Raw genomic sequence first — 56,661 nt, 5'->3', positions numbered from 1 at the left:
GGCGGCCGGCGGGCCCTGGTGGTGCAGCGGACCGGCTGGGGAAAATCGGCCGTGTATTTCGTCGCCTCCCTGCTGCTGCGGCGCCGCGGGGCCGGACCCACGCTGATTGTCTCCCCGCTGCTGGCGCTCATGCGCGACCAGGTGGCCGCGGCGGCCCGGGCCGGGGTCCGGGCCGTGGCCATCAACTCCGCGAACCAGCTGGACTGGGACACCGTCCGGGAGCAGCTGGCGGCCGACGAGGTCGATGTGCTGCTGGTCTCGCCCGAGCGGCTCACCAACCCGTCCTTCCGCGAGAACCAGCTGCCCGAGCTGATCCGCCGCACCGGGCTCCTGGTCATCGACGAGGCCCACTGCATCTCGGACTGGGGCCATGACTTCCGTCCGGACTACCGGCGCATCGCGGACCTGATCACCCAGCTCCCGGACACGGTGCCCGTGCTCGCCACCACGGCCACCGCCAACTCCCGGGTGGTCCACGACATCGAGGAACAGCTCGGCGAGGGCGTGCTGACCATCCGCGGCGCCCTGGGCCGCGAGTCGCTGCGGCTCGGCGTGCTGGACCTGCCGGACTCCCGCGACCGGCTCGGCTGGCTGCTGACCCACCTGTCGGACCTGCCCGGCAGCGGCATCATCTACACCCTCACCGTCTCCGCCGCCGAGGACACCGCCCGCCTGTTGGCCGAAGCCGGCCACGAGGTGCTCGCCTACACCGGCCGCACCGACCCCGCGGACCGGGAACGCGCGGAGCAGCTCCTCAAGGACAACCAGGTCAAGGCCCTCGTCGCCACGTCCGCCCTCGGCATGGGCTTCGACAAGCCGGACCTCGGCTTCGTCGTGCACCTGGGGGCGCCGTCGTCCCCCGTGGCCTACTACCAGCAGGTGGGCCGCGCCGGCCGTGGCGCCGCGAACGCCGACGTCCTGCTGCTGCCCGGCTCCGAGGACCGCGACATCTGGCAGTACTTCGCGACCGCGTCCATGCCCTCGGAAGCGAAGGCGGCCGCCGTGCTGGGTGCCCTCGCCGACGCCGGATCCGCCGTGTCCACGGTGGCCCTCGAGGCGCGGGTGGACCTGCGCCGGACGCCGCTGGAGCTCCTGCTCAAGGTCCTGGCCGTGGACGGCGCCGTGGAACGGGTCGGCGGCGGCTGGCGTTCCACCGGCCGGCCCTGGACGTACGACGCCGACCGGTACGGCCGGATCGCGGAGGCCCGGGTGGATGAGCAGGACTCCATGGTGATCTACCAGGACACGGCGGGGTGCCGGATGGAGTACATCACGTCGGTCCTCGACGACGAAACCGCCCACGCCTGCGGCCGCTGCGACAACTGCGCGGGCCGCTGGTTCCCCACCGACATTGCCTCCTCCGCCACCGAAGCCGCCGGCCAGACGCTGAGCCGCGCCGGCATCGTCCTGGAGCCGCGGCTGCAGTGGCCCAGCGGGATGGACCGGCTGGGAGTGTCCGTGAAGGGCAAGATCAAGCCCGCGGAAAGCCTGGCCGACGGCCGGGCGCTGGCGCGGCTGACGGACCTGGGCTGGGGCGGTGCGCTGCGGGAGACCTTCGCCGCGGGCGCACCGGACCGACCCGTGGACCCCGGCATGCTGCAGGCCTGCGTCCAGGTCCTGCGCGAGTGGGGCACCGGAGACGCCCGCAACCCTGGCTGGAGCGGGGCCGGCCGTCCTGCCGCGATCATCAGCATTCCCTCCCGGACCAAGCCGGGACTTGTCGATTCCCTGGCCCGGGGCATTTCCGGAATCGGACGCATCCCGTACCTGGGCCAGCTGCAGCCCGGACACGGCGGACCGACGGGCGGGCGCGGCGGCAACAGCGCCTACCGGCTCGCGGGCGTGTGGGACAGGCTCGTCGTCGGGCCGGAGCTGGAAGCCGCCCTGGCCGGGATCCGGGGCCAGAGCGTGATGCTGGTGGATGATCTGGTCGACAGCCGCTGGACCGTCACGGTCGCCGGGCGGGCGCTCAGGCTCGCGGGCGCGGGGGCCGTGCTGCCGCTGGTGCTCGGCCAGGCCGGCTAGCCCAGTAGCCATGAGCGAATCACCAAACACCGCAGTGGCAGCGACTGTTCAAGAGTGGCAGCCCAGGCTGGCCCTGCTGGTCGCCTCAACGTTCTTCATGGAGTTCCTGGACGGTACCGTGCTGACCACGGCCATCCCCAGCATCGCCGGCGACTTCGCAGTGTCTCCGGCAGACGTCAACATCACCATGACGGCTTACCTCATGACGGTGGCCATGGGGATTCCGGTCAGCGGCTGGCTGGCCGAGCGGCTGGGGGCGCGGCGCGTCTTTTGCAGCGCAATCGCCGTTTTCACTCTTGCATCGCTGCTGTGCGCCCTGAGCCAGGACCTCACCATGCTGACTGTCAGCCGCGTGCTGCAAGGGGCAGGCGGGGCCATGATGGTGCCCGTGGGAACGCTCGTGGTGCTGCGCCGGACGCCCAAGGAGGACCTGCTCCGCGCAACGGCCTACCTGGTGTGGCCCGGGCTGCTCGCGCCGGTCCTTGCGCCGCTGGTCGGTGGGGCGCTGACAACGTTTCTGTCTTGGCACTGGATCTTCCTGATCAACATTCCGCTGGGCTTGGCGGCCTTCCTCGTTGCCCTGCGCCTGGTGCCCCGGGGAGTCGGCGACCAGGCACGGCGTCTCGACTGGTTCGGCCTGCTGCTGACCACGCTTGGGGTGGGTGCGCTTGTGGCGGGCCTGGAGCTGGCCGGACACTCTTCCGGACCGCTGGGGGCAGCTGCCGTGGCCGCAGGCCTTGTGTCTGTTGCCGGGGCCGTGCTGTGGCTGCGGCGGACGAGAAACCCACTCTTCCAGCTGAATGTTTTTGCCACCAGGACTTTCCGGGCCACCTCCACCGGGGGTTTCATTTACCGCCTGACCATCAGCGCCGTTCCCTTCCTGCTGCCGCTCATGTTCCAGGCCGGCTTTGGCTGGGATCCGCTGCATGCCGGCATCATGGTGGCCGCAGTGTTTGTGGGCAACATCGGCATCAAACCTGCAACCACCCCGCTCATCCGCAGATTCGGATTCAAGCCCGTATTGGTCTTTGCGTCGCTTTCCTCGGCCGCCACCTTTGCATTGTGCGCCCTGCTCGATGCCCACACTCCGGAGCCGCTGATTTTCGCCCTGCTGGTCTGCAGCGGCGCCTTTCGCTCCATCGGCTTCTCCGCCTATGCCTCCATCCAGTATTCGGATATCATCCCGGGGCAGTTGCCGTCGGCCAACGCAATATCGGCCACCCTCGTGCAGTTGGCGGCTGGTGCGGGGATTGCGGTCGGTGCCCTGTTCCTGCGGATCTTCGCGGCACCCGGTGTTTTTGGGCCCGACTCGGTGGCGCCTTACCGGGGCGCTTTCGTGGCGATTACCGTGCTGATGCTCCTCAGCACCGCCGACAGCCTGGCCTTGCACCGGGAGGCCGGCGCCGACGTCAGCCGGGGCCGGACCGCGTCCCCAAAGACGGCGGGCTCCTAGGACCGCGGGGTCCTTCTCGCAGGACTCCAGCACCCAGGCCGCGGCTCCCGGATGCATTGCCTTACGGATTCAAGGCGGAATCAGTGCTTTTCTGTGTCCTGTCCCTTGGCCCTGGAGACTTTCCATAGATGACGGGAGTGCTGGCTGCTTTCAGCATGCAGCACCAGGACGGGGCAGTCGGCGTGGGCAACGCACGCAGAACTCACGGAGCCCAGGTGCATGCCCCTGAATCCCCCGTGGCCCCGGCGTCCAACCACCAGCAGCCGGGCGCCGGCCGCCGCTTCCACCAGCTTCGCCGCAGCCGGTCCGCGGATCAGTTTCGTTGTGAGCCCTTCCGGAGTTTCCTCACCGAACGCCCGTTCCAAGGCGTCCGCAAGAGTCTTCGATGCAGCGGCTTCAAACCGGTCGAAATCCGGAGGAACGTAACCGGCGTAAATCTCCGGAAAGTCCCAGCAGGCAACCGCGCTAATCGTCGCGTCGAGGGCCGGCGCCAGGCGCGCCGCCAGACGGAGCGCCTGCACGGACGATTCCGAACCGTCCACGCCCACAAGAACCCTGGCTTCCGCTTCCATGATCATTCTCCTTCGAAGGTGAATCCCGTGGTTTGTTTCGAGTTGCAGCTCCCATCAGCGGTAGCTGTGCGCTGAGCATAGGCGCACCCGAGGCACGAACGGAACCACGTACGGATGTTTCTCAAGACTGTCCTCCAACCTGAAGCGGAGACAGTCTGGAAAGTTCGCTGTTCAGTCAGTCCAGGGATTCCCACTCGGCAGTGCGGCGCAACATTCGGAGTGAACCTCTCCATTTTTCATTCTGTCCTTATCAGCCCCGCGGTTTGAGGGAGTCGGTGATGGTCTGCATGATGCCTGCGTCCGCCAGGGTGGTGGCGTCGCCCACGTCGCGGCCTTCGGCGACGTCCTTGAGCAGGCGGCGCATGATCTTGCCGGAGCGGGTCTTGGGCAGTTCGGGGACGACGAGGATGGTCTTGGGCTTGGCGATGGGGCCGATTTCCTTGCCCACGTGGGTGCGGAGTTCCTGGATGATGGTGTCGCCGGTGTCCACGGCGTCGCCGCGGAGGATCACGAACGCGACGACGGCCTGGCCGGTGGTCTCGTCCGCGGCGCCGACGACGGCGGCTTCGGCGACGGAGGGGTGGGAGACGAGGGCGGATTCGATCTCGGTGGTGGAGAGCCGGTGCCCGGAAATGTTCATCACGTCATCGACCCGGCCCAGGAGCCAGATGTCGCCGTCGTCATCTTTCTTGGCGCCGTCGCCGGCGAAGTACATGGTCTCGAAACGGGACCAGTAGGTTTCCTTGAACCGCTCCGGGTCCCCCCAGATGCCGCGCAGCATGGCGGGCCAGGGTTCGCGGATCACCAGGAAGCCGCCGTGGCCGTTGGGCACGGATTCGCCGTTCTCGTCCACGACGTCCGCGGCGATGCCGGGCAGCGGGACCTGGGCGGAGCCGGGCTTGGTGGCCGTGACCCCGGGCAGGGGTGCGATCATCTGCGCGCCGGTTTCGGTCTGCCACCAGGTGTCCACGATCGGTGCGGGGTGCTCTTTCTTTTCGCCGTTCTTGCCGGCGTTGGCTCCGATGACGTCCCGGTACCACATCCAGGCTTCGGGGTTGATGGGTTCGCCCACCGAGCCCAGGACCCGGATCGAGGAGAGGTCGTATTTGGCGGGGATGTCCTGGCCCCACTTCATGAACGTCCGGATGGCGGTCGGCGCGGTGTAGAGGATGGAGACCTTGTACTTTTCGATGATCTCCCACCAGCGGCCCTGGTGCGGGGAGTCCGGGGTGCCCTCGTACATGACCTGCGTGGCGCCGTTGATGAGCGGGGCGTAGGCGACGTAGGAGTGCCCGGTGATCCAGCCGACGTCGGCGGTGCACCAGTACACGTCCGTCTCGGGGTGCAGGTCGAAGACGGCCTTGTGGGTGTAGGCGGTCTGGGCCAGGTAGCCGCCGGTGGTGTGCAGGATGCCCTTGGGCTTGCCCGTGGTGCCGGAGGTGTAGAGGATGAACAGCGGGTGCTCCGAGTCATGCCCGACGGCGGTGTGCTCGTTCGAGGCGGCCCCCACGGTGTCCGCCCACCAGTGGTCCCGGCCCTCGTGCCAGTCCACGTCCGCGCCGTTGCGCTTGACCACCACGACGTTCCGGACGGAGTGGCCGCCGCCGTCCCCTTCATGGGACAGGGCCTCGTCCACGGCGTTCTTGAGCGGGCTGGGCTTGCCGCGGCGGTAGGTGCCGTCGGCGGTGACGACGAGCCTGGCTTCGGCGTCGTCGATCCGGGACCGCAATGCGTCGGCGGAGAAGCCGCCGAAGACCACCGAGTGGATGGCGCCGATCCGGGCGCAGGCCAGCAGGGTGATGACGGCCTCGGGAATCATGGGCAGGTAGACGGCCACCCGGTCGCCCTTGGCCACGCCCAGGGACTCGAAGGCGTTGGCGGCCTTCTTGACCTCCTCGGTCAGCTGCGCGTAGGTGTAGGTGCGGGTGTCGCCCGGTTCGCCCTCGAAGTAGATGGCGACGCGGTCCCCGAGCCCGTTTTCCACGTGCCGGTCCAGTGCGTTGTACGCGGCGTTGACCTCGCCTCCGACGAACCACTTGGCGACGGGCGGCCGGGTCCAGTCCAGCGCCTGCGTGAAGTCCTTGCTCCAGCTCAGCAGCCCGCGGGCCTGCTTCGCCCAGAAAGCGGGGCGGTCGGCGTCGGCCTCGGCGTAGTCGGCGGCGGTGACCACCGCATCCGCCGCGAACCCGGCCGACGGCGCGAACTTGCGGTCCTCGTGGGAGAGGTTTTCGAAGGCGTCGCCCTGACGGGGCGGTGTGGATGCTGCGGTGAGGGCGTTGGACATAGGTAAACTCTTTGCTTTCTCTAAGATGATTGCGTTGAAAATGTGCACTTTGCGCCGGTGCCCGGCCTTGGACGGCGGGCCACCGCCAGCTCGTGCCCTGACGCTCACCATGCAGCTCAGGGCACTGCCAGTGCCCGCTCACAAATCCATGCGCAGCGTTGGAGTGGGGTGGGTTCCGTCCGCCGGGCCGCATCCCGTCTCTCGGGGTGCCTGTTGCGATGGCGCGGCGGACCGGCGGACGGAAGTTTCAGCCGGCCAGGATCTCCGGTTCCCGGGATCCGTTGAGGTACCGGTCGTAGGCGGGGATGGTGAGGAAGGCGGGGAACTCGGCGCTGAGCGTGACTTCCTCGAAGATGTCGCGGGCGTCGGCGAAGCGGTCCCCTTCGAAGCGTTCCAGTTTCGCGAACTCCTCGTCGAGCATGTCCTGCACCCACTCGCGGGTGATGACGTCGCCCTTGTCGGTGATGGCGCGGGCGAAGATCCACTGCCACAGCTGCGAGCGGGAGATCTCCGCGGTGGCGGCGTCCTCCATCAGGTTGTGGATCGCCACCGCGCCGTTGCCGCGCAGCCAGGACTCGATGTAGCGGATCCCGACCTCGATGTTGTTCCGGATGCCCTGTTCGGTGATGGTGCCGGTGGTGGAGGCGATGTCGAGCAGGGCGCGGTCGTCCGGGGTGACATCCTCGCGGAGCCGGTCCAGCTGGTTCGGGCGGCCGCCGAGGACGCCGTCGAACACCTCGCGGCACACGGGAACCAGGTCCGGGTGCGCCACCCACGAGCCGTCGAAGCCGTCGGCCGCCTCGCGGGTCTTGTCGGCGCGGACCTTCTCGAAGGCGCTAGCGTTGGCTTGTTCGTCCTTGCGGTTGGGGACGGCCGCTGCCATCCCGCCGATCGCCATGGCGCCGCGCTTGTGGCAGGCCCGGACGAGCTGTTCGGTGTAGGCGCGCATGAACGGCTGCGTCATGGTCACCTGGGCGCGGTCCGGCAGCACGAACCGGGGGCCGCGGGTGCGGAAGTTCTTGATCAGGGAGAAGATGTAGTCCCAGCGGCCGGCGTTCAGCCCGGCCGCGTGGTCGCGCAGTTCGTAGAGGATCTCCTCCATCTCGAACGCGGCGGTGATGGTCTCGATCAGCACGGTGGCACGGATGGTGCCCTGCGGGATGCCGAGCAGGTCCTGGGCCAGGACGAAGATGTCGTTCCACAGCCGGGCCTCGAGGCGGTTCTCGATCTTGGGCAGGTAGAAGTAGGGTCCCTTGCCCTGGGCGATCGATCGGGCGGGCATTGTGGAAGAAGTACAGCCCGAAGTCCACGATCCCGCCGGCGATCGGGGTGCCGTCAATGAGCATGTGCTTTTCCGGCAGGTGCCAGCCGCGGGGACGGACCACGATCGTGGGCAGCTCCCCGGCGGGGCGCAGCCTGTACTCCTTGCCCTCGGGTGAAGTGAAGTCGATCCGGCGTTCCAGCGCATCCGTGAGGTTGAGCTGGCCCTGGATGACGTTCCGCCAGGACGGGGTGGAGGAGTCTTCCATGTCCGCGAGCCACACCTTGGCGCCGGAGTTCAGCGCGTTGATGGTCATCTTCTTGTCCACCGGCCCGGTGATCTCCACGCGGCGGTCCTCCAGCCCCGGAGCCGGGGGAGCGACGCGCCAGTCCGGATCGTTGCGGATCCATGCGGTTTCGGGGAGGAAGCAGGGGTCCTGACCCTGCCCGATCTGGGTGCGCCGGTCGCGGCGGGCCTGCATCAGCTCCTGAAGGCGGGGCGCCGCTGCCCTGTGCAGCCGGGCCACGAACTCGAGGGCGTCCGGCGTGAGGACCTCGTTCTGGCGCTGGATGGGCTGGGCGGTCAGCGTGATCCCGTTGATGGTGAAGTTGTCAGTGAAGCTGTTCATGGGGTTTCTCCAATAAGGGGGCCCAACTGGCTCGCAGTAGTTGTCGTTACGAGCGTCCATAACGACAGCTACTGCTGCCTGGTTGGGGACGTGGGCCCCACGGCCGCCGGGTTCCCTCGCGAGCTCGCGAGTGGAGGGGGCGGCTGCGGATTAGTGGAACTGATCTGCTTCGGTGGAACCGTCCAGGGCCAGGGTGGATGCGTTCGGGTTGAGCGCGGTAGCGATGTCGTCGAAGTAGCCGGTGCCGACTTCGCGCTGGTGCTTGGTCGCGGTGTAGCCGCGGGACTCGGAGGCGAATTCCTTCTCCTGCAGCTCGACGTAGGCGCTCATGCCTTCCCGGGCGTAGCCGTGGGCGAGGTCGAACATCGAGTAGTTCAGGGCGTGGAAGCCGGCCAGGGTGATGAACTGGAAGGTGAAGCCCATGGCGCCGAGTTCACGCTGGAACTTCGCGATCGTGGCGTCGTCGAGGTGCTTCTTCCAGTTGAACGACGGTGAGCAGTTGTAGGAGAGCATCTGGTCCGGGAAGTCAGCCTTGACGGCTTCGGCGAACTTGCGGGCGAGTTCCAGGTCCGGGGTGCCCGTCTCCATCCAGATGAGGTCCGAGTACGGGGCGTAGGCCTTGGCGCGGGCGATGCAGGGTTCGATCCCGTTGCGGACCTTGTAGAAGCCTTCCGCGGTGCGGACCGGCTGCCCGCCTTCGCGGAGGATGAATTCCTGGTCGCGCTCGTCGACGTCGGAGGTGATGAGGGTGGCTGCCTCGGCGTCGGTGCGGGCGATGATGACCGACGGGGTGCCGGCGACGTCGGCGGCCAGGCGGGCCGCGTTCAGCGTCCGGACGTGCTGCTGGGACGGGATCAGGACCTTGCCGCCGAGGTGGCCGCACTTCTTCTCCGAGGCGAGCTGGTCTTCCCAGTGCACCCCCGACGCGCCGGCCTGGATCATGGACTTCATCAGCTCGTAGGCGTTCAGCGGGCCGCCGAAGCCGGCCTCGGCGTCGGCGACGATCGGGACCAGCCAGTCCTCGACGGTCTGGATGCCCTCGGAGAACTCGATCTGGTCGGCGCGGAGCAGGGCGTTGTTGATCCGGCGGACCACGGTCGGCACCGAGTTGGCCGGGTAGAGCGACTGGTCCGGGTACGTGTGGCCGGAGTTGTTGGCGTCCGCGGCGACCTGCCAGCCGGAAAGGTAGATGGCACGCAGCCCGGCCTTGACCTGCTGCACCGCCTGGTTGCCGGTCAGGGCGCCCAGGGCGTTGGTGTACTTGCCTTCCTTGTGCTCCTCGGTGAGCTGCTTCCACAGCTTCTCGGAACCACGGCGGGCCAGCGTGTGCTCTTCGGAGACCCGGCCGCGGAGGCGGACGACGTCGGAAGCCTTGTAGTCCCGGGTGACACCTTCCCAGCGCGGGTCGGCAGCCCACTCCTGCTCCAGGGCGGCGGCCTGCTCTTCGGGCGTCTGCTGGGTGGGCTCAAATGCTGCAGTCATTTCAATCTCCTTGTGTGTGCCCGGGCCCGCCCTTTCCTGCTTCCTGCAGGTTGGGTTGGCTGATCCGGTACGGTGTTGAACGGCCTCTCAGCCGCAGGACGTCCGTAGCCAAATAATTTGCTCCGGACGCTTTCCCGGCTGGAATCGGCGCCGTTTTTCCTGTTCCGAGGCCGGACCAGCCACTTCCGTCGGGTGTCCGTTGGTGGGAGTCCTCCGAAGTCGGTTGCTTGACTTCGCGGACCCCCGGGTAGGCGCCGTGGATGACACCCGCCAAGATCTAACTTTTTTCGTACCTTGAACTGATCGTTTCTTCGCTGAGCATTCTCAATCAGTGCCCTGCGGCGGCGGGGCCCGAAGTATCTCCGGAACCGCGCCGCCGCTGGCGCCTGAGACTGATCAGTACTTGATGACGACGCGGCCGTCGATCTTGGCGTGCTTCATCTCGTCAAGAACGGCGTTGACCTCGGAGAGTTCCCGGGTGGACACGGTGGGGTGGATCTTGCCCTCCGCGTAGAACTCGAGGGCTTCCTCAAGGTCCTGCCGGGTTCCCACGATGGAGCCGCGGACCGTCAGGCCCTTGAGCACGATCTCGAAGATCGGCGCCGGGAAGTCGCCCGGCGGGAGCCCGTTGAACACGATGGTTCCGCCGCGGCGGGCCATGCCGATCGCCTGCCCGAACGCCGAGGGGTGCACGGCCGTGACCAGCACACCGTGGCAGCCGCCGGTTTCGCGCTGGATGACTTCCACGGGGTCCTCATGCAGGGCGTTGACGGTCAGCTCCGCACCGTGCTTCTTCGCCAGGGCGAGTTTGTCGTCGGCGATGTCCACAGCGGCGACGCGCAGGCCCATGGCAACCGCGTACTGCACGGCAATGTGCCCGAGCCCGCCGATGCCGGAAATCGTGACCCACTGGCCGGGCCTGGCCTCGGTCATCTTCAGGCCCTTGTAGACCGTGACGCCGGCGCAAAGCACCGGGGCGATCTCCACGGGGTCCGAGCCGGCAGGGATGCGGGCCGCGAAGCGGGTGTCCACGAGCATGTATTCGCCGAAGGAGCCGTCAACGCTGTAGCCGGCGTTCTGCTGCGCCTCGCACAACGTTTCCCAGCCGGTCCGGCAGTACTGGCAGTCGCCGCAGGCGGACCAGAGCCAGGCATTGCCCACGAGGTCGCCGACAGCAAGGTCCGTGACGCCTTCTCCCAGCGCAACCACTTCGCCCACGCCTTCGTGGCCGGGGATGAACGGCGGTGTCGGCTTGACCGGCCAGTCGCCCTCCGCCGCGTGGAGGTCCGTGTGGCAGACGCCCGTGGTGATGACCTTCACCAGGGCTTCCCCGCGGCCCGGGACGGGAACGGGGAGCGTCTGGATCTGGAGATCCTTGCCGAATTCGGTTACTACAGCTGCTTGCATCGTCGTCATTGTCGATTTCCTTCGTCGTTTGTGCTTAGAAATAGTGGGATCACGAAATTTTGGCGACGGCCCAGAAGAAGCCGGGCTTATACTCCGAGTGGCTGCTGACCACAAGGTTTTTCCTTGGCCTCCGGGTAGTGGCTCAGCATCATGAGTGGATTTCACGCCCGATGCCGCCGGAGGACTTGTAGTCTCCGAACGCCGCACCTGCCGGATAGGCAAGGCGGGACTGGTAGATGCGTCAGGGCGGATAACCCGCCGCTGTTCCGGTCCGCGCCGCGGACTTGGAACGAGACCCGGCCGCCTTGGCCTGGTGTGCGAAGACAATCGTCGCTAGGTCCGTGCTGGGCCCGACGATGGCCGCCGTTGCCTTCAGCTTAGGGGCGGGAGGGTTGCAGTCAGGTTGCAGCCTTGTGAGTCAACTCACTTGCGCTGGTGTGTTCCGAGTTCGGATTCCAGACGCTCCATGTCAGCAACCACCGCAGCCCTCCTGAGCGACCGGGGCGGTAGTAGCTTCAACGACGCCCCGCGAACACCAAGATCGTCCCTCGCTTCCGGCAGGTCCGCATACTGCAGCAGGGCTTCCGCGCTACCGTCCGTGAGAAGGGCTTCCCTCAGGAGCGTGGAGACATGATCCCGAACCACAACGCCCGGAGCCTCGGAGTGAGGCAACACCGGACCGCGATAGATGTCCAACGCGACCCGGCGGGCTCCGCGCCGGAGGCAGCTGAGAACCTGGCCCGCGTCCGGCCGTATGTCCATGGTCAGCCTGTACGGTCGGGATTCCGGCACGGCGGCGGGGTTGAACTGCTGAAGGACTTTCCTCAGCCTGACCATCTCCGCCGTGAGGGTCATGGCTGAAACATTCCCGAACAGCAGGCTGCACAGCTCCAGCGCTCAGCCCGTCCGGATGGATGCTCAGCAGGGCCTCAACAAACATCATGCGTTCCGCGCGCCGGCGCAGGGCGGCATCGCCGTCGACCCACAGCAGCCTGCCCATTTCATCCCCGACAGCGACGAGCAACCCGTCTTCGTAGCTGGGCTGAATCAGCAGCCTATGAATCACCGGCATGATTGACGCCAGCGGATGGCCGCGGCGGTACTCCTCAAGGGCGCCGCCGTCGAGGGCCAGCGTGGACTGCTGGCTGTCGGGGTCTGCCGGAAGCCGCAGCGAACGCTGCCAGGACTCCTCTATGACCCTTCGAAGCGGCCCCTGCCCGGACCTGACGACCTGCTTCGAGGCTGTAAGAGGCCGGGCAGCAGGCAACGGTGTTTCCTGCAAGGGGCTCGGGGACAGCGACCGGGGACTACGCACGGTGGCTCCATTGACGGCAGGCGAAAAGGGGTCGAGATGTGGCCTCAGTCACAAGCGTACCGCGCCTTGCCCGGCCGGTTGCCTATCAGCAGGCCGCGGACGGGGTTGCCCGGCATCCGGCGTGTACGAAGGAATAACGGCAAAACGCGCCCCGGATACGCAAAAGGCCCCGGTCCAGGACCGGGGCCAAACGCGGAGACGGGGGGATTTGAACCCCCGGTGGAGTTGTGCCCCACACTTCATTAGCAGTGAAGCCCATTCGGCCGCTCTGGCACGTCTCCAATTGCTACTAAGTAGCCAACCAAGGATACGCAGAAGGTGCCACGCAGTGCAAAACGGCCAACGCGGGGTCACTCCGCGCCCATGCCGGCCCGCCGGATGGGCCGGATCTGACCCCGCGTTGCTCCCAAGGACGCCGGGTCAGACGCGGGTTCAGGCGCAGGGTCAGACACCGGGTCCGGGCGCCGGGTCCGGCGCGGGTCAGGCGCCCCGGCCGGCCAGAGAACGCCAGAGGAAGTGCTGGCTGCGGCTCTGCAGCGCCGCCGCCTGGCGGTTGTCCGAGGCGCCCGCGTGGCCGCCTTCGAGCGACTCGTGGAACCAGACGTTGGGGATGCCCATCGCCTGCATCCGCGCGGCCATCTTGCGGGCCTGGACGGGTCCCACCCGGTCATCGGAGGTGGCGGTCCAGATGAACATCTCCGGATAGTCCACGCCGTCCTTGAGCAGGTGGTAGGGCGAGAACGTCCTGATGAAGTCCCACTGCTCCGGCACATCGGGGTCGCCGTATTCGGCGATCCAAGAGTACCCCGCGGACAGCTTGCTGTACCGGCGCATGTCCAGCAGCGGCACCCCGCAGGACACGGCGCCGAACAGCCCGGGGTACTTGGTGAGCATGTTGCCCACCAGCAGCCCGCCGTTGGAACCGCCCACGCAGCCGAGCCGCTGGCGCGAGGTCACGCCGCGGGAGATCAGGTCCTGCGCCACGGCCGCGAAGTCCTCGTACGCCCGGTGCCTGTTCTCCTGCAGCGCGGCCCGGTGCCACGCCGGCCCGTATTCGCCGCCGCCGCGGATGTTCGCCACGACGTAGACCCCGCCGCGGGAATGCGGGACTTCCCCACCGGCGGATTCCGCGGTGCGCCGTTCCAGCCAGGCCCGCCCGATCACGCCGCTGTAGGCCGGGGTCCGGGAGATCTCGAAGCCGCCGTAGCCGGAGAGCTGGGTGGGATTCTGGCCGTCCAGCACGAGGTCCCTGGCAGCCACCTGGAAGTACGGCACCCGCGTGCCGTCGGTGGACACGGCGAAGTGCTGCTGGACCTCGTAGTCCGCTTCGTTGAAGAACGACGGCGAGGAGCGGATCACCTCGTGCGTGCTGGCGATGCCGGCCCCGCCGCCGGCGGCGGGGCCGGCATCGCCAGACGAACTGTCTGGGGCGCGTTTCAGGGTGCCCCGGGTGAGCGTGCTCGGCGTGGTGAAGCCGGTGGCCACGAGCCAGAAGTCGTTTCCCGCGCCGGGGGCAACCTCCTCCGTCACGGCGCGGCCGCCCCCGGTACCGTCGTCGTCGGAGCCCTCCGCGTCGTCTTCGTCGTCGACGGCGTAGGCCGTCACGTCATGCAGGGGCGGGCAGGCGTCCAGCACGGTGGCAGCCCAGGCGGCTTCCGTGCCGGGCCGCTGCGGATCCAGCACCCGGATCTCGGAGGACACGTCGCGGAGCAGGTTCAGCAGCAGGAAGTCCCGTGTCCAGCTCCAGGACTGCAGGGAGGTGTGCGCGTCCGGGGTGAACAGCAGGGACAGATCCCGTTCGCCGGCCAGGAACGCCTCGAAATCCGCCACGAGCAGGGATCCGGCCTGGTAGGTTGCGCCGTTGACGGTCCAGTCACGCTGCGGCCGGAACAGCAGCCATTCGCGGTGTGAGCTCAGGTTCACGTCGGCGGGGACGTCGAGTTGCACCCACCCGCCCCCGCGCAGCACCGAGGTGTTCTTCTCGAAGAAGCTGATCCAGTCCACGGCGAAGGTCCGCTCGAACCCGGGGGTGGAGTCGTGGGCCACGAGCGCCATCATGTGCTCTTCGGGGATCTCGAACAGCCGCTCGGCCGTGGCCAGCGACCCGCCGCGGCGCAGTTTCACGCCGGTCCGGGCATAGGAGGAGGTGGTGCTGGGCAGCCCGTCGGCGGTGCTGGCCACGAGCAGCGTGTCCGCGTCCAGCCAGGAGGCGTTGCCCTTCGCCGTCGGCAGGTCGAAGCCGCCCGCCGCCGGGTCCACGAAGCTGCGGCGCTCGACGTCGAACTCGCGGTAACGGTTGGCGTCGCCGCCGTCGGGGGAGAGGGCCAGCAGTGCCCGCCGGTGCGGTTCCCCGGCGGCCGGGCGGAGGAAGGTGACGCCGTGGAAGACCCATTCCTGGCCTTCCGCCGCGGCCAGGGCGTCCACGTCCAGGAGGATGTCCCATTCGGGTGACCCGCCCCGGTAGCTCTCCCAGCCGGTGCGGCGCCACAGGCCCTTGGGGTTCTCCCGGTCCTTCCAGAAGTTGTAGTACCACTCGCCGTGCTTGCCGACCATGGCGATCCGGTCCGTGGAATCGAGCACCTCGAGGATGCCGGCCTCAAGTCCGGCGTAGTCCGCATCCTCCAGCAGTTCCTCGGTCCGGGCATTCTGCTCCCGTACCCAGGCCAGTTGCTCCTCGCCGAAGATGTCCTCCAGCCAGATGTTCTCGTCGACGGGTTCGGGGCCGGCCCCGGGGCCCGCTGTTGATGCGGTGTTGGGGCCGGACGCGGGGTGCTGGTCAGCTTCAGTGGTGGTCATCGCCCCATCCAAGCAACATCAGCGCGCCGGGAGCAAGTCACACGGCGGGCCAGGTGGAACGTCAGGCCAGGACCACGGATGCCGATACGCTGGAGCCCGTGGGCACAGCGCAGAATATCCGGACGGCACTGATAGGCGCCGGTCCCCGGGGCACGAGCGTGCTGGAGCGGCTGCTGGCCAATTGGGCGCAGGCCGGCGCCGGGCACGGGGGCGCGCAGGCCCTCCACATCGATGTGATCGACCCGTATCCCGCGGGCCCCGGCCACGTGTGGCAGCCCGGCCAGTCCCGGCTGTACCTGATGAACACGCAGTCCTTCTATCCCACGGTCGTTCCGGAGGACCCGGAGCTCGCGGAACCGCTGGCCGGACACACCTTCGACCGCTGGCGTGAACTGCAGCAGCGGCACCCCCATCCCTCGCTGGCCGCGCAGGAACGTCACGAACTGTCCGGGCTGGGTCCGGCGGACTTCCCCAGCCGCGCCCTGTACGGGCGCTACCTCCGCCGCACCGTCGAGGAACTGCTCACGTGCCTGCCCGCCGGCGTCACGGTGGACTTCCACGAGATGGCCGCGACGTCCGTCCGGCGCGCAGGCGCCGGGCAGGACGGGGACGTGAGGTTCGACGTCGGGCTCGCGGACGGCGCGGTGCTCACGGTCGGCTCCGTCGTGCTGGCCCTGGGCCACCTTGACGCGCGGCTGAATCCGGAGCAGCGGGAGCTGCAGGCCGCGGCGGAGGAGCTGGGGCTGCTCTACTTCCCGCCGGCCGCCCCGGCCGACGTCGACTGGTCCCGGATCCCGGCGGTGAAACCGGTCCTGGTCCGCGGCATGGGCCTGAACTTCTTTGACATGATGGGCCAGCTGACCGAGGGGCGCGGCGGCACGTTCCTGGCTGCAGACACAGCCGCCGAGGGAGGCGCCGGGCTGAGGTATCTGCCGTCCGGCCGCGAACCGCTCATCATCGCCGCCTCGCGCCGCGGCACCCCGTACCGGGCCAAGGCCGCCCTGGCCGGGTATTACCCTGCCGCCGTGTCGCTGCGGTACTGCACGGAGGCCGCCCTGGCGAGGTTCGCCGAGGCGGGGATCCGGCCGGCCTTCGACCACGACCTCTGGCCGCTCCTGCACCGGGACGCCCTCTGGGCCTACTACTCCACGCTGGCGCGCTCGCAGCCGGGGGCCATCCTCACCGATCCCGCGGAATTCCTGCGCGCCCTGGAGGCGGCCCTGCGCCCGCATGCGCACACCACGGCCAAATGGGAGGGCGCCGTGGACTCCGTGATCGATGTGCACGTCCGGCCGGCCCACCGCCTGGACCTGCTGGGCCTCGCGGCGCCCCTCGCCGGGCGGTCCTTCGGCTCCCGGGCGGAGCTGGACGCGGCGGTGGTCGACTATCTGCTCGACGACGCCCGGCGGTCGGCGCTGGGGGAGGACGACCCGGTCAAGATGACGATCGGCGCCCTGCATCACGGCCGCGCGGTGCTCAAGACAGCCGTGGCGGACGGCGGCATCACGGACGAGTCGTGGGTCGCGGGGCTCCGCGGCTGGTTCGAATCGTTCGTCGAAGGCCTCGCCAGCGGTCCGCCCGCGCTGCGTGCCGAACAGCTCGCGGCCCTGGTCCGCGCCGGCGTCGTCCGGTTCGTCGGACCGGACCCCAAGTTCGGCGTCGACCGCAAGGCGGGGACCTTTACCGCGGCCTCGCCGTGGGTCGGCGGCGGCCCGGACGCCGGCGCGGAAGGCGGCGCCGTCGTGGGCGATCCGGTGGCGGCCGCGGCCATGATCGAGGCACTCGCGCCGGCCAACCGCGTGAGCGTCAACGAGTCACCGCTGCTGGAACAATTGCTCGCCGAGGGGCTCGTGCGCCCGCGGCTGATGATGACGGCGGAGGGCACCCCGGTGCAGACCTCGGGCCTGGACGTCGCCCCGCACCCGTACCGGCCACTGGGCGCGAACGGCTCCGTGACGGAGGGCCTGTACGTTCTGGGGCTCCAGCTCTCCGCCGCACAGTGGGGCACCGCCATCGCGGCCGAGGCCCGGCAGAAGAACGGCCCGGCCTACCGCAGCGGCCAGCGCACCCTGCGCGACGCCGACGAGATCGCCCGCGGCATCCTCGGTTTCCAGCCGCACCAAAAAATGAGCATGCCCTCCGTGCGCGCCCACGAAAAATGAGCATGCCTCACGTGCGCGCCCCCGAAAAATGAGCATGCCCCACCCCCGGGCTGAGCAGTGGACATATGGGCAATATGTCCATTGCTGCGGCCCAGGGGAGGGCATGCTCACTGGTGAAGGGCTTGGGAATCAGGCTCCCGCTACGGGTTCTCGTCGCCTCCGCGGGGCAGTTCCTGGCTGATCATGAAAATGGCGCCCGTCGGGTCGGTCAGGGTGGCATTCCGGCCGTAGGGGGTGTCTTCAGGCGGCCGGACAACGCTGCCGCCCAGCTCCACGGCCTTGGCGATGGCGGCGTCGGCGTTCTCCACGCCGAAGTAGACGATCCAGTTGGAGGGCACGCCTTCCGGGAGGAATCCGGAGGCGTCCAGGATCCCGGCCTTGGCGGCGTCTCCGGCGCCGAGGGTGGTGTACCGGAACTCGGGGGTGTCGCTGAGGACGGCGGTGTCCCAGCCGAAGGCGTCCTGGTAGAACTTGACCGCCTTGTCATAGTCCTTGGTGTGGAGCTCATGCCACACGGGGGAACCGGGCTCGGCGGCCAGTTGGTAGCCCTTGTGTTCCAGGGGCTGCCAGACGCCGATCGAGGCGCCGGACGGGTCGCCGAAGATGGCCATGTGGCCTTGTTCGGGAACATGCATCGGTTCCATGTAGACCTGGCCGCCGTTCGCGGTCACGGCCGCGGCGGAGGCCTCGGCGTCGCCGGTCTGCAGGTAGGTGGACCACATGTCCGGCATGGCCGCCTGGGCTTCCATTTTCTGCATGACGCCGGCGACGGATTTTCCGTCCTTGGAGGCGGTGATGTAGCCGCCGTATTTCTCCTGGTCGCCTGCTTCGAATGTCCAGCCAAAAAGTTCGCCGTAGAACGACTTGGCCTTTTCAGTGTCCGATGTCATGAGATCAATCCAGCACGGCGCGCCGTTGGAGTGCTCGGGTGTAGGCATGTAAGGCTCCTGCTCTGTGCTGCGGCCCGTGACTCGTTGTGGCGGCCGCCAGCGTCGGGTGGGTGGTGGAGACAACAGAGACACTATGCTGGGGCGCTGACGGTTTCAATGGACCGGCGGAATTGCCGCCGGTCAAACGGGCTGGGTTCGCGGGCCAGCGGACCCGGCGCCGGAGGCCGATCAGGGCGGATGACGGGTCCGCATCCGCCCTGATCTGCCCACACCGTCAACCAAGTTCCAAGGACGGCTGCCGCACGCTGCCTCCGCGCTGCCGCCCTGCCGCTGCGCCTGTGGATAACCGGCGGCACCGGCAGCCGGACTGTGGCCTAATGTTCGAATGGCGACAGCGAAACCCTTGCCCGAGGCACTGGCGGCGGGCTCGTTCACGATCGGCGAAGCCAGGCTCCACGGAGTCTCCCCGTGGCGGGCCAAGGCCGCGGACATCCACGTGCCAAGCCGCGGGATCAGGGTGCCGGCCGGGCGGGAACAGCCGCTCCTGGCGCGGGCCCGCCCCTACACGCGGTTGGGGACGGCCGACACCGTCAGCTTCTACTCGGCCGCCGACATCCACCGCTTCAAGTTACCCGGCGACCCGGTCAACGCCGGGTCGGCACCTTCGGCAAGGCTCCTGCATCTGACCAGAAACGGCTCCGCCGCCCCGCGCCGAAAGGGGGTCGTCGGCCACCGCTCCGAATTGGCGCCCACCGAAATCGTGATTCTGCAGGGCGTTCCGGTCACCTCCATTCCCCGCACCTTGCTCGATCTGGCGGGAACGGGAACCTTGAGCCGCGATGACATCGTGGTCATTGTCGACGACCTCATCTGCGAACATTCGCGCTCCCGGTACCCGCGGGCAGCGCGGATTCCGCTGCGGGAGCTTCTCCGCTACGCCGAGCAGAAACGCCCCGTGGCAGGGCTTCCGCTGCTCCGGAGCGCACTCCAGCTGGCCCGGGTCGGTGCCGATTCGCCGCCCGAAACCCGGCTCCGACTGCTGTTCGGACGCTCCGCCCTGCCGGCCTTTGAAGCGAGCTACGTCCTCATGGACTCCCTCGGCACTCCGTTGTGGGTAGACCTGGCATGCCCGGAATACCGTCTGGCGGTGGAGTACGACGGCGCCCATCACCTGACGCCCGCCCAGCAGCAGCTCGATGCCCTGCGCCGCGAGCGTACTGCCGATGCCGGCTGGCGGCAGTTGGTCATCAACAAAGCCGACGTCCGGAACGGTGAGGACTGGGTGCTGACCCGCGTCCGGCTGGCCCTGCGGGCGCAGGGCTGGACCGGATAAGCCGGGAATGCCATGCCACCGGTCGAGGCTGGGCAGATCAGGGCGAATCGGCGGCCCCTATCCGCCCTGAGCTGCCCGCACCCCGCGCCCCACGCGCGTAGGGGCAGCTCCCGGACGCAAAAATGCCCCGGGTTCCTGCGGGATTCGCAGCAGCCTGGGGCATTGTTCGCGGAAGGTAAGAGATTCGAACTCTTGGTACGGGGTTACCGCACACTGGTTTTCAAGACCAGCTCCATCGGCCGCTCGGACAACCTTCCCTAACGAGTAGTGTTCCATAGGCAGTCGGCTGCAACAAAAAACGCGGCCGGGCTCGCGCTAGGCTCGCGGGCGGGCGCGGCCGCTCCACATAGTCTTGAGGGACGTCGTTCCTGACACGGTGTGCCGCCGGCGCATACCTGCACGAAATGAGTTAGAAATCGGAGTTCTCCATGAAGGCTGTCTACATCTCAGAGCCCGGCGGGCCCGAGGCCCTGGACGTCCGTGAGGTCCCGGCCCCGGTGCCCGGCCCCGGCGAGGTGCTGATCGACGTCGTCGCCGCCGGTCTCAACCGGGCCGACGTCCACCAGCGCCAGGGCCACTACCCGCCGCCCCCGGGCGCCTCGGAAATCCCGGGCCTGGAGGTTTCCGGCCGGATCGCGGGCTTCGGCCCGGGGGTGAGCAAACCGTTCTCGGTGGGGGACAAGGTGGTGGCGCTGCTCGCCGGCGGCGGCTACGCCGGGCAGGTGGCCGTTCCGGCCGGGCAGGTGCTGAGGATTCCCGACGGCGTGGACCTGGTCACCGCCGCCTCCCTGCCGGAGGTTGCCGCCACCGTCTATTCCAACCTGATCATGACGGCGCAGCTGCAGCCGGGGGAAACAGTGCTCATCCACGGGGCGACGGGCGGGATCGGCACGATGGCCATCCAGCTGGCGAAGGCCCTCGGTGCCCGCGTGGCCACCACGGCCGGCACCGCGGAGAAGGTCGGCACGGCGAAGGCGTTCCTCGGAGCGGACATCGCCATCAACTACGCCGAGGAGGACTTCCCGGAGAGCCTGCGCGCCCAGAACGGCGGCAAGGGCGCGGACGTGATCCTCGACGTCGTCGGGGCCAAATACCTCAAGCAGAACGTCGATGCCCTGGCCGATTACGGACGGCTCGTGGTGATCGGGCTGCAGGGCGGGGCCAAGGGGGAACTGGACCTGGGGAAGCTCCTGAAGAAGCGGGCCGCCATCATCGCCACGTCGCTGCGTCCCCGCCCGGTCGAGGAGAAGACGGTGATCATGAACGCGGTGCGCGACGCCGTGTGGCCGCTGCTCGCTGACGGGCGGATCAGGCCGCTGGTGGCCAAAACCTTCCCGCTGGAGCAGGTCCGGGCCGCACACAAGTACTTCGATTCCGGCGAGCATGTGGGCAAGGTCCTGCTGGTGATGTAGGACCGCCTGACGTCCACGCGTCCGGCCGCCCGTTTTGCTTCGGCGTCCTGTATGGCGCTACTGTGAGCATATACGCGGTATACACGCGTCTTGGGGCGCGTGTATGCCGTCGTCCGGCTACCTCCGGGAGCACCATGTCCATCCGTCACAGCCTCCTGGCCCTGCTGCAGGACCGGCCGCGCTACGGTTACCAGCTCAGGGCCGAATTCGAGGACCGCACCGGCTCGTCCTGGCCGCTGAACATCGGGCAGGTGTACACCACCCTGGACCGCCTGGAGCGCGACGGCCTCGTCCGCAAAGAGGGCGCCGACGGCGAAGGCCACGTCATCTACAGCATCACCGAGGCCGGCCTGGCCGAAGCCGGCGGCTGGTTCGCTTCCCCCGTGGCCCGCACCAACCCGCCGCGGAACGAGCTGGCCATCAAACTGGCCCTCGGCCTGACCATACCCGGCGTCGACGTCGGAGCCATCATCCAGGCCCAGCGCAGCGTCTCCGTCAGGGCCCTGCAGGACTACACCAAGTCCCGGCGCGACATGTCGGCGCGGCAGCGGCCGGCCGACACCGCCAGGCTCCTGGTCCTGGACTCCCTCGTCTTCCAGACCGAAGCAGAGGTCCGCTGGCTGGATCTCTGCGAAGCCCGGCTCATGCAGCTGGCGAACCCGCCGCGATAGGGCCGCCGTCGGGCGCCTCCCCGACCGTTCGTCGCGCCGTCACCCCCGCCGGGCGCAGGACCATTTTGCCGGGCGCAGGACCGTTCCGCCGGGAAGACAGGGTTGGTAGGGTGCCATGGGCCCGCCAGGAGGGCTAACCTTTTTTTAAGTGGGTCCCCAAGGAGGAGACATGAGCACAATGCCTGATGGCAAGCCGCGTAGCGCAGGACTCGACGACGGCCTGACCCCGGACCCGGCCCTTCCGGCCCCGTCCGTGGACGAGGCCGTCCGGGAAGCCGAGGAACGGAAATGGACGCCCGCAAAGATCGCGCTGTGGGTGGCGATCTCCCTGTTGGGCGCCGTTGCCTGGTTCATGGTGGCGATTGTCCGCGGCGAGACCGTCAACGCCATCTGGTTCGTGTTTGCCGCAGTGTGCACCTACCTGATCGGCTACCGCTTCTACTCCAAGTTCATCGAGCGCCACCTGCTCCGGCCGAATGACCGCCGTGCCACCCCGGCGGAATACAAAGCCGACGGCAAGGACTACGTCCGCACGGACCGCAACGTCCTGTTCGGCCACCATTTCGCCGCGATCGCCGGCGCCGGCCCGCTGGTGGGCCCGATCATCGCCGCCCAGATGGGCTACCTCCCGGGCACCATCTGGATCATCATCGGCGTCGTCCTGGCAGGCGCAGTCCAGGACTACCTGGTCATGTTCTTCTCCATGCGCCGCGGCGGCCGTTCCCTGGGCCAGATGGCCCGCGAGGAACTCGGCGTCATCGGCGGCACCGCCGCGCTGGTCGCCACCCTGCTGATCATGGTGATCATCGTTGCCATCCTGGCCCTCGTGGTCGTGAACGCGCTGGCCGAAAGCCCGTGGGGTGTCTTCTCCGTCGGCATGACCATCCCGATCGCCCTCTTCATGGGCGTCTACCTCCGTCACCTCCGCCCGGGCAAGATCCTGGAAGTCTCGCTGATCGGCTTCGTGCTCCTCCTGGCGGCCATCATCGGCGGCGGCGCCGTCGCCGGCACCGAATGGGGTGCCGCGCTCTTCACCCTGGACAAGGTCACCCTCGCCTGGGCCCTCATCGTCTACGGCTTCATCGCCGCGATCCTGCCGGTCTGGCTGCTGCTGGCCCCGCGTGACTACCTGTCCACCTTCATGAAGATCGGCGTCATCGCGATGCTGGCCCTTGCCGTCATCGTGGTCCGCCCCGAGATCACAGTCCCGGCGTTCAGCGAATTCGCCAGCCGCGACAACGGCCCGGTCTTCCCGGGAGCGCTTTTCCCCTTCCTGTTCGTGACGATCGCCTGCGGTGCCCTGTCGGGGTTCCACGCGCTGATCTCCTCCGGCACCACACCGAAGCTGATCGAGAAGGAACGCCAGAGCCGCTACATCGGTTACGGCGGCATGCTGATGGAGTCCTTCGTGGCGATCATGGCCCTGGTGGCCGCGATCTCGATCGACCGCGGGCTCTACTTCGCGATGAACGCTCCCGCCGCCCTGACCGGCGGCACCGTGGAAACCGCCGCCGCCTGGGTCAACAGCCTGGGCCTGTCCGGCGTGAACCTCAGCCCGGGCCTGCTCTCCGAGACGGCGGCCAATGTCGGTGAAGAGAGCATCATCTCCCGCACCGGCGGCGCGCCCACCCTGGCCGTGGGCCTCGCCCACATCATGGAGCAGTTCATCGGCGGCACCGCGATGATGGCCTTCTGGTACCACTTCGCGATCATGTTCGAGGCCCTGTTCATCCTCACCGCGGTCGACGCCGGGACCCGGGTGGCGCGGTTCATGCTGCAGGATTCGATCGGCAACCTCGTGCCGAAGTTCAAGGAGCACTCCTGGCGGCCGGGGGCCTGGCTCTGCACCGCCGTCATGGTGGGCGCCTGGGGCGCCGTGCTCCTTATGGGCGTCACGGATCCGCTGGGCGGCATCAATACGCTCTTCCCGCTGTTCGGCATCGCCAACCAGTTACTGGCCGCCATTGCGCTGGCCGTCTGCCTTGCCATCGTGGCCAAGCGAGGCTCCTTCCGGTACCTGTGGATCGCGGCCCTCCCGCTGGCGTTCGCGGCCGTTGTCACCATCACGGCCAGCTACCAGAAGATCTTCTCCGCCACCCCGGCTGTGGGCTACTTCGCCAACAACGCCGCCTTCTCCAAGGCGATGGCGGAAGGCAAGACATCCTTCGGAACCGCCAAGACCGTCGCGGCCATGGAGGCAGTGGTCCGCAACACCATGATCCAGGGGTGGCTGTCGGTGATCTTCGTGGTCCTCAGCATCATCGTCATCGTCACTGCGCTCGCGGCCACCGTGACGTCCTTCCGCAACGCAGCCAAGGGGATTCCGAACACCGACCACGAGGATCCGGCCCGCGCGTCCCGGGTGTTCGCCCCGGCCGGCCTCATTCCGACGGCCGCCGAACGCGAGCTGACGGCGCAGTGGGACAAGCTGCCGGCCGAGCAGCGTTTCGAGACGGCCAGGCACCACTGATGCGGAGCCGGCGATGAATGCCATGCTGGCGGGATTCCGGGGGCTGGCCCACTACCTGAACGGGGTCCTGGGCGCGGACGCGTACGAGAAATACCTGGAGCATCATGCCGCCTCCGGACACACGGATCCGCCGATGACCGAGCGTGAGTTCTGGCGGGACCGGAACGACCGCCAGGACAGCAACCCGCAGGGCCGGTGCTGCTGACCGGTTGAAGGAAAGCAGCAGGGGAAGACGACACGATCCGTGCGTACCGCACCGTGAGAGTATGAAGCATGAGCGATCCGAACGGACCCCAGACCGGCGACGATGTGCCCGTAGAAGGCACCACCCTGGACGACGACCCGTCCGTGGCCGACGGGAGCCGGACGCCACCCGGCCTCCGCCCGACGCCGCGCCTGACCCCGACGCCACCCGGCTCCGCCCAGGCAGTCGCTGCCGGGCTGGCCGCTGTGCCCAAAGGCAGCCAGCTCCAGGACCTGGTGGACCAACCGGCGAAAGTCATGCGGATCGGCACCATGATCAAGCAGCTGCTGGACGAAGTGAAGTCTGCGCCGCTGGACGATGCTGCCCGCGTCCGGCTGGCCGAAATCCATGAACGCTCCATCAGGGAGCTGGAGGACGGGCTCGCCCCCGAACTCGTCGAGGAGCTCGAACGGATCCACCTTCCGTTCCCCGAGGACGCCACCCCCTCGGACGCCGAACTGCGGATTGCCCAGGCCCAGCTGGTCGGCTGGCTCGAAGGCCTCTTCCACGGCATCCAGACGGCGATCGCCGCGCAGCACGCCGCGCGGGAGCACGCCTTCGCGCAGATGCAGCTCCGCCAGCTGCCGCCCGGGACCATGATCGCCCCGGGCGTGATCATCGGGGAGAACGGTGAACCGCAGCGCGCCGCCGCGCCGAGGCCCGGCGCGGAACCCTCGCAGCGTCCGGTGCCCGCCGACCCGGACCACGGCCCCGGCCAGTACCTCTAGGGCACCCTTGGGATTCTTCAGTGCCGCCCGGCAGGGACGGAAAGACGACGCCGAACTCGGCAAGGGCCTGTGGCGGCGTGCCCATGGCCGCTTCACGCGCGGGCTGGACCGGTACCACCAGGTCCTGGAAGGGGTGGAGGACGAAGCCCTCTATGCCGAACTCGTGGACATCGCCGACGAGCTGTCCGCCGTCTCGGACCGGGTCCGGCGGATCTGCGTCGAGGCGCAGCGGCAATCACCCAGCGACGGTCTGGACATCCCGGGAGCGCTGGCGGCCGTGCACCGCTCGCTGTCCATGGCCGGCAACTCCCTGGCCACGACGGCGGAAGCTGCGGCCATGCTCAGGCTCGGCCTCGGGGCGGTCCCTGCGGGCGCCGCATCAGTGCGGCGGCGCGCGGAATCCGTGCTGGAACAGGTCAACGACGCCGAACGGCGGCTGGCCGAAGGCGCCCCGGGGGCCCGGGAGTCCGGCTGAGCAGGACTTCCCGTCCCGGGCTATGCGCCTGGCATAGCTCCCGCACTGCGTCGGCCGGACCGGGGCGGCGGGCCCTTGGACAGCCCGATCAGGCGGCGGCGCGGCCCCGCCGCAGGGGAACGGGGTCGACGACGGCCCAGCCGTCCTCACCCGCGATGTTCCGGTCGGCGAAACGTTCCGCGGCTGCGGCATCGTCGAAGATTTCGGTGCGGACGCGGCCGCAGTCGGCGTCCCAGTACGTCACTTCGAAGTACCTGACTTCCGCATACGCTGCCGCCCCGTAGCCTGCGTCTCCGTGGGCAGCGTCAACACGGACAGCGTCTCCCCGAATAGCGTCTCCACAAACAGCGTCCTGGTTGTTTTCCATGAATCAAGTCTGCGACCGGCCACTGACAGTAAAGGCCAATCACTCCGGCGTGTTGCCGAGCCGCAGCACACGTTCCCGGGCCAGATCCTCTTTGCGTCGTTCCTTGTCCGCGGCGCGGGCGGCCTGCTGGGCTCGGGCGGCTGCCACTTCACGCCGTTTCCGCGCCGCCTTGAGCTCCTCGTCGGTCCGCTCCAGCTGCTCCCGGAGGGATTGCGTCTCCTCGGCCAGCGTAGCTGCTGCTACGGTCGCCTCCGCCAGTTCCGCCTCGTAGCGGCGAGCTTCCCTCACAGCCGAGCGGGCCGCCTCCTCGGCGTCCCGCAGCCCGGCCCGGGCGCGTTCCCGCGCCGAGGGTGCGGGCCTCCGCGGCGCCTCCCGGACGGCCCGCAACCTGGGCTGCTCCGCCGGTTGCTCCGCCGGCCGCTCCGCCGGTTGCTCCGCCGGCCGCTTGCCGGCGGCCGCTGCCGGGACGGCACCAGCGGGCCCGGCGCCAGCGGGCCCGGCGCCAGCGGGCCCGGCAACGTCGGGTACCGCGACGGCACCTGCCAGATCGACGACGTCGACCCCGTCCGCGGACAGCGTCCGCAGCAGCCTGCCGCTCCGCACGGCAGCGGCGGCTCCCTCGTCGGCCGTGGCCGCCCGCAGCGTCTGTTCAACTTCCGTAGCGATCGCATCGCTGATCTTCCGCCCCTGCTGCTCCGCCACGGTGCGTGCCGCCTTCACGGCGGTGTTCAGGAGCTGGCGCCGTTCCTGTCCCAGCCTGCGGAGTTCCGCCGCGTCCAAGGCGGACTGCGCGGCGCGCATGGACTGTCCCAGCTCGGCGAGCTCCCGAAGTGTTTCGGGACGGAGCGCCGCGAGCATGTTCACTGCCCAGGCTCCCACGGACGGTTTGGGCAGGGAACGCACCTCGGCGGCCAGGGTCCGCTGTTCCTGCGTGACGGAAACCTCACCGGCTACTTCCTTGGCGGCGGTCGTCCGGGCGGCCACAAAATCATCGAACGGCAGGGCGTAGAGCTGCCCTGCAATGCCCGCCAGCTCCCGGTGTGCCATGCAAGAATCATAGGAGTCCTGACCCGGCTCTGAGGCCACCCGGCACTCACACCGTCCTGCGAGGCATCCACAGGCTCGCGACGAGCAGAACCAGGGCGACGGCCTGGAGAACGGCCACCGCCGTGATGAGCAGCGGGCGGGAATCGTAGAGCGCCCCGTAGAGTGCCCCGCCAGCCAGTGCCCCGCCCCCTTCGAAAGCAGCGAAGACGCCGTAGGCCGTCCCCTGCCGGCGTTCCGGCACCAGGTCAGCGACGAGGGCCTTGACCGTGGAATCCTGGATGCCGGTGGCGATGCCCCAGAGCAGGACGCCGGCCAGGACCAGTGCGGTGTCCCGCGCGAGTGCCAGCACCGGGACGGCAGCGATCAGCACGGGCAACGCCAGCAGCACGGCGGCGCCGCCACGGTCGTACAGCACGCCGCTGGCGAGGGCCCCGAGTGCCGCCGCGCCCATCGCGGCCGCATAAAGCAGTGGAACCACGGACACGGGCACAGCCACCGCGGTGGTCAGGTGGAAGGAGATGACGCCGAAGGCAACAAGGCCAGCGCTCCAGAAGAAGGATGCGACGGCGAACAGGATAAAGATTCCGGAGAACACCGACGCCGGCTTGCTGGCAGGGCTCGCGGCGTCGGCGCCGGCGGCGTCGCTGCGTGGCCCGACGGCGGTATCCGCTGGCGGGGGCCGGTCACTTCCCGGGTTCTGGACCCGGCGCCGCAGCCAGACCAGCAGGGACAGTGCCACCGCTGCCGGAATGGTCAGCGCCGCGAACGCCGCCGACATGAGTCCGGTGGCAGCAATCACCGCCGAGACGATCAGCGGCCCGAGCAGCGCCCCTGTCAAATCCAGGGACTTGTGGACCGCGAAGCCGCGGCCCCGGCCCACGGGCTTGGCGGCGGCGGCCAGCAGGACGGTCTTGGCCGGGCTCCGGACTGCCTTGCCCACCCGGTCTCCGATAATAAGCGCACAGGCCAAGCCCAGACCGGACGCCCCTGCCACGGGTGCCAGTGCGAGTAGGGGGACACAGACGGCGGTGAGCGCGTAGCCGGCCATCGTAAAGGTCCAGTACTGGCGGGTGCGGTCCGCCCACGGCCCGAACACGAGCCGGAGTCCCTGCGCCGCGGCCTCCGCGCCACCGGTGACGAGGCCCACTAGCAGCGCGGACGCGCCCAGTTGGGCCAGCAGGGGACCTGCCAGCGGGCGGGCGCCGTCGGAGACGACGTCGGCAGCCAGGCTGACGAGCCCAAACCCGAACACCGGGCCCCAGATGAGACGCCGCTTCATCCCCGGTACCGAAGGAGGGCCCGCCTGCGTATTAGCTGGCAACTTCCGGCCAAGGCGTTCCATCCCCTAGGGCTGATTGACGGCCCGCCAAAAGACAACAGCCAGCCCTGACCTCCAGTCTCTCGGGCGGAACGGAAGGAAGTATTGGACAAAGCGATCATATTTTCGCACCGGCTTGGTCCTTTTTCTAAGCCGCTCCGTTTTGTCCGGGTCGGGGGACCCATATTTGTGGACCGAAAGGCCGGTGGCCAGTACGGCATCGCTGGCCGCGACGGCGGCCGTCTCGCCGTCGTCCGTGCCGCCGTCGAGCCTGGCGATCAGTGCCGTCTGGAAACTCACCAGCACCCGGGCCGCGGCTACCGCCGGCAGTACCAGGAGTTCGGGTCCCACGAGAAAGTCAGTCCCGCGCGGGCACCGGCGCCGTACTGGATCATGCATGCCAAGTCGAGGTCGATCCGGTTGCTGGTGTCGGAATCCTTGACGCACCGCCAGCTGCCGGCGTCGTTCCGGTCCAGGAGCACGGCCCGGAAATGAAAGGCGTCGTAATACTGCGTATTGCAGGCGCGCTGCATGTCGATGCCGCCGAGGACATCGGACGCAGCGACCGGCGCGGAGCCGGCCAGCAGGCCGGCCGTCATCAGGACGAAGACCGCCGCGGAAGTGACAGCCCGGCGCGCGATCCCGGGCGAACCCAATTGAGGGAGAGGAGACTTCATGGTTTCCCTAATCTCTGGGAGGAAAGCGCGTCGCGCCGCGGGGCCGCGGACAGCGGAGTGATGAGGTGCGGGATGGGGCGTATTTTGCGCCCTGATTACCGTGTCTGAATGATCCTTTCCTAGGCAGTCACGTGTTTCGGCAGACCGGCGAGCCTCGGGCTGGGCCGGCAACCACCACAACGGTAGTGACGTTGTAGTCCTGGATTGAGGCGTTGTCAATGACCTTCCACTACGGCGGGCCTGAGGGCTGCCCGTCATTCCTGGCCGGAGTCATCCAGCGAGGGGCTGTACGCCGTGAATCCCTCAAGAATTTGCCCGGGCACGGGTCTTTTGCCCTGAACGGGGACTATGTTTGGACCGACGGGTCTTGGACGTCCGGGTGCGTTGAACCGGGAACTACAGGGGACGCAGATGAGCGGTACGGAGCGATACGCCATCCCAGCGGAGATCAGGCGGCCTCCGCCGGACACCGCCCGGAACACCGGTCTGGCAAGGTGGTTGCTGAAGGACCGCGTCCAGCCCGTGGTGGGCCCGGAAAGCGCAGAGGAACACGCCAGCCCGCAGGCGTGGTGGAAGGTCATGTGCCTGACCGGCGTGGACTATTTCTCCACCCTGTCCTATCTGCCGGCCATCGCCGCGCTGGCGGCCGGGGCGCTCTCCCCGCTGGCGACGCTGCTGATCGTTGCCCTGACCCTGCTGGGCATGCTGCCGATGTACCGCCGGGTGGCCCAGGAGAGCCCCCACGGCCAGGGGTCCGTGGCCATGCTGGAGAACCTCCTGCCGTTCTGGCGCGGAAAGATCTTCGTCCTGGTCCTGCTGGGATTTGTTGCGACGTCGTGGATCATCACCATCACCCTCTCGTCGGCCGACGCCACCGTGCACATGCTGGAGAACCCGTACCTCCATGACGTCCTGCAGGGCCATGCCGTACCCGTCACCGTGGTGTTGCTGCTGGTCCTTGGAGGAGTGTTCCTGCTGGGATTCAGCGAGGCCGTCGTCGTGGCCATTCCCCTCGTGGCGGTGTTCCTGCTGCTCAACGCCGTCGTCATTGTGGCCGGGGTCGTCGAGGTCGCCGGTGATCCTGCCGTCCTGGCCCGCTGGACCGGGGACCTGGCGGCCCGCGGCGGACCCGGCGGCATCGCGGGACCGGCGCTGATTGCCTTCCCGCTGCTGGTTCTCGGCCTGTCCGGATTCGAAACCGGCGTGAGCATGATGCCCCTCGTCGCCGCGCACGGAAGGACACCGGAAGAACGCCTGGCCTCCCGGGTCAGGAACACCCGCAAATTGCTGACGGCGGCGGCCGCCATCATGAGCGTCTATCTCCTCGGCAGCAGCTTTGTCACTACCGTGCTGATCCCGGCGAAGGAATTCGAGCCCGGGGGACAGGCCAGCGGGCGGGCGCTCGCGTATCTGGCGCACCAGCAGCTGGGCAGCACCTTCGGCACCGTCTATGACATCAGCAGCATCCTCATCCTGTGGTTTGCCGGTGCCTCCGCGATGGCGGGCCTGATCAATATCGTTCCGCGATACCTGCCCTCGTACGGCATGGCCCCGGAATGGGGCCGGGCTGTCCGCCCTGTCGTGCTCGTCTACACGGCAGTCAGCGTGTTGATCACCGTCGCGTTCCGTGCGGACGTCAACGCCCAGGCGGGCGCCTATGCCACCGGGGTCCTGGCCATGATGGTCTCCGGATCGGTCGCCGTCACGATCTCCGCGTTCCGGCGCCGGCAGCGGCTGGCCGGCCCCGCGTTCGCCCTGCTGTCGCTCATCCTGCTCTATGCGCTCGGCGCCAACGTCGTCGAAAAACCCGACGGGCTGACCATCTCAGCCTTCTTCATCGTGGGCATTGTCGCCATCTCGCTGGTCTCCCGGGTGGCGCGGACCACGGAGCTGCGCGCGGACCTGATCCAGTTTGATGAGACCGCCCGCCGGTTCATCACCGACTCCCTGGACTACGACGGCGCGCTGAACCTCATCGCGAACCGCCGCCAGGCCGGGGACGCGCAGGAATACGCGGAGAAGGAATTCGAACAACGCGGCCACAACGCCGTGCCCGGAGCCGCCGACGTCATCTTCCTTGAAGTCGACATCATCGACCCGTCCAACTTCGGCGGCACGCTTTCCGTGCACGGTGTCGATGTGGAGGGCTACCGCGTCCTGCGCGTGGAAAGCCCTGCCGCACCCAACGCCATCGCGGCGATCCTGCTCGCGCTCCGGGACGCCGCGGGGGTCATTCCGCACGCCTATTTCGAATGGTCCGAAGGCAGCCCCCTGGCGCACCTGATGCGCTACCTCCTCCTGGGCCGCGGCGACACGCCGCCGGTGGTGCGCGAGATCCTGCGCAGGCACGAGACCGATCCCGCGCGCAGGCCTCGGATCCACGTCGGCTGACCCGGGCCTGCGCTGACTGGCCCGGCTGACGGGCGTGCGGCTGCGGCGCTCGCCAGCGGCACGAGCCGGGGCCAGACCGTGCGCCTGCTGGCTGTAATCTGTGAACTGCCCGAACAATACCTATGGGGGAACCATGACCGAGAACATCCCGCCCGTACCGAAGGCACCGCAATACCCGGCTCAGCCGCCTGCAGGCTACGACCAGCCCCCGCAGCAATACGCTCCGCCGGCCAGTTACCAGCAGCCCTACCCACAACAACAGCAGTACGCTCCCTTCCCGCCGCAGCAGTACGCTCCCTACCCTCCGCAGCAATACGTGCCCCAGTGGGCACCTGCGGGACCGCGTCTGCCGAAGTCGTCCGGTTTCCGGGTGGCGTCGGGCATCGTCGGGATTGTCTTGGGCGCCTGGCTGTTCATCCCCTCCATCGCCGGATTCGGCCATGGACTGGCCTTCTTGGCCTTCATGGTCCTCATAGCCGCCCTGGGAAACCTCGTCGCCGGCATTGTGCTGCTCGCCAACCAGCGTGGGCGTCTCCGGGGGGCGCCCGTGACCGCATTGAGCTTCGCCGGGTTCACGCTGTTCCTGGGCCTGATCGCCCTGGCCGTCGAGTACTTCGGCCCCGCTCTGCTCGTGACCACACTTCCGCTGGCCACCGCGGTTCTCGTCGTTATGGGCATCGGACTGTCGCGGGAGAAGCGCGGCGCCTGACAGGCGCGCACGTGGCAGCAGGAAAGGCCCTGCCCCGTCAGGAAACCACCTACAGCTATGTCTGGAAGACATGCCGGGCGTTCATGCTCGCCCTCGACGATGGCAGCACCCGCCAGGCCGCTTCAAGTTCACCACATGACATTGGGAGGTGCCATGACGGCACGGAGCTCAGTTCCAGGCCGGGTCATGTGGGCTGCCTTTGCCGACTTCGGACTGGTCCTGCTGGTCCTGGGCCTGGCCCAGAAGTTCTATCTCGGGACCGTCACGGATGCCTTCCAGCGGGACCGGACCGGAAACACGCTCATCCTTGCCGGGGCGCTGGTGATTCTGGCCTCAGCCGCCTGGTCCCGTCTCCGGACGGATCCGCTCCGGGTCACCGTGGCGGTGGCAGCCCCGGCCATCGTCGTCGGCGGCCTGAACCTGGTGATCGGAGACAGCCTGCTGCCGCACCTCGGAGCCCTGTTCGCGGTGCCCGCGGCTCTGGCTGGCATCATCGGAGGACTGTTATGGTCCCACCCTGGCGGTGGCAGCTGACCCCGGAAACGCAACAGCGGGAGAACATGGCGGGCATTTTCACGCTTGTACGCGACCGGGTCCCCGAAGACGGCGAAGTCTCCGGACGGGTTGTTGGCCATGGACGCCTGGGTGGTCTCGCCGTTGTCCCCGGTGATCTTCGTCCAGAGACCCTCGTTGTGGGTGACGACCTTCGCCATCGTGCCCGGTGCGAAGCAGGTAGGCCAATCGGCTGGATCCTCCCCGTTCATCTCTTCGAAGGCGTCGGGGGCCAGTACGGTGTTTTCGCTCATGCCCATCAGGTGTGCGGGCGCGGCAGGATTGGTCCCCGAATGCCGGGCAGCAGAAAGGCCCGCACTGTGAGCGCGCGGGCCTTTCTGGTGGCTGTCCCGTGTCAGAAGCGGTAGGACCAGGCTGTCGTGCCGGTGAGCCGGTACGTGGAGACCGTGGCCGTCACGGTGAACTTCACCGTCTTGCCGTTGGCCACGCTGTAGGTGCCGGGCTTCGTTGCTTTGCCATCCACGTGATACTGCACGCCGGACTTCGCCGGGATTGTGTAGCGGTTGGTAACGCTGCTCATTGCGGGCTTGGCCGGCGTCACTGCCCTCCGGAAGTCGTACGTCCAGCTGGAGGTCCCGGAAAGCGTGTACCCGGTGGCGGCCTTTGCGCTGACGACAACGAGCCTGCTGTTGCCGCTGTAGGTTCCGGCGGTCACTGCCTTGCCGTCCACGTGATACTGCACACTGGCCTTTGCCGGCACTGTGTACTGGCCGGTCAGCCGATTGAACGTCGGGGCGGTCGCGGCCATCTTGACCGCCGGCGGCGTGTAGTCGTACGACCAGGAGACGGGCGTGTTTTCAATCCGATAGCCGGACTTGGCTGTTGCCGTAACGGTCACCTTGCCGGTGCCGGTGTAGCGACCGCCCTCCACAGCACTACCGTTGAGATAGTACTGAACGCCGATGTCGGAGGGGATCAGGAACAGGTTGCTGTAGTCGGCGAAAAACGGGCCGCCGGCGTAGGCGTTGTCCAGTCCCGGGCGCAGGACCCACTCCGGCGCGCCGGTCATGATGTAGCCCATGGCGGCCCTGGCGGAGACGTAAACATACTCGCTGCTCTTGTAGGTACCGGGCGCAAATGGCTTGGAGTTGATGACGTACTCGACACCGGCCTGGTTCGGGATCGTGTATGTACCGGCCTTCTTATCGAAAGTGGGTGCCGTCGCGACGACCTTGGTCAGCGGCACGGTAACGGTCCAGATCAGGTTCCCGGACAGCCAGTAGCCGTGGGCTGACCTGGCCTCCACCTTGGCGACGTCATGGAATTTGTGCACGCCGGCGGCCACGATGTTCCCGTTCAGCTGGTACTGCACACCGTTGGAAACCGGGATGGTGACGGTCCGGGCGGTTTTGTCGAAGACCGGCACCTTGGGTGCAACCCAGAGATACCCGAAGGTCGTGTCCCAGTACGTCTTGTAGTTGGTGAGCACGTAGCCTGGCTTTGCTCCTGCCGAGAAGGTGTGATGGCCCTCGTCGGCGGCGTAGGTGCCGGGAGCCTTCTTCATGTTCACTTCGTAGCGGGAGCCGACCACATAGTCGACTCCCTCCACATCCGGAATGGTGTAGGTGCGCTTGACGAGGTCCCAGGTCGGCGCCGGTGCGGTGGCCAGGACGACGCTGCCGCGCGGCAGCGCGGGCTTGCCGTTGAAGAAGTCGCGGGGATTGCTGTACGACCCGGGAAGAACGACACCTTCCTGGTAGCTGAAGAAGTTCTGGGTAGCGTAGCTGGCGCTATCTACATGGACGATGCCGATGCCGATATATTCGTCGTCGGCGCTCGACATGTTCGCGTTGTGTCCCGGCGAGTTGATCCACATGTCGACGAATGTTTTGCCGGAGGCCAGGAACGTGGTCATGGCGATATTTTCGGAGGCGCGGTCCCACCCGGCCGGCGCGTCGGCTACGAAGTTGTCGTTGTGCCGGTAGCCGTTTGTGGACATGGTGCTCGACCAGCGCTGTGAGATGGCCGCGATCGTAGCGTTGAACTTCAAGGGACTGAGGCCTTTTGTCGCCCGGAACTCGTTGGTCGAATCGAAAATATCGATGACCCGCTGCCGGTCACTCTCCTTGAACAGGTCCAGAAGCGTCGAGGAGGCCGGAGCCTGGGTGCCGGCTGCCTGCGTCGGAGCGGCAGTGGCCGCGCAGACAGGGCCGGTTATCAGTGCGACAGTGAGCAGCGATGCCCCCAGCGTCTTGCTTATTTTCAATTTTCCCCCAAATGATGGTCGGCTGAAGCGCTCAGCTGCCTCTCCCGGATCATACGTTTCCGCAGGTCCGCAGCGAAACCGGCACACCGGAGCCCATGCGTCGACCGGACAGAAACCCCGCCCAAACGGGAAGGCACACGGTGGTCCCCGCACACATGAGAAACATGACCAAGAAGACGAAGACCCCCGGATTCACCGACGAGACGTTCCGTTCCATCTTGGACAAGAAAGGCTACAAGGCCATCGACCTGGACGGCAGCGTGATGCTGTGGCATCTGCCCGAGGACGTCAAGCACTTCCGCCGGACTGCCGAAGGCCACCCGGTCATCATCGGCCGGGGCACCTGGGAGTCACTCCCGGCGACCTACCGGCCGTTGCCGGGCAGGACCATCATTGTCATCACCACAGACCCGGGCTGGTCCGCCCCGGCGCCGTCCAGACGGGGTCCATCCACTCAGCCCTCGTCGCCACGGCCCGGCAGCCCGGCTCCGAGCAGATGTGGATCATCGGCGGCGGCACCAGGCCGGACTGCAGGCCTTGAGTTCTAGAATCAGACCATGACCGGCTGCCGCGCTCATCCCAAAGTGTGCCATAGGCGCGCCCTGACCGTGGGGGCTTCCCACCGCCACCAACAAAAAACCCCGTATTCCCGCTGAACCAGCGGAAATACGGGGTTCTTTCCGAGCTTCCTGCCAGAATCGAACTGGCGACCTTCTCATTACGAGTGAGACGCTCTACCAACTGAGCTAAGGAAGCAACCACATGAAACCCGGCAAACCGGGCGGATCATGCAAGAGATAACTGTAATGGAGTCCCGGCGCCCGGGTCAAAATGAGCCGCCGGACGCCCGGAAAACGCGGAACCGGCGCCGCCTGGCAGCCTGCGCCCGGCCGCCCACGCCTGGCTGCGCCGGGAGCCCCCGCCCGGCAGCCTGCGCCCGGTCGCCCGGACGGCGCAGCCAGGCCTTAGCAGATGGTGTTGTCCGCCGGTGCCTTGCCGTCGAGCAGGTAGCCGTCCACGCCGTTGGTGATGCAGCTGTTGGAGCGGCCGTAGGCTGTGTGCCCCTCGCCCTTCCACGTCAGCAGCGACGCGTTCCCGAGCTGCTTGCGCAGTGCGCCCGCCCATTCATAGGGGGTCGCCGGGTCTCCGGTGGTTCCCACCACCAGGATCTGGGCCGAGCCCTTGTACTCCACCGGGGCGGGCGTCCGGACACTCTTGTACGGCCAGTCCTGGCAGTTGCCGCCGCCGTAAGCAAAGTAGTAGCCCAGGGTCGGCGAGAGCTGGCGCAGCTGCTGATCCTCGGCGCGCATCGCTGCCGTGTCCGAAACCGTCGGGTAGTCGAGGCAGTTGATCGCGTTGAAGGCGAAGGTGCTGTTTGACGAGTAGCTGCCGTTGGCTTGCCGGTCGGCGCCGAAGTCGGCGAGCGCCAGCAGGCCGCTGCCGTCACCGGCCGCAGCCTGGCCCAGGGCCCCGGTGAGGAGGGGCCAGTTTTTGTCGTTGTAGAGCGGAAGGATGAAGCCGCTGACGAAGGTCGACGCCGAGACCTGCCGGCCGCCCTTGGACGGCAGGGGACTCGCCTCCGCCGCCTTGATGAGATCGCGGATCTGCTGGACGGCGTTCTCGGTGCTTCCGCTGAGCGGGCACCCGCTGTTCTGCAGGCAGTTCGCCGCGTAGGCGCTGATGGCCTTTTCAAAGGCCTTGGCCTGGCCGCTCGTGAGTTCCTCGTAGCTCAGCGACGGGTCGATGGCGCCGTCCAGCACCATCCGGCCCACGTTGTCCGGGAACAGCGAGGCGTAGGTGGAACCCAGGAAGGTCCCGTAGGAGTAGCCAAGGTAGTTCAGCTTGGTGTCGTTGACTGCGGCGCGCAGGATGTCGAGGTCCTTGGCGGCGCTCACGGTGTCAACGTGGCCGAGCACCGGTCCGGTCTTCTCCGCGCACTCGGCAGCGACCACCTTGTTGTCCGCGAGTGCCGCTTCCAGCCCGGCGTCGGTATCCAGCGCATAAGACTTGGCCCGGGCCTCGTCACGCTCCTGGTCGGTGAGGCACGTGACCGGGGCGGAGCGCTTCACGCCGCGGGGGTCAAAGCCCACGACGTCGTATTTCGCGCGGACATTTTCGGAGATGTTGGTCGTGGCGCCGTCCTTGACGAAGTCGTAGCCGGAACCGCCGGGCCCGCCGGGGTTGACCAGCAGGCTGCCCATCTTCCTGTCCTTCGCGGACAGTTTGAGGGCAGCGATTTCGATGCTGCCGCCGTCGGGCTTGCTGTAGTCCAGCGGGACCTTGATCTTGGCGCAGCTGAAGTTGGCTTCGCAGGGCGTCCAGTCCACGTGCTGGGAGTAGAAGCCGCGGAGCTCGGCGGGAGCCGCAGCGGCGATCGCGGGATCGGGCTGAACCGGGCTGGCGCTCTTCGGGCCGCCGTCGCCGCCTCCGCCGAAGAGACTGCACGAGGCCACCGCCAGGACCAGGGCCATGGCACCGGCAGCCCTCACACCGACCGCCCAGGATCGGAATCTTGCGGGCAGAGGTCGAGCAGACTTCATGCGGTTTCTCCCTGAGGATAGGAACGGGCCGGACGGGGGTCTGGCGGGACGGGGTCAGATGAGGCTGGCAGCCATGGACTCGATGGCCAGCAGCGGGGCCACGTTGGTGGTGGTGATCCGTTTGCGGGCTTTATTGATGGCGTCCATGCGGACAAGAGTGACTTCGGCGGTGGAATGACGGGCGAAGTCCTCGAGGTCGCTCCTCAGTTCAACGTTGACGAGTTCGACAGCATTCCCCATCTGGATAATCAGGACATCCCGATAAAAGGACAGCAGGTCCGTCAGGGTGCGGTCAAGCGAATCGGTCACGGAGCGCTTGGCGCGGCGCTTCTGGTCCTCCTCCAGCTGCTTCACCTGGCCGCGCATGGCCGGGGGCAAGGTGCCGCTTTCGGGCGCTCCGAGGGTGGCCAGGAGCGCGATCTTCTCGGCGGCGTCGCGCTCGTCGTTGGAGCTGTTGGCTTCCTCGGTGGCGATCTTGACCAGTTTTTCGGCCATCAGGACCGCGGCGGTGATCCCGCGGAGGGTCAGCGGCAACCGCACCGTTTCCAGCCGGCGCTCCCGGGCTTCCGGGTCCCGGGCCAGCCGGCGGGCGATGCCGACATGGCTCTGCGCCGCGCGGGCCGCGCGTTCGGCGACGCCCGGGTCTACGCCGTCGCGCTTGACCAGCAGGGCCGCGACGTCGTCCGCCGGCGGCAGCCGCAGCGCCACCGGCCGGCAGCGGGAGCGGATGGTCACCAGGACATCGGCGGGGGAGGGTGCGCAGAGCATCCAGACGGTGCGCGGGGTGGGCTCCTCGATGGCCTTGAGCAGCACGTTGGTGGTGCGTTCGGCCATCCGGTCCGCGTCCTCCACCACGATGATCCGCCACCGCGCCGAGGATGGCCGGTTCCCGGCGGTGGAGACCAGTTCGCGGGCCTCGTCGATGGTGATGGTCACCTTCTCGGTGCGGACGAAGGCCACATCGGAGTGGGTTTCGCCGAGGATGGTCAGGCAGGCCGCGCATTGGCCGCATCCGCGCAGGGTGACGTCCTCCTGGTCGCAGTTCAGGGCCGCCGCGAACGCCTTGGCGGCGTTGGACCGGCCGGACCCCGGCGGGCCGGTGAAAAGCCAGGCATGGGTCAGCCCTTCGCCCTCGGCGGCCTGGCGCAGCTGGGCGACGACGGCGGGCTGGCCCTGCAGGTCGTCCCAGACGCTCATGCGGTCCTGCTGCGGGGTAGGGACAGCAATGAATCGACGCGCCCGAGGATGTGGGCGGCGAGTTCCCTGACGGGCAGGTGGGCCGGGAGCACCAGGTACTTTTCCGGCCGGGCCGCGGCAAGGTCCAGGAAGGCCGCCCGGATCCTGGTGTGGAAATCGTCCGCTTCGGATTCCAGCCGGTCCTCCGCGGTCTCTCCTGCGGTGCGCCGGCGCCGGCCCAGCGCGGGATCGACGTCGAGCAGCACCGTCAGGTCCGGCCGGAGCCCCGCGGTGGCCCATTCATTGAGGTCCCGGACGGCGTCCGTGCCGAGGTCCCGGCCCGCACCCTGGTAGGCGACCGAGGAGTCAATGTACCGGTCGGTGAGAACGATCTCGCCGCGCTGCAGCGCGGGGCGGATGACCTGGCTCGCGTGGGCGGCACGGGAGGCCGCGAAGATCAGGGCCTCCGTGTGCGCATCGATGTGGCCGTGGCCGTGGTCCAGCACGAGGGACCGCAGTTTTTCGCCGATCGGGGTGCCGCCCGGTTCGCGGGTCCGCAGCACCGTCAGGCCGCGCGATTCAAGGGCCCCGGCCAGTTCTGCCGCCTGCGTGGACTTGCCGGCGCCGTCGCCGCCTTCGAAGGCGATGAACAGTCCAGGAAACGGTCCGGGGTTCTGGGTAGTCACTGCTCTAGACTACCGACAATCACCGACAGGACCGTGCGGGAGGGCGCCCCGGGCGTCACGCCTTGGGAGCCCGGCGGGACCCCGAAGTACCCTGTGAGCATGAGTCTTTCCGAACAACAGGCAGCTTCGCTCTCCGCCGAAACCGTGGTCGTGGCCGCGGGCCGTCCGCCGCGCACCCGTGACCAACCGGTCAACCCTCCGCTGGTCTTGTCCTCGACCTATTTCGGCACCGGCCCGCTGGGCGACGGGGACCGCGGCTACGGCCGGTATTCGAACCCCACCTGGGACCCCTTCGAGGAGGCCCTGGCCCAGCTGGAAGGGGCGGAACTGCCCGGCCTGCTGTATGCCTCCGGCCTCGCCGCCGTGAGCTCCGCGCTGTCCCTCGTCCCGGCCGGCGGCGCGCTGGTGATGCCGTCCCACAGCTACGCGGGTTCGCTGGTGATGGCCTCGGAACTGGCGGAGAAGGGCTTCCTGGAACTGCGCACCGTGGACATCGCGGACACCGACGCCGTCCGGGAACAGCTGGCCCCGGCCGGCGGGAAACCGGCCAGCATGCTCTGGCTGGAAAGCCCCACCAACCCGATGCTGGGCGTCGCGGACATCCGGGCGCTCACCGCGGCGGCGCACGCCGCGGGCGCCGTCGTCGTCACCGACAACACCTTTTCCACCCCCCTCGTGCAGCAGCCCCTGGCCCTGGGCTCCGACGTCGTCCTGCATTCGGTGACGAAATACCTCTCCGGTCACTCCGACGTCGTGCTGGGCGCCCTGGTGACGTCCGACGCCGGCCTGCGCGCCGCGCTGCTGCACCACCGCACCATCCACGGCGGCATCGCCGGCCCCTTCGAGGCATGGCTGGCGCTGCGCGGGCTGCGCACCCTGGCCCTGCGCGTCGAGCGTTCCCAGGCCTCCGCGGCCATCCTCGCGGAGCGGCTGAGCAAGCACCCGAGGGTCGGCAGCATCCGTTTCCCGGGACTGCCCACGGACCCCGGCCACGAACGGGCCAAGGCGCAGATGAAGGGCTTCGGTTCCATTGTCTGCATCGAGATCGCCCCCCTTCCGGGACCGGACACCGGAGCAAACGCCGGGCCGGACGCCGGACCAGACGCCGGCCTCAGCGGCGCGGAGGCGGCGGACCGCATCATCCGTGCCCTGCGGCTGTGGCTGCCGGCCACCTCGCTCGGCGGCGTGGAATCCCTGATCGAACGGCGGCGCCGGCACACCGCCGAGCCGCTCAGCGTTCCGGACAACCTGATCCGGATGAGCGTCGGCATCGAAAACGTCGAGGACCTTTGGGCCGATTTGGAACAGGCATTGGGCGCTCTGGACGGTTAGGCTGGGGGAGTGGACGGAAGAATACTGATTTTCTATGTCGAAACCGGGATCTACCTGGTCCTGGCGCTCGTGGCCCTGGCTCTTGAGGTGTGGGCGTTCTTCGACTGCCTCCGCCACAAAGCCAACGCCTTTGAGGCCGTGTCCAAGCGGACCAAGACCTTCTGGCTTGCCCTGACCGGCGGCGCCCTGGCCGTCGGCGTGCTCTCCCTGGTGTCCCAGCTGGGCGGCGGCGGGATCGGCACGCTTGGCCTGTTTGGCCTTGCGGCGGTGACGGCGGCCTCCGTCTACCTCGCCGATGTGCGCCCCGCGGTCAAAGACGCGGGCCGCGGCGGGAACCGCAGCACGGGGCCCTACGGCCCCTGGTAAGCGCCGGAGGTTGAGCTTGTCGAAACCCCGCGCTCCCGGCTAACTGCCGGGCGCGACGGCTTCCCAGCCGACGGTCAGTTCCCCCAGCCGCCAACGGGACGGGCCGTCGTGGACCGGCCAGCCGCCGTCGAGCAGGGCCCGGCACATGGCTGACCAGCGCTGCCGGTTTCCGAAGGACGCCAGCGGCGCAGCCTCCAGCCACGCCTTGTCCATTGCCTGCAGGTAGGCATGGATCCGCTCGCCCGGAACGTTCCGGTGGATCAGGGCCTTCGGGAGCCGCTCCGCGACCTCGGAGGGGAGTGCGAAGCTGCCGAACCGCATGGACAGGCTCAGGCTCAGCGGCCGTTCGGCTTCGAGCGCCACCCAGGTCACGCGCCGGCCGATCTCGTCGCAGGTGCCGTCGATGAACAGGCCGCCGGTGGCGAGCCGGCCCTGCACCAGCGCCCAGATGCCCGCGACGTCGGCCTCCTCGTACTGCCGCAGCACGTTAAAGGCACGCACCAGCACGGGCCGGCCCGGAACGGGAAGTTCGAAGCCGCCCAGTTGAAAGCTGAGGCCGGGCCGTTCCAGATCCCGGGCGAGCCGCACCCGCTCCGGCTCGATTTCGACGCCGACCATCCGGACATCCGGACGGATCACGGCGAGCCGTTCAAAGAGTTCGACGGCGGTGGCCGGCGAGGCGCCGTAGCCCAGGTCGACGACGAGCGGGTCGGCCGCCGCGCGCAGCCGCCAGCCCTGCGGCCCGGTCAGCCAGCGGTCCAGCCGGCGCATCCGGTTGGGGTTGGTGGTGCCGCGGGTCACATTGCCGACCGGGCGGCCGCTTCTGCTCACGCCCCTTGTCCCGCTGTTTATTACGGAGGGGCCCACCCGTTCAGCCTTCTGCACCACAGTCCCACCCTATCCTTCAATGAGTCCTCCACCCCCGGGGTCAATTCCGGCCCGTCCGGGTGGCGCGGTATCTGCACGCTCGGGCCGTGCGGCCGTGGAGGCCTTGCGGCAATTGGGCCGCCAATACTGTCGCAGGTCGGCAGTAGATTTTGATTCATGGAAGGCATCAGGGAGTTCGTCTCCTTCAAGGAGGCGGGGCAGGACGCAGGGCCTGTCCTGGGCCGCGCCCTGGGCTTGCTCCGGACGCTGGCCGCGACGGCCGTGGAGGACGCCGCGGCCTTCGGCCTGACCGACGCCTCCGATTTCGCCGGCCGGGTGGAGGAACTCTCGCGGACCGTGGAGTATCTTCAGCTCGTCGCGGCCGGGGCGGTGGACCGGACCAGGAAACTGCCGGCCGCCACGGCTTTCACGGGCACCACCTCGTGGGCTACCGGGTGGCGGGAGAGCCCCGCCAGCAGCCCCGTCGACAGCTTCGGCGGCAGCCCAGGAGGCGCCGCCGCGGCTGGCGCTTCCGTGGCGGCCGCGACTGCCGCTTCCGTGGCGGCCGTGACTGCCGCTGCCGGGGCGGCCTCCGTGGCCGCCGGGCCAGGGGCCGGCGGGAACGCGGCGGGGGCGGGCTCGTCCGGGGCCGTGGACGACGGCTGCCGGAACACCAGGGAGTTCCTGCGTGCGCGGCTGCGGATCAGCGCCGCGGAGGCCCGCCGCCGGCTCTCCCTGGCCGGCAGTGTCCTGCCCCGCCCGGTACTCGCGGGCCGGCAGCCGCTGCCTGCCCTCCGCGCGGAACTCGCAGAGGCCCTCGCCGCCGGGGAGGTCGCGTCCCGGTCCGCGACCATCATCGCCCTGGCCCTGGACGGCGTCCGGCACAGCTGCGACGCCGCGGCCGCGGCGGCGATGGAGCACGCCCTGACGCGCACCGCCGCCGAGAACGACCCCGACTTCCTGGCACGGATCGCCCGGCGCTGGGCCGATGCCCTGGACCAGGACGGCGCCGAACCCTCCGAAGAGCTCCTGCGCCAGCTCCAGGGCGCCTTCATCCGCCGCACCCGCCGCGGCCTGCACCACCTGGAAATCTTCGCGACCGCCGACCAGTTCGAACAGCTCCTCACCGTCATGAACACCGCCACCAACCCCCGCACCAGCGGCACGGGGCCATCCAGCGCTTCCAGCGACGGCCAGGATCCCGGGCCCGGCCCCGCCCCCGCCGCCTCCGCCGCCGCTTCCGCCGGGGCTGCCCGGGCGGCCGCCGCCGTGATCCCGCGTGCCGGCGGGGAAGAGGACACTGATCCCGGCGCGGCGGGGCTGGACCTCCGCTCCCGGCCGCAGAAACTCCTCGACGGCCTCGTCGGGGCCTGCAAGGCCGCGCTGGCGTCCGGGGGACTGCCCGCCGCGGGAGGACTGCGCCCCCAGGTCATGGTCACCATCGACTACCGGGACCTGCTCGGAAGGCTCGCGGACACCGGCACCGCGGCCGGCAGCCACACCGGCGGCAGCCAACCCGGCCGGGGCCCGGCACCGGGACACACCGGAACCCTGAACACCGGAACGCTGCTGTTCACCGGCCCCGTGACGGCCGGCACCGTGCGGAAGATCGCCTGCGACGCGGACATCATCCCGGTCCTGCTCGGGACCGAGGGCAGGATCCTGGACATCGGCCGGACCTCACGGATCTTCCCGCCGCACATCCGCAAGGCCCTCACCGCCCGGGACCAGGGCTGCGCCTTCCCCGGCTGCACCATCCCCGCGCCCTGGTGCGAAGCCCACCACATCAGCTACTGGTCCCGCGGCGGGCCCACCAGCACCGACAACGGCACGCTCCTCTGCGGTCACCACCACCACCTGGTCCACAAAGAACAATGGACCATCCAGCTCCGCACCGGCATCCCCTGGTTCATCCCCCCGCCCCACATCGACCCGCGCCAGGTGCCACGAAGAAACCACTACTTCCGCCTCGAATGACGCCCGCCGCACCGCCGGCGCTGGCCGGAGGACGCTGCACCAGGCCGGAGAAAGCTGTACCAAAATATTCCGTCGCGTCGCCACCATTGCGCTGACCCCATTGCGTCGGCCCCGGGACTTTGCGGCCCCGTGACTTTGCGGCCCCCGGGACGTGCTCGATCCGACCCAGCGTGGTGGCCCGACGACGGAAAATGTAACGCACGGCAGCCCTGGTGGCCGCTCCGCTAGGATGAAAACCATGACTTACAAGCTGATCCTGCTGCGCCACGGCCACAGCGAATGGAACGCCAAAAACCTGTTCACCGGCTGGGTGGACGTTGACCTTAACGACCAAGGCCGCACCGAGGCGGTCCGCGGCGGCGAGCTTCTCGTGGAGAACAACATCCTCCCGGATATCCTGTACACCTCGCGGCTGAAGCGGGCCATCAACACGGCGAACTTGGCCCTCGACGTGGCCGACCGCGGCTGGATCGACGTCAAGCGCGACTGGCGCCTCAACGAGCGCCACTACGGCGCGCTGCAGGGCAAGGACAAAGCCCAGACCCTCGCCGAATACGGCGAAGAGCAGTTCATGCTGTGGCGCCGCTCGTACGACACCCCGCCGCCGGCCCTGGCGGACGATTCCGAGTTCTCCCAGATGGGGGACCCGCGCTACGCGGACCTGGGCGACGACCTGCCCCGCACCGAGTGCCTCAAGGATGTCCTGATCCGTCTCATGCCGTACTGGGAATCGGACATCAAGGAAGACCTCAAGGCCGGCAAGACCGTCCTGGTCACGGCCCACGGCAACTCGCTGCGCGCGCTCGTCAAGCACCTTGACGGCATCAGCGACGAGGACATCGCCGGGCTGAACATCCCCACCGGCATCCCGCTCGTTTACGAGCTGGACGAGAACTTCAAGCCGCTGAACCCGGGCGGCACCTACCTCGATCCCGAGGCCGCCGCCGAGTCGATCAAGGCAGTCGCGAACCAGGGCAAGAAGTAGCGCACCAGCGCCTACGACGGCGGCCGGTCACCTCACTGCGAGGTGACCGGCCGCCGTCGTACTGCCCCTTTTGTCCGGACAGGGTCCGGTTTGTCCGCAGAGCCGGAACCGGCGTCAGCTGTGTTCGATGCTGTTGGGCTGCCAGGCGCCGGTGACCAGGTAGGTGACCTTCTGGGCGACGGAGACGCCGTGGTCGGCGAAGCGCTCGAAGTAGCGGCTGGCGAGGGCGACGTCGACGGTCGTGGCCGGGGATTCCTGCCAGTCGGCGCGGGCGATGGCCTTGAAGACGCTCAGGTGCAGGTCGTTGATGGCGCCGTTTGCCTTCATGATGTCACGGGCAACCTCAAGATCACGGGTTTCCAGCAGCACGGTGAGCTTGTTGGCGATCAGCAGGTCCTGCTCGGCGAAGCTCTTGAACGTCTCCCGCAGCTGGGCCGGAACGACGGTCGCCGGGTAGCGGAGCCGTGCCAGCTGCGCGAGGTGCCGGGCGAGGTCGCCCATCCGCTCCAGGGAGGCGCTCATCCTCAGCGATCCCACGATCATGCGCAGGTCGCTGGCCACCGGGCCCTGCAGCGCGAGGATGTCGATGGCGCGCTCGTCGAGGCTGTTTTGCAGGAAATCGATCCGGGCATCGGCGGCAATGACGTCCTCGGCCAGGTCGATGTCGGCGCCTTCGAAGGCCGTGGCTGCCTTCTCGATGGCCTCACTGACCAGCTTTGAGATTTCGACGAGCTGTTCCCCCACTTGGGTGAGCTCCTCCTGAAAAACCTTGCGCACGTGTGCGTCCTCTCCTCGGAAACTGCCGGCCACCACAGCGGCGGCCCTGATTCGGTTCACTGTTGCGGCGCTCCAACTGTCGACTCTCCCAGTGTCCGGTGAACTGTACCGCCCCAATAAGTGAACGTTAGCTGAACCACTGCACGAATAGCAGGAGATTACGGTTTCCGCCAGAGCCCAGAGCATAAGCTGGAGCAGTGGATCCCATGCTTATCGGCGTAATCGCCGGCCTGATCGGCCTGTCGCTTGGCATCTTCGGCGTGCTCGCCTTCAGGGTCAGCGAGCAGCAGCGGCACCTCGTGGACGTCGAGTTCGAGGATCTCCCGCTCCCGGAGGGGGCCGCGGAGGTCCTGGCCGTCGTCGGCCGGGCCTTCGTCGTGGTGGATGCGATCGACGGCGTGGTCCGGGCCAGCCCCGCGGCCTACGCCTACGGTCTGGTGCGCGGCCACACCGTGGTCCACCAGCAACTGCTGGAAATGACGGCCAAGGTGCGGCGGGACGGCGTCATCCTCGAGAAGCAGCTCGAGCTGCCCCGGGGCCCCCTCGGCCAGGGCACCATCGTCGTCCAGGTCCGGGCGGCCATGATCGCGGCGGAATATATCCTCCTGCTGGCCGATGACCGCACCGAATTCATCCGCACCGAGGAAATCCGGAACGACTTCGTTGCCAACGTCTCCCATGAGCTGAAGACCCCGGTCGGGGCCATTTCGCTGCTGGCCGAGGCACTCGAGTCCTCCGCGGACGATCCCGAGGCGGTCCGGCGGTTCGCCAAACGCATGCACAAGGAATCCGCCCGGCTCGCGGCGCTCGTGCAGGACATCATCGAACTCTCCCGGCTCCAAGGCGCCAATGTCGCCAAGCAGGGACGTCCGGTGGATATCAACACCGTGGTGGCCGAGGCCGTGGACCGTTCCCAACTGCCGGCCGAAAGCAAGAACATCCAGCTCATCGTCGGCCGCCAAGCGGACGCCATGGTCTATGGCGACCAGGATCTGTTGGTCACGGCGCTGCGGAACCTGATCGACAACGCCATCCGCTACTCCCCGGAAAACACCAGGGTCGGGATTGGCATACGCTCTAAGGCAGGCTTGGTTTCCGTGTCCGTGACCGACCAGGGCGAGGGACTCAGCCCCGAGGACCAGGAACGCGTCTTCGAACGCTTCTACCGCGTGGACGCGGCACGTTCGCGGCGCACCGGCGGTACGGGCCTGGGCCTGAGCATTGTCAAACATGTCATTTCCAACCATGGCGGCGAGGTGACCCTGTGGTCTCGGCCTGGGCAGGGGTCCACTTTCACCCTCCGGCTTCCCGAGCTGGAAGGTCAGGACGGCGGCGATGCCGCCGACGCCCGCAAGCCCGCGGCCCAGCCCGCCACCCCGCCCGCCGGACCACACAGACAAGACGCCGCCGGCGTCCATGAGCAAGGAGCCACCGCTTGAGCAGGATTCTGATTGTCGAGGACGAAGAGTCGTTCAGCGACCCCCTGTCCTATCTGTTAGGCAAGGAAGGGTTCGAGGTCGAGGTCGTCGACAACGGACTCGATGCGATCACCGAATTCGACCGCAACGGCGCTGACCTGGTGCTGTTGGACCTGCAGTTGCCCGGCCAGTCCGGCACGGAAGTCTGCCGCCAGTTGCGGCAGCGTTCCTCCGTCCCGGTGATCATGCTGACGGCGAAGGACTCGGAAATCGACAAGGTTGTGGGACTGGAGCTCGGGGCCGATGACTACGTCACCAAGCCGTACTCCTCCCGCGAGCTCGTCGCGAGGGTCCGGGCCGTGCTGCGCCGCCAGGGCGAGCCCGAGGAACTGGTCCCGAGTACGGTGCACGCCGGACCTGTCCGGATGGACATTGAGCGGCATGTGGTCAGCGTCGGAGGCGAGCAGGTCTCCCTGCCGTTGAAGGAATTCGAGCTCCTGGAAATGCTGCTGCGGAACTCCGGCCGCGTGCTGACCCGGGGGCAGCTGATCGACAGGGTCTGGGGCTCGGACTATGTGGGCGACACCAAGACCCTGGACGTCCACGTCAAGCGGCTGCGCAGCAAGATCGAGCCGGATCCCTCGGCGCCGCGGTACCTGATTACCGTCCGCGGGCTGGGCTATAAGTTTGAACCCTGAGGCGGCCGGGCTGAACCGGCCGGGCTGAGCCGGCACGGCTGAGCAGGCCGGGCTGCGCCGGCACGGAGGGCTCGGGACATCAGACCCAGGACATGAAAAGGGAGGGACACCCGGTCAGGGTGTCCCTCCCTTTCGTGGAAGCTAGTGGCCGGCGGTGCTGCTCGGCGTGGCCGTGCCCGTGGCCGTGCCCGGCGCAGCGGGGGACGTCGTCGAGGACGGCGTGGCCGTGCTTGAGCTGGTCGGCTCCGGAGTGGGCAGGTACTGCTTGTAATCGGCGATCGTGGCGTCCATGACCGGAACCTTGAACTTCGCCTTCTGGCTGGTGCCGTCTTCGAAGATCGTGACCTCGAGGACGGAACCCGGCTTGGCACCAGTGTCGCTGAGGATCGCCTCGGGCGTGGAGTCGTTCAGCAGGGTGTAGGAATTCTTCTTGACGGGCACCTGTGTCTGCGAGCCGGCGGCGCCGCTGATGGTCAGCACGACGTCCTTCGAGGACGAGTTGTAGACGGCACCCACCACGCGGCCGGGCTTGTTCTCGCCGTCGGAAACGATCAGGAAGTTGCGGAGCTGCAGCGGGCCGAGGTCCGTACGCGTTCCGTCCGACGCAGAGTACTGCGCGGAGGTCTGCTGGGGGTTGATATAGCCGCAGCCGGTTACCGACAGCAGGCCGATACCAAGTGCAGCCGTTGCCATTGCCAGCTTGCCGCGCTGGCCCCGGTTCATCGCAGTGAAACGCACGTCACGCACTCCTTGAGAGTCTTGAAACATTATTCAGCCATAGCCTATCCGCACTCGGCCTGAAACAAGGATTCCGGCAGTACACATTGGCGTCGGGGAAGCGGCGGCCGGCGGCCGCCCGGCGCCTGCCCGGCGAGCGGCTGGCGTAGCGGCGGACTCTTGGCAGCGGGCGAGACATGCACTATTATCTGCATCCGTCAAGGGGTTTGAGGGGGCGGAATGGGGCATTTTCCGCGGATTGACGGGGTTTCCGGGATCGATCCATGGCAGTCATATGCCTTAATCGTGATAAACTGGTCCCCGGGAAAGGGGAATGTCCACATGGTTTTTGAGGTCGGCGAGACAGTAGTTTACCCTCACCACGGTGCAGCCAAAATTGAAGAAATCAAGATGCGCACTGTCAAGGGCGAAGAGAAGATGTATCTCAAGCTCAAGGTGGCTCAGGGTGATCTGACCATTGAAGTTCCAGCAGAAAACGTAGACCTAGTCGGTGTCCGGGATGTAGTGGGCAAGGAAGGTCTGGAGCACGTATTTGAAGTGCTGCGGGCCGAGTTCACTGAAGAACCCACCAACTGGTCGCGTCGATACAAGGCAAACTTGGAGAAGCTCGCTTCCGGCGATGTCATCAAGGTCGCAGAGGTCGTACGCGACCTGTGGCGCCGTGATCACGATCGGGGCCTCTCCGCAGGTGAAAAGCGCATGCTGGCCAAGGCCCGCCAGATTCTGATCTCAGAACTGGCGTTGGCTGAAAAGACGGATGAAGAGAAGGCAGCAAGCGTTCTCGACGAAGTCCTGGCTTCCTGAGCACCAAGAATCGAACCCCGGTGGCGTAGCGGCCGCCGGGCTTCTTTTTGCCCAAAAATCCCCAACTGACTCGCAATTGTTGTCGTTTTCAGAGCCCAAAACGACAACTACTGCGAGCTACTTGGGGTCCGAGGGGGAGCCGGGACGTAGTGTTGTGCGCATGAACACAGCATCGACAAATCCCGTCACCGCGGTCATCGTCGTGGCCGCCGGGTCCGGCCAGCGCCTGGGCTACGGAATGCCCAAGGCGAAGGTGCCGCTCGGCGGAGACAGCATCCTCACCCACGCCCTCCGGGGCGTCGCCGAGGCGGGGATCGCCCGGCAGATCTGCGTGGCCATTCCGCCGGGGGACCCGGAGCTTCAGGCACTTTGCGAATCCTTCACGCAGGACCTCAAGGCGGAGCACCTGCTCACCGCCGCGTCCGGGGAGGACGTGCAGCTGCCCGTGGTGACCGTCGTCGACGGCGGGACCAGCCGCGCGGAATCTGTCCGCGCCGCGATGGCAGCCCTGCTGCCGGGCACGCAGGCCGTCCTGGTCCACGATGCGGCCCGCGCCCTGGCGCCGGAGTCCGTCTTCCACCGCGTCTTCCAGGCCCTTTGCGCGGGGGCCGTCGCCGTCATCCCGGTGATACCGGTGGTGGATACCGTCAAGACCGTGGAGCCGACCACCGGCGACGGCGCGGCGGTCGCCCCGGAACTGGTCACCGGAACAGCGCCCCGGGAAACGCTGCGGGCGGTGCAGACCCCGCAGGGCTTTGACCTTGCCACGCTCCAACGCGCCCACGAGGCGGCGGCCGGATTCGACGCCGGCCAGGCCGCCGCGGTGACGGACGACGCGATGCTGGTCGAGCTGCTGGGCGTCCCCGTCCACGCCGTGCGCGGGGCCAGCCAGTCGTTGAAGATCACCACGCCGCTGGACCTGATCATCGCCGAGGGGCTCCTCGAGGGCCCCCTGGGCACACGCTGGGTGGAAGGATGAGCATGTCCGAAACACCGGCCGCCCCCAGCCCCGTCACCCCCAGCCCCGTCACGCCCAGCCCCGTCACGCCCAGCCCCGTCATCCCCAGCCCCGTCATCCCGCGGACGGGGATCGGCATGGATGTCCATGCCTACGCCGCCGAGAATGAGCCGCAGCCCCTGTGGCTCGGCGGCCTGTTCTGGGACGGCGAGCGGGGACTGTCCGGTCATTCCGACGGCGACCCGGTGGCCCACGCTGCCGCCGACGCGCTCTTCTCGGCGTGCGGGGCCGGAGATCTCGGCACGCATTTCGGCACCGACCGGCCCGAGTACGCCGGGGCCTCGGGGGTAACGCTGCTCGCCGAGGCTGCCCGGATCGTCCGCGCCAGGGGATTCGAGATCGGAAATATCGCCGTGCAGTTCGTGGCCAACCGGCCCAAGTTCGGCCCGCGCAGGGAGGAATCCCAACGGGTCCTCAGCGAGGCCGCCGGGGCGCCGGTGAGCGTCTCGGCCACCACCAGCGACGGGCTCGGTTTCACCGGCCGCGGCGAAGGCATCTCGGCCGTGGCCACGGCGCTCGTCTACCCGGCCGGCTAAGGATCCGGCCACGGTATGGGGCACGGCGGACCTGGCCCGGCGGACCGGCCTGGGCGTCCCTGCTGAACGGCCCTGCCCGGCCCGCCCCGCGTCCCCTACGCTTATGGGACAACTCCCTTCCGGAATCACCAGGAGACCTCCCGTGAAAAAGCCGCTCCCCGCCGTCGTGCTTCTGGCAGGACTGCTGCTGACCGGCTGCGCCGGGTCCGCGACGACACCTGCCCCGACGACGACGCCGAGAATGAGCGTCCCGGACAGCTGCAAATTCCTCAACACGGACACCTTCGCGCCTATCGGCAGCCCGCAGGAAAAGGCGGCCGGGATCTCCAAGCACTACCAGGAAGTGGCGGACAAGGTCGCTCCCGAGGTGGGGGAACCGATCCAGAAAATGGCGGACATCATGAAGCAGGTGGCGGACAGCCCGCAGGGAACCCAGACGGCCGAGCAGACGGCCCAGCTCAGGGACCAGATCAACAAGATCGGCGAGTACTGCAAGTAGTCGCGCCCCAGCCGGGCCGCAGGTCAGCCCGGCACGGCCCATCGGCTAATCTGGAGCGGTGACCCTGCGCTTCTATGACACAGCATCCGCCGAAGTCCGCGACTTCGTCCCCCTGATACCGGGCAAGGTAAGCCTGTACTACTGCGGGGCCACGGTGCAGGGCATGCCCCACGTCGGGCACATCCGCTCCGCCATCGCCTTCGACCAGCTCACCCGCTGGCTGCAGTACCGCGGATTCCGCGTCACCGCCGTCCGCAACGTCACCGACATCGACGACAAGATCCTCGCCAAGTCTGCCGAATCATTCAGCCCGGACTTCGAAGACGGGCCGGATGCCGTCCGCGAGGAGGAATGGTGGGCGCTGGCCTACCGCTATGAGCAGGCGTTCCTGCAGGCCTACGACACCCTCGGCGTTTCCCGGCCAACCTACGAGCCCCGCGCTACAGGCCACATTCCCGAAATGCATGCACTGATCCGGCAGCTGATCGACCGCGGCCACGCCTACCCGGCCCTCGACGACTCCGGCGACGTCTACTTCGACGTGCGCTCCTGGGACAAATACGGGTCGCTGACGCGCCAGAACATCGACGACATGCAGGGTGCCCCGGACGCGGATCCCCGGGGCAAAAAGGACCCCCGCGACTTCGCGCTGTGGAAAGGCTCCAAAGAGGGAGAGCCGACGACGGCGAGCTGGGCGTCGCCCTGGGGCGCCGGCCGCCCGGGCTGGCACCTGGAATGCTCCGCCATGGTCACCAGGTACCTCGGCACCGAGTTTGATATCCACGGCGGCGGGCTGGACCTGCGCTTCCCGCACCACGAAAACGAGATGGCCCAGTCCCAGGCCGCAGGGCACGGGTTCGCCAACTTCTGGATGCACAACGGGATGGTCACCTACCAGGGCGAAAAAATGTCCAAGTCCATCGGCAACACCATCAGCCCCTCGGAGATGCTGGACCTCGCGTCACCGCGGGTGGTCCGCTACTACCTGGGCCAGGCGCACTACCGCTCAGTCCTGGACTACCGCCCCACGTCGCTCGAGGAGGCCGCCGCCGCCGTCGAACGCATTGACGGCTTCATCAGCCGGGCCGTCCGGGCCCTCGCTGCCGGCGGGAACTACAGCTTCGCCACGTACGGCAAGGTTCCTGAGGCGTTCGAGCGCGCCATGGATGACGATCTCAACGTGCCGCAGGCCCTTGCTGTGGTCCACGAAACGGTCAGGTCCGGCAATACCGCCCTGACGGAGGGGCGGCTGGAGGACGCACAGCAGGCGCTGCACAGCCTCCACGACATGTTGCGCGTCCTGGGCCTGAACGCGGTCGCTTCCGGCCCGGCAGCGGACCCGCGGGAAGCGGCTGCCCTCGACGTCCTCGTGGAAGCCCAGCTCGCTGCCCGTGCACAGGCCCGGGCCACCAAGGACTGGTCCGCCTCGGACGCCATCCGGGACACCCTCGCCGCTGCCGGCGTCGTCGTCGAGGACGGTACGGACGGGGCGAGCTGGAGCCTCAAGCGCGGCTGACGCGGGCTTTCCCAGCGCCGCCTCCGTTCCCTGCGGGGGCCACTGCCCCGGTCTGCGGTCGAGGATTTTACTCGAGTCAGTAGACTGGAGGTCAGACTTGTCAACGAATCGCGTAGTTAAAAGGGTGAAACTCATGGCCAACAACGGTCGCCGGTCAGTCAAACTGAAGAAGGGCCCCACCGTCGGAACCGGCGGTCACGGCCGCAAGGCTCTGGAAGGCAAGGGTCCCACTCCCAAGGCGGAGGACCGCCCGTACCACAAGGCCCATAAGAACAAGCAGCTCGCGGAGCGGTCCGAGGCCAAGCGCGGAACGGGCGCCCGCAATCCCGGCGCACGCTCGGGCCCCAAGGGCCGTGCCACCGAGGAAGTCGTCACCGGCCGCAACTCCGTCGTCGAGGCCCTGCGCGCCGGCATCCCCGCGAAGGCACTGCACGTCGCCATCCGGATCGAGATGGACGACCGCGTCAAGGAATCCCTCAAGCTGGCGGCCGAGCGCGGCATTCCACTGCTGGAAACCGGCAAGCCCGAGCTCGACCGGATGACCGATGACGCCATCCACCAGGGACTTGTGCTGCAGATCCCGCCGTATGAGTACCAGGACGCGTACGAACTCGCCGAGTACACGCTCGACGCCTGGAAGAAGGGCCACGTCGCCAACGCCCCGCTCTTCGTCGCGCTGGACGGCATCACGGATCCGCGCAACCTCGGTGCCATCATCCGCTCGGTTTCGGCCTTCAGCGGCCACGGCGTGGTCGTCCCGGAACGCCGCTCCGTCGGCGTCACGGCATCGGCCTGGAAGACCAGCGCCGGCGCGGCAGTCCGTGTGCCGGTCGCGCGTGCCGCCAACCTCAACAATACCCTCAAGGCGTTCAAGAACATGGGCATCTACGTCCTGGGACTCGACGGCGACGGCGACGTCTCGCTGCCGAACCTTGCCCTGGCCACCGAGCCGGTGTGCCTCGTGGTCGGTTCAGAGGGCAAGGGCCTGAGCCGGCTGGTCCGCGAAAACTGCGACCAGATCGTCTCCATCCCGATCGACTCCGCGATGGAATCGCTCAACGCCTCCATGGCCGTCGGCATCTCCCTCTACGAGATCTCGTGCCAGCGCGCCGCCAAGTAGTCCAGCAGCGGGGTTCCGGTTCAGTCCGCCGTCACCGCAGTTTTGCCGTCGCTTAGACACCTCCCGCCGACGCTTCCGGCCGCGGGCGGCCTCCACCGCCTCTGGTCGGCGATGCGCTCCTTAGCAAAACTCCGGTAACGGCTCTGACGCTCCCTCACCTTTCGCGGGTGGATGGCAAACGCTCCCTCACGTCTCGTGAGGGAGCGTTTGGCTTTGCCGTGCGAAAGGTGAGGGAGCGTTCCGTCTTCCGCAGTACCTCAGCGCACGGTGCCCTGAAATCGAGCGGGCGCCGGGGTCCTGCAAAGGAGCGCATCGCCGACCAGAGCTTTCGGAGGCCGCCCGCGGCCGGAGGAAGCGTCGGGAGGTGTCTAAGCGACGGCAGGGCGCCGGTGTCCGCGGCTGGTGACCACAGCCGCAAGCTAAGCCTAGAACCTGTGGCGGTTGGCCAGGACCGGGAGCTTGGCGCGGGCTTCCTTGACGACGCCGGCGTCCAGCTCCGCGAACAGCAGGCCCGGGCCGCCGTCGAGCTCTGCCAGCACGTCCCCGAACGGGGACACCACTACGGAATGCCCGACGCCGGTCGGCGCAGAGCCGCGAACCGGGAGGCCCTGGCTGGCCGGATCGCCCTGGCCGCAGGCGAGGACCACCGTGGTGGAATCCGCGGCGCGGGCGCGGGCCAGCAGCTTCCACTGATCGGCCTTGCCCGGGCCTGAACCCCACGAGGCGCACACAATGTTCACCTCGGCGCCCCGGTCCGCGTTTTCGGTAAAAAGGTCCGGGAAGCGTATGTCGTAGCAGGTGGCAAGGCCGAACGTCATGCCGCCGAGCCCGAAGGTGACGGGCTCGGAGCCGGCAGTGACCGTGTCTGATTCCGCGAAGCCGAAGGCGTCAAAGAGATGGATCTTGTCGTAGCTGGTCTCCACTCCCGGGCCGGTGACCAGCAGGGTGTTGCGCACCTTGCGCACGCCGCTGCCATCGGAGGCCGTCCCCGGCGTGAACATGCCGGCCACGATCACTATTCCGAGCTCCGCCGCGACGGCGCGCACGTGTGAGGCCCAGGGCCCGTCCAAGGGTTCGGCGATGTCCAGCAGAGAATTGCCGAAGGCGCGCATGGCAGCCTCGGGGAACACGACCAGCTCCGCACCCCCGGCCTTGGCCTGCCGTGCGTAGTCCTCCACGAGGGCCAGATTTCCGGCAAGATCACGGCCGGTGACGACCTGAGCCAGTGCAACCCGCACATTTACCTCCAATTCGGCGCTTCATTTAAGTATGCAGCGCAACTATTCCGTACACTTCACATCGTCAGCACAACGAAAATACGGGCCGTTTCATCGGCCCGGCTACGCTCTAAGCAATGGTCATGCCCTTTATAGATACAGTTTCCACCGTAGACGCCTCACGCGCCTTTCCGCTGGGAATCAGCGCTCCGCGCACCGGATCCCCGGCCACGGACGACCCTCGGGGTGCGTTCGCGAACGTGGCTGCCTACGCACCGGGCGTGACCACCCTTGAGATCGCCTATCAGGCACCCGGGGGCAGCTGGCAGCTGAAAACCCTGCCCAACGTGACCGACGGCGTCCACCACGGCATCGTGGAGGGCATTCCCGCGGGGTCGCGGTACGGTTTCCGGGCCTCCCCGCACCATGAGGCCCTTCCGCTCTCGATGCCGACCATGGATTTTGACCTGGACGGCGTGCAGCCGCTGTTGCTGGACCCCTACGGCCGGGGCGTGGACGAGCGCGACGATTTCATCACCAGCGTCCGGATGGCCGCCGGCTTCGACTGGGGCGCGGACCGCGGGCCCCGCGTTCCGTGGCGGAACACCATCATCTACGAGGCCCACGTCCGCGGCCAGACCATGCTGCACCCGGACATTCCGGAACACCTGCGGGGAACCTACGCGGGCATGGCCCACCCGGCCATGATCGAGCACCTGGTCGCGCTGGGCATCACCTCGGTCCAGCTCCTGCCGGTCCATTTCCATGTGGACGAACCGCACCTGCAGAATCTGGGGCTGACGAACTACTGGGGCTACAACACTGCCGCGTTCTTCGCCCCGCACCCCGGCTACGCCACCCGGGCAGCGCAGGCGGCCGGCGCCCACGCAGTCCAGGACGAGTTCAAGGGCATGGTCAAGCTGCTGCACGCCGCCGGCCTCGAGGTCATCCTCGACGTCGTCTACAACCACACCGCCGAGGGCGGCCCCGACCAGCCTGCCCTGAGTTTCCGCGGCCTGGGCGAGATGCAGTACTACCGCAATGACGGGCACGGCAATTACGTGGACACCACCGGCTGCGGGAACAGCCTGAACTTTGCGGAACCGCGCGTGGTCCAGCTGGTGCTGGATTCCCTGCGGTACTGGGTGACCGAGTTCCACATCGACGGCTTCCGCTTCGACCTTGCCGTGACGCTGTGCCGCAACGCCGCCAACGAGTTCGATCCGCGGCACCCGTTCCTGGTTGCCGTCGCCGCCGATCCGGTGCTGTCCGGAACCAAGCTGATCGCCGAGCCCTGGGATGTGGGCTACGGCGGCTGGCAGACCGGGCGTTTCCCCGCCGGCTGGGTCGACTGGAACGATCACTTCCGCGATGCGGTCCGCAGCTTCTGGCTCGCCGACCGTGCGGCGATCGACGCCGGCGGGCACGGCGGCTCGGTCGCGCGCCTCGCCGACGCGCTGTCCGGCTTCGCCGGCCTTTTCGAACCGTCCGGGAG

The 56,661-nt window shown here is 68.1% G+C and carries 46 protein-coding genes, 3 tRNA genes and 2 pseudogenes (2 of these 51 only partly in view); 27 read left to right on the top strand and 24 right to left on the bottom strand.

Annotated elements, in window-relative coordinates:
• Together ACQCSZ_RS16365 and ACQCSZ_RS16360 are read left to right on the top strand one after the other, a co-directional pair.
• A protein-coding gene (locus ACQCSZ_RS16365) for a RecQ family ATP-dependent DNA helicase (protein WP_427004765.1) crosses the window boundary here: on the top strand, positions 1–2,025 show its 3' portion. Its footprint begins 189 nt before the window's first position; only the last 2,025 of its 2,214 coding nucleotides appear in the window; its start codon lies off the left edge, out of view; the stop codon is at positions 2,023–2,025.
• A 10-nt stretch (positions 2,026–2,035) separates the two neighbouring features.
• Positions 2,036–3,478 (top strand): MFS transporter, encoded by a 1,443-nt coding sequence (locus ACQCSZ_RS16360; protein ID WP_427004764.1) that lies wholly within the window; start codon positions 2,036–2,038, stop codon positions 3,476–3,478.
• Positions 3,479–3,558: 80 nt separating this feature from the next.
• Here ACQCSZ_RS16360 and ACQCSZ_RS16355 read toward each other — a convergent pair whose 3' ends face one another.
• The 8 genes and pseudogenes from ACQCSZ_RS16355 to ACQCSZ_RS16320 form a co-directional block, all read right to left on the bottom strand.
• Entirely contained in the window at positions 3,559–4,050 is a 492-nt protein-coding gene (locus tag ACQCSZ_RS16355; RefSeq protein WP_427004763.1) for a universal stress protein, read from the bottom strand.
• A gap of 250 nt (positions 4,051–4,300) precedes the next feature.
• Complete coding sequence (gene acs / locus ACQCSZ_RS16350) at positions 4,301–6,334, bottom strand: acetate--CoA ligase (protein WP_427004762.1); 2,034 nt, start codon at positions 6,332–6,334, stop codon at positions 4,301–4,303.
• 247 nt (positions 6,335–6,581) lie between these two features.
• Positions 6,582–8,223 (bottom strand): annotated as a pseudogene (gene aceB, locus ACQCSZ_RS16345) (malate synthase A).
• A 150-nt stretch (positions 8,224–8,373) separates the two neighbouring features.
• Positions 8,374–9,705 (bottom strand): isocitrate lyase, encoded by a 1,332-nt coding sequence (aceA, locus tag ACQCSZ_RS16340; protein ID WP_427004761.1) that lies wholly within the window; start codon positions 9,703–9,705, stop codon positions 8,374–8,376.
• 396 nt (positions 9,706–10,101) lie between these two features.
• Positions 10,102–11,112: an alcohol dehydrogenase AdhP gene (gene adhP / locus ACQCSZ_RS16335; RefSeq protein ID WP_427008367.1), complete on the bottom strand. Its 1,011-nt coding sequence runs from the start codon at positions 11,110–11,112 to the stop codon at positions 10,102–10,104.
• 423 nt (positions 11,113–11,535) lie between these two features.
• Positions 11,536–12,379: pseudogene (locus ACQCSZ_RS16330) on the bottom strand (hypothetical protein).
• Positions 12,380–12,620: 241 nt separating this feature from the next.
• Positions 12,621–12,708, bottom strand: a tRNA-Ser gene (locus tag ACQCSZ_RS16325).
• A gap of 199 nt (positions 12,709–12,907) precedes the next feature.
• On the bottom strand, positions 12,908–15,223 hold the full coding sequence (locus ACQCSZ_RS16320) for a prolyl oligopeptidase family serine peptidase (RefSeq protein WP_427004760.1): 2,316 nt from the start codon (positions 15,221–15,223) through the stop codon (positions 12,908–12,910).
• Positions 15,224–15,321: 98 nt separating this feature from the next.
• Between ACQCSZ_RS16320 and ACQCSZ_RS16315 the strand changes: the two genes are divergently transcribed.
• Positions 15,322–17,385 carry an FAD/NAD(P)-binding protein gene (locus ACQCSZ_RS16315; protein ID WP_427004759.1) on the top strand — a complete coding sequence of 688 codons (2,064 nt, stop codon included), beginning with the start codon at positions 15,322–15,324 and terminating at the stop codon, positions 17,383–17,385.
• Positions 17,386–17,525: 140 nt separating this feature from the next.
• Here the strand turns inward: ACQCSZ_RS16315 and ACQCSZ_RS16310 are convergent, their stop codons facing one another.
• Positions 17,526–18,323, bottom strand: a complete 798-nt coding sequence (locus tag ACQCSZ_RS16310) for a VOC family protein (protein WP_427004758.1) — start codon at positions 18,321–18,323, stop codon at positions 17,526–17,528.
• A 337-nt stretch (positions 18,324–18,660) separates the two neighbouring features.
• Here ACQCSZ_RS16310 and ACQCSZ_RS16305 point away from each other — a divergent pair, with 337 nt between their 5' ends.
• Positions 18,661–19,608, top strand: coding sequence for an endonuclease domain-containing protein (locus ACQCSZ_RS16305; RefSeq protein WP_427004757.1), 948 nt, complete (start codon positions 18,661–18,663; stop codon positions 19,606–19,608).
• 169 nt (positions 19,609–19,777) lie between these two features.
• Here the strand turns inward: ACQCSZ_RS16305 and ACQCSZ_RS16300 are convergent.
• Positions 19,778–19,865: transfer RNA gene (locus ACQCSZ_RS16300), tRNA-Ser, on the bottom strand.
• Between the two features lie 171 nt (positions 19,866–20,036).
• Here ACQCSZ_RS16300 and ACQCSZ_RS16295 point away from each other — a divergent pair.
• The 6 genes from ACQCSZ_RS16295 (at position 20,037) to ACQCSZ_RS16270 (ending at position 25,608) form a co-directional block, all read left to right on the top strand.
• The gene (locus ACQCSZ_RS16295) at positions 20,037–21,020 is read left to right on the top strand and encodes an NAD(P)H-quinone oxidoreductase (protein ID WP_427004756.1); all 984 of its coding nucleotides are present in this window, start codon (positions 20,037–20,039) and stop codon (positions 21,018–21,020) included.
• Positions 21,021–21,154: 134 nt separating this feature from the next.
• Positions 21,155–21,691, top strand: coding sequence for a PadR family transcriptional regulator (locus ACQCSZ_RS16290; protein WP_427004755.1), 537 nt, complete (start codon positions 21,155–21,157; stop codon positions 21,689–21,691).
• 169 nt (positions 21,692–21,860) lie between these two features.
• Positions 21,861–24,161: a carbon starvation CstA family protein gene (locus ACQCSZ_RS16285; protein ID WP_427004754.1), complete on the top strand. Its 2,301-nt coding sequence runs from the start codon at positions 21,861–21,863 to the stop codon at positions 24,159–24,161.
• Positions 24,162–24,174: 13 nt separating this feature from the next.
• A complete protein-coding gene (locus ACQCSZ_RS16280) occupies positions 24,175–24,366 on the top strand; it encodes a YbdD/YjiX family protein (protein WP_211878915.1) in 192 nt (63 codons plus the stop codon).
• A gap of 68 nt (positions 24,367–24,434) precedes the next feature.
• Positions 24,435–25,133 carry a bacterial proteasome activator family protein gene (locus ACQCSZ_RS16275; RefSeq protein ID WP_427004753.1) on the top strand — a complete coding sequence of 233 codons (699 nt, stop codon included), beginning with the start codon at positions 24,435–24,437 and terminating at the stop codon, positions 25,131–25,133.
• A gap of 7 nt (positions 25,134–25,140) precedes the next feature.
• A complete protein-coding gene (locus tag ACQCSZ_RS16270) occupies positions 25,141–25,608 on the top strand; it encodes a hypothetical protein (RefSeq protein WP_427004752.1) in 468 nt (155 codons plus the stop codon).
• An 88-nt stretch (positions 25,609–25,696) separates the two neighbouring features.
• Here ACQCSZ_RS16270 and ACQCSZ_RS16265 read toward each other — a convergent pair whose 3' ends face one another.
• From ACQCSZ_RS16265 to ACQCSZ_RS16245, 5 genes are all read right to left on the bottom strand, one after another.
• Positions 25,697–25,975 carry a hypothetical protein gene (locus ACQCSZ_RS16265; RefSeq protein ID WP_427004751.1) on the bottom strand — a complete coding sequence of 93 codons (279 nt, stop codon included), beginning with the start codon at positions 25,973–25,975 and terminating at the stop codon, positions 25,697–25,699.
• 39 nt (positions 25,976–26,014) lie between these two features.
• On the bottom strand, positions 26,015–27,022 hold the full coding sequence (locus tag ACQCSZ_RS16260; RefSeq protein WP_427004750.1) for a hypothetical protein: 1,008 nt from the start codon (positions 27,020–27,022) through the stop codon (positions 26,015–26,017).
• Between the two features lie 46 nt (positions 27,023–27,068).
• Positions 27,069–28,301, bottom strand: coding sequence for an MFS transporter (locus ACQCSZ_RS16255; RefSeq protein ID WP_427004749.1), 1,233 nt, complete (start codon positions 28,299–28,301; stop codon positions 27,069–27,071).
• A 66-nt stretch (positions 28,302–28,367) separates the two neighbouring features.
• The gene (locus ACQCSZ_RS16250; protein ID WP_427004748.1) at positions 28,368–28,640 is read right to left on the bottom strand and encodes a hypothetical protein; all 273 of its coding nucleotides are present in this window, start codon (positions 28,638–28,640) and stop codon (positions 28,368–28,370) included.
• Between the two features lie 17 nt (positions 28,641–28,657).
• Positions 28,658–29,017 (bottom strand): hypothetical protein, encoded by a 360-nt coding sequence (locus tag ACQCSZ_RS16245; RefSeq protein ID WP_427004747.1) that lies wholly within the window; start codon positions 29,015–29,017, stop codon positions 28,658–28,660.
• A gap of 411 nt (positions 29,018–29,428) precedes the next feature.
• Between ACQCSZ_RS16245 and ACQCSZ_RS16240 the strand changes: the two genes are divergently transcribed.
• From ACQCSZ_RS16240 to ACQCSZ_RS16230, 3 genes are all read left to right on the top strand, one after another.
• A complete protein-coding gene (locus ACQCSZ_RS16240) occupies positions 29,429–31,408 on the top strand; it encodes an amino acid transporter (protein WP_427004746.1) in 1,980 nt (659 codons plus the stop codon).
• A gap of 133 nt (positions 31,409–31,541) precedes the next feature.
• Positions 31,542–32,117, top strand: a complete 576-nt coding sequence (locus ACQCSZ_RS16235; RefSeq protein ID WP_427004745.1) for a hypothetical protein — start codon at positions 31,542–31,544, stop codon at positions 32,115–32,117.
• 135 nt (positions 32,118–32,252) lie between these two features.
• Positions 32,253–32,651, top strand: coding sequence for a hypothetical protein (locus ACQCSZ_RS16230; protein ID WP_427004744.1), 399 nt, complete (start codon positions 32,253–32,255; stop codon positions 32,649–32,651).
• Positions 32,652–33,024: 373 nt separating this feature from the next.
• On the opposite strand, the gene ACQCSZ_RS16225 is transcribed toward ACQCSZ_RS16230, so the two are convergent.
• Positions 33,025–34,896, bottom strand: a complete 1,872-nt coding sequence (locus ACQCSZ_RS16225) for a CAP domain-containing protein (RefSeq protein WP_427004743.1) — start codon at positions 34,894–34,896, stop codon at positions 33,025–33,027.
• Positions 34,897–35,060: 164 nt separating this feature from the next.
• Here ACQCSZ_RS16225 and ACQCSZ_RS16220 point away from each other — a divergent pair, with 164 nt between their 5' ends.
• Positions 35,061–35,444 carry a dihydrofolate reductase gene (locus ACQCSZ_RS16220; RefSeq protein ID WP_427004742.1) on the top strand — a complete coding sequence of 128 codons (384 nt, stop codon included), beginning with the start codon at positions 35,061–35,063 and terminating at the stop codon, positions 35,442–35,444.
• A 135-nt stretch (positions 35,445–35,579) separates the two neighbouring features.
• Here ACQCSZ_RS16220 and ACQCSZ_RS16215 read toward each other — a convergent pair.
• The 4 genes from ACQCSZ_RS16215 to tmk all read right to left on the bottom strand — a co-directional run bounded on the left by ACQCSZ_RS16215 (position 35,580) and on the right by tmk (position 39,298).
• A tRNA-Thr gene (locus tag ACQCSZ_RS16215) sits at positions 35,580–35,652 on the bottom strand.
• A 209-nt stretch (positions 35,653–35,861) separates the two neighbouring features.
• Positions 35,862–37,436: an alpha/beta hydrolase gene (locus tag ACQCSZ_RS16210; RefSeq protein WP_427004741.1), complete on the bottom strand. Its 1,575-nt coding sequence runs from the start codon at positions 37,434–37,436 to the stop codon at positions 35,862–35,864.
• Between the two features lie 54 nt (positions 37,437–37,490).
• A complete protein-coding gene (locus tag ACQCSZ_RS16205; protein ID WP_427004740.1) occupies positions 37,491–38,633 on the bottom strand; it encodes a DNA polymerase III subunit delta' in 1,143 nt (380 codons plus the stop codon).
• A complete protein-coding gene (tmk, locus tag ACQCSZ_RS16200; protein ID WP_427004739.1) occupies positions 38,630–39,298 on the bottom strand; it encodes a dTMP kinase in 669 nt (222 codons plus the stop codon). Before tmk ends, ACQCSZ_RS16205 begins: the two co-directional genes overlap by 4 nt.
• Before the next feature lie 99 nt (positions 39,299–39,397).
• On the opposite strand from tmk, the gene ACQCSZ_RS16195 reads away from it, so the two are divergent.
• A complete protein-coding gene (locus ACQCSZ_RS16195; protein WP_427004738.1) occupies positions 39,398–40,630 on the top strand; it encodes a trans-sulfuration enzyme family protein in 1,233 nt (410 codons plus the stop codon).
• Between the two features lie 9 nt (positions 40,631–40,639).
• Positions 40,640–40,996, top strand: coding sequence for a DUF2516 family protein (locus tag ACQCSZ_RS16190; protein WP_427004737.1), 357 nt, complete (start codon positions 40,640–40,642; stop codon positions 40,994–40,996).
• A 39-nt stretch (positions 40,997–41,035) separates the two neighbouring features.
• Here ACQCSZ_RS16190 and ACQCSZ_RS16185 read toward each other — a convergent pair whose 3' ends face one another.
• Positions 41,036–41,884, bottom strand: coding sequence for a class I SAM-dependent methyltransferase (locus tag ACQCSZ_RS16185; RefSeq protein ID WP_427004736.1), 849 nt, complete (start codon positions 41,882–41,884; stop codon positions 41,036–41,038).
• Positions 41,885–42,040: 156 nt separating this feature from the next.
• On the opposite strand from ACQCSZ_RS16185, the gene ACQCSZ_RS16180 reads away from it, so the two are divergent.
• Together ACQCSZ_RS16180 and ACQCSZ_RS16175 are read left to right on the top strand one after the other, a co-directional pair.
• Positions 42,041–43,840 (top strand): DUF222 domain-containing protein, encoded by a 1,800-nt coding sequence (locus ACQCSZ_RS16180; RefSeq protein ID WP_427004735.1) that lies wholly within the window; start codon positions 42,041–42,043, stop codon positions 43,838–43,840.
• Positions 43,841–44,078: 238 nt separating this feature from the next.
• Positions 44,079–44,825: a phosphoglyceromutase gene (locus tag ACQCSZ_RS16175; protein ID WP_427004734.1), complete on the top strand. Its 747-nt coding sequence runs from the start codon at positions 44,079–44,081 to the stop codon at positions 44,823–44,825.
• A gap of 114 nt (positions 44,826–44,939) precedes the next feature.
• Here the strand turns inward: ACQCSZ_RS16175 and phoU are convergent, their stop codons facing one another.
• Positions 44,940–45,602 carry a phosphate signaling complex protein PhoU gene (phoU, locus tag ACQCSZ_RS16170; protein ID WP_427004733.1) on the bottom strand — a complete coding sequence of 221 codons (663 nt, stop codon included), beginning with the start codon at positions 45,600–45,602 and terminating at the stop codon, positions 44,940–44,942.
• Between the two features lie 206 nt (positions 45,603–45,808).
• Between phoU and ACQCSZ_RS16165 the strand changes: the two genes are divergently transcribed.
• Positions 45,809–47,041, top strand: coding sequence for a sensor histidine kinase (locus ACQCSZ_RS16165; protein WP_427008366.1), 1,233 nt, complete (start codon positions 45,809–45,811; stop codon positions 47,039–47,041).
• Positions 47,038–47,718 carry a response regulator transcription factor gene (locus ACQCSZ_RS16160; protein WP_211878956.1) on the top strand — a complete coding sequence of 227 codons (681 nt, stop codon included), beginning with the start codon at positions 47,038–47,040 and terminating at the stop codon, positions 47,716–47,718. Before ACQCSZ_RS16165 ends, ACQCSZ_RS16160 begins: the two co-directional genes overlap by 4 nt.
• 141 nt (positions 47,719–47,859) lie before the next feature.
• Here the strand turns inward: ACQCSZ_RS16160 and ACQCSZ_RS16155 are convergent, their stop codons facing one another.
• Positions 47,860–48,441, bottom strand: coding sequence for a hypothetical protein (locus ACQCSZ_RS16155; RefSeq protein WP_427008365.1), 582 nt, complete (start codon positions 48,439–48,441; stop codon positions 47,860–47,862).
• Between the two features lie 336 nt (positions 48,442–48,777).
• Between ACQCSZ_RS16155 and ACQCSZ_RS16150 the strand changes: the two genes are divergently transcribed.
• The 6 genes from ACQCSZ_RS16150 (at position 48,778) to rlmB (ending at position 53,949) form a co-directional block, all read left to right on the top strand.
• Entirely contained in the window at positions 48,778–49,260 is a 483-nt protein-coding gene (locus tag ACQCSZ_RS16150) for a CarD family transcriptional regulator (protein ID WP_024367191.1), read from the top strand.
• A gap of 160 nt (positions 49,261–49,420) precedes the next feature.
• The gene (gene ispD / locus ACQCSZ_RS16145; protein WP_427004732.1) at positions 49,421–50,239 is read left to right on the top strand and encodes a 2-C-methyl-D-erythritol 4-phosphate cytidylyltransferase; all 819 of its coding nucleotides are present in this window, start codon (positions 49,421–49,423) and stop codon (positions 50,237–50,239) included.
• A 2-nt stretch (positions 50,240–50,241) separates the two neighbouring features.
• Positions 50,242–50,814 carry a 2-C-methyl-D-erythritol 2,4-cyclodiphosphate synthase gene (gene ispF, locus ACQCSZ_RS16140; RefSeq protein WP_427004731.1) on the top strand — a complete coding sequence of 191 codons (573 nt, stop codon included), beginning with the start codon at positions 50,242–50,244 and terminating at the stop codon, positions 50,812–50,814.
• 142 nt (positions 50,815–50,956) lie between these two features.
• Entirely contained in the window at positions 50,957–51,313 is a 357-nt protein-coding gene (locus ACQCSZ_RS16135; protein ID WP_427004730.1) for a hypothetical protein, read from the top strand.
• 58 nt (positions 51,314–51,371) lie between these two features.
• A complete protein-coding gene (gene cysS, locus ACQCSZ_RS16130) occupies positions 51,372–52,829 on the top strand; it encodes a cysteine--tRNA ligase (RefSeq protein ID WP_427004729.1) in 1,458 nt (485 codons plus the stop codon).
• Positions 52,830–52,962: 133 nt separating this feature from the next.
• Positions 52,963–53,949 carry a 23S rRNA (guanosine(2251)-2'-O)-methyltransferase RlmB gene (gene rlmB, locus ACQCSZ_RS16125; RefSeq protein WP_427004728.1) on the top strand — a complete coding sequence of 329 codons (987 nt, stop codon included), beginning with the start codon at positions 52,963–52,965 and terminating at the stop codon, positions 53,947–53,949.
• 425 nt (positions 53,950–54,374) lie between these two features.
• On the opposite strand, the gene ACQCSZ_RS16120 is transcribed toward rlmB, so the two are convergent.
• On the bottom strand, positions 54,375–55,187 hold the full coding sequence (locus ACQCSZ_RS16120) for a carbon-nitrogen hydrolase family protein (RefSeq protein WP_427004727.1): 813 nt from the start codon (positions 55,185–55,187) through the stop codon (positions 54,375–54,377).
• 116 nt (positions 55,188–55,303) lie between these two features.
• On the opposite strand from ACQCSZ_RS16120, the gene glgX reads away from it, so the two are divergent.
• Positions 55,304–56,661: the 5' portion of a glycogen debranching protein GlgX gene (gene glgX / locus ACQCSZ_RS16115; RefSeq protein ID WP_427004726.1), read on the top strand. Its footprint extends 757 nt past the window's final position; 1,358 of the gene's 2,115 nt are visible here — the first part of the coding sequence; it begins with the start codon at positions 55,304–55,306; its stop codon lies off the right edge, out of view.

The sequence above is a fragment of the Pseudarthrobacter sp. H2 genome (genome assembly GCF_050157045.1).
Lineage (GTDB): Bacteria > Actinomycetota > Actinomycetes > Actinomycetales > Micrococcaceae > Arthrobacter.
Note: the sequence above shows the minus strand (reverse complement) of the source record. Positions and strands in the feature narration are given on the sequence as shown.

Excerpts from the sequence above, each read along its gene's own strand:
- ACQCSZ_RS16360 (WP_427004764.1), top strand. The coding sequence starts at position 2,036 with ATGAGCGAATCACCAAACACCGCAGTGGCAGCGACTGTTCAAGAGTGG.
- ACQCSZ_RS16355 (WP_427004763.1), bottom strand. The coding sequence starts at position 4,050 with ATGGAAGCGGAAGCCAGGGTTCTTGTGGGCGTGGACGGTTCGGAATCG.
- acs (WP_427004762.1), bottom strand. The coding sequence starts at position 6,334 with ATGTCCAACGCCCTCACCGCAGCATCCACACCGCCCCGTCAGGGCGAC.
- aceA (WP_427004761.1), bottom strand. The coding sequence starts at position 9,705 with ATGACTGCAGCATTTGAGCCCACCCAGCAGACGCCCGAAGAGCAGGCC.
- adhP (WP_427008367.1), bottom strand. The coding sequence starts at position 11,112 with ATGCAAGCAGCTGTAGTAACCGAATTCGGCAAGGATCTCCAGATCCAG.
- ACQCSZ_RS16320 (WP_427004760.1), bottom strand. The coding sequence starts at position 15,223 with ATGACCACCACTGAAGCTGACCAGCACCCCGCGTCCGGCCCCAACACC.
- ACQCSZ_RS16310 (WP_427004758.1), bottom strand. The coding sequence starts at position 18,323 with ATGCCTACACCCGAGCACTCCAACGGCGCGCCGTGCTGGATTGATCTC.
- ACQCSZ_RS16305 (WP_427004757.1), top strand. The coding sequence starts at position 18,661 with ATGGCGACAGCGAAACCCTTGCCCGAGGCACTGGCGGCGGGCTCGTTC.
- ACQCSZ_RS16295 (WP_427004756.1), top strand. The coding sequence starts at position 20,037 with ATGAAGGCTGTCTACATCTCAGAGCCCGGCGGGCCCGAGGCCCTGGAC.
- ACQCSZ_RS16290 (WP_427004755.1), top strand. The coding sequence starts at position 21,155 with ATGTCCATCCGTCACAGCCTCCTGGCCCTGCTGCAGGACCGGCCGCGC.
- ACQCSZ_RS16285 (WP_427004754.1), top strand. The coding sequence starts at position 21,861 with ATGAGCACAATGCCTGATGGCAAGCCGCGTAGCGCAGGACTCGACGAC.
- ACQCSZ_RS16280 (WP_211878915.1), top strand. The coding sequence starts at position 24,175 with ATGAATGCCATGCTGGCGGGATTCCGGGGGCTGGCCCACTACCTGAAC.
- ACQCSZ_RS16275 (WP_427004753.1), top strand. The coding sequence starts at position 24,435 with ATGAGCGATCCGAACGGACCCCAGACCGGCGACGATGTGCCCGTAGAA.
- ACQCSZ_RS16265 (WP_427004751.1), bottom strand. The coding sequence starts at position 25,975 with ATGGAAAACAACCAGGACGCTGTTTGTGGAGACGCTATTCGGGGAGAC.
- ACQCSZ_RS16260 (WP_427004750.1), bottom strand. The coding sequence starts at position 27,022 with ATGGCACACCGGGAGCTGGCGGGCATTGCAGGGCAGCTCTACGCCCTG.
- ACQCSZ_RS16255 (WP_427004749.1), bottom strand. The coding sequence starts at position 28,301 with ATGAAGCGGCGTCTCATCTGGGGCCCGGTGTTCGGGTTTGGGCTCGTC.
- ACQCSZ_RS16245 (WP_427004747.1), bottom strand. The coding sequence starts at position 29,017 with ATGAAGTCTCCTCTCCCTCAATTGGGTTCGCCCGGGATCGCGCGCCGG.
- ACQCSZ_RS16240 (WP_427004746.1), top strand. The coding sequence starts at position 29,429 with ATGAGCGGTACGGAGCGATACGCCATCCCAGCGGAGATCAGGCGGCCT.
- ACQCSZ_RS16235 (WP_427004745.1), top strand. The coding sequence starts at position 31,542 with ATGACCGAGAACATCCCGCCCGTACCGAAGGCACCGCAATACCCGGCT.
- ACQCSZ_RS16230 (WP_427004744.1), top strand. The coding sequence starts at position 32,253 with ATGACATTGGGAGGTGCCATGACGGCACGGAGCTCAGTTCCAGGCCGG.
- ACQCSZ_RS16220 (WP_427004742.1), top strand. The coding sequence starts at position 35,061 with ATGACCAAGAAGACGAAGACCCCCGGATTCACCGACGAGACGTTCCGT.
- ACQCSZ_RS16210 (WP_427004741.1), bottom strand. The coding sequence starts at position 37,436 with ATGAAGTCTGCTCGACCTCTGCCCGCAAGATTCCGATCCTGGGCGGTC.
- ACQCSZ_RS16205 (WP_427004740.1), bottom strand. The coding sequence starts at position 38,633 with ATGAGCGTCTGGGACGACCTGCAGGGCCAGCCCGCCGTCGTCGCCCAG.
- ACQCSZ_RS16195 (WP_427004738.1), top strand. The coding sequence starts at position 39,398 with ATGAGTCTTTCCGAACAACAGGCAGCTTCGCTCTCCGCCGAAACCGTG.
- ACQCSZ_RS16180 (WP_427004735.1), top strand. The coding sequence starts at position 42,041 with ATGGAAGGCATCAGGGAGTTCGTCTCCTTCAAGGAGGCGGGGCAGGAC.
- ACQCSZ_RS16175 (WP_427004734.1), top strand. The coding sequence starts at position 44,079 with ATGACTTACAAGCTGATCCTGCTGCGCCACGGCCACAGCGAATGGAAC.
- ACQCSZ_RS16165 (WP_427008366.1), top strand. The coding sequence starts at position 45,809 with ATGCTTATCGGCGTAATCGCCGGCCTGATCGGCCTGTCGCTTGGCATC.
- ACQCSZ_RS16155 (WP_427008365.1), bottom strand. The coding sequence starts at position 48,441 with ATGAACCGGGGCCAGCGCGGCAAGCTGGCAATGGCAACGGCTGCACTT.
- ACQCSZ_RS16150 (WP_024367191.1), top strand. The coding sequence starts at position 48,778 with ATGGTTTTTGAGGTCGGCGAGACAGTAGTTTACCCTCACCACGGTGCA.
- ispD (WP_427004732.1), top strand. The coding sequence starts at position 49,421 with ATGAACACAGCATCGACAAATCCCGTCACCGCGGTCATCGTCGTGGCC.
- ispF (WP_427004731.1), top strand. The coding sequence starts at position 50,242 with ATGTCCGAAACACCGGCCGCCCCCAGCCCCGTCACCCCCAGCCCCGTC.
- rlmB (WP_427004728.1), top strand. The coding sequence starts at position 52,963 with ATGGCCAACAACGGTCGCCGGTCAGTCAAACTGAAGAAGGGCCCCACC.